The sequence below is a fragment of the Nocardioides caricicola genome (genome assembly GCF_039541135.1).
Lineage (GTDB): Bacteria > Actinomycetota > Actinomycetes > Propionibacteriales > Nocardioidaceae > Nocardioides > Nocardioides caricicola.
The window spans coordinates 98,086-139,161 of the sequence record NZ_BAABFQ010000006.1; the positions used below are offsets into that span (position 1 = coordinate 98,086).

The 41,076-nt window shown below is 68.0% G+C and carries 34 protein-coding genes; 20 read left to right on the forward strand and 14 right to left on the reverse strand.

Annotation, left to right across the window (positions count from 1 at the left end; all coding sequences use genetic code 11):
- A partial coding sequence (locus tag ABD875_RS11830) for a lipid II:glycine glycyltransferase FemX (protein WP_345177980.1) occupies positions 1 to 466 on the reverse strand: 466 nt, incomplete at its 3' end.
- Positions 467 to 629: 163 nt separating this feature from the next.
- On the opposite strand from ABD875_RS11830, the gene ABD875_RS11835 reads away from it, so the two are divergent.
- From ABD875_RS11835 to ABD875_RS11855, 5 genes are all read left to right on the forward strand, one after another.
- Positions 630 to 1,232 (forward strand): RNA polymerase sigma factor, encoded by a 603-nt coding sequence (locus tag ABD875_RS11835; protein ID WP_345176612.1) that lies wholly within the window; start codon positions 630 to 632, stop codon positions 1,230 to 1,232.
- On the forward strand, positions 1,232 to 1,693 hold the full coding sequence (locus ABD875_RS11840; RefSeq protein ID WP_345176615.1) for a hypothetical protein: 462 nt from the start codon (positions 1,232 to 1,234) through the stop codon (positions 1,691 to 1,693). The genes ABD875_RS11835 and ABD875_RS11840 overlap by 1 nt, the downstream gene beginning before the upstream one ends.
- Positions 1,694 to 1,700: 7 nt before the next feature.
- Positions 1,701 to 3,362: a S8 family peptidase gene (locus ABD875_RS11845; protein ID WP_345176618.1), complete on the forward strand. Its 1,662-nt coding sequence runs from the start codon at positions 1,701 to 1,703 to the stop codon at positions 3,360 to 3,362.
- Between the two features lie 4 nt (positions 3,363 to 3,366).
- Positions 3,367 to 5,826 carry a CHAT domain-containing protein gene (locus ABD875_RS11850; RefSeq protein WP_345176622.1) on the forward strand — a complete coding sequence of 820 codons (2,460 nt, stop codon included), beginning with the start codon at positions 3,367 to 3,369 and terminating at the stop codon, positions 5,824 to 5,826.
- A 62-nt stretch (positions 5,827 to 5,888) separates the two neighbouring features.
- Positions 5,889 to 6,191 carry a hypothetical protein gene (locus ABD875_RS11855; RefSeq protein ID WP_345176624.1) on the forward strand — a complete coding sequence of 101 codons (303 nt, stop codon included), beginning with the start codon at positions 5,889 to 5,891 and terminating at the stop codon, positions 6,189 to 6,191.
- Position 6,192: 1 nt separating this feature from the next.
- On the opposite strand, the gene ABD875_RS11860 is transcribed toward ABD875_RS11855, so the two are convergent.
- Positions 6,193 to 6,987 carry a deoxyribonuclease IV gene (locus tag ABD875_RS11860; RefSeq protein ID WP_345176629.1) on the reverse strand — a complete coding sequence of 265 codons (795 nt, stop codon included), beginning with the start codon at positions 6,985 to 6,987 and terminating at the stop codon, positions 6,193 to 6,195.
- A 10-nt stretch (positions 6,988 to 6,997) separates the two neighbouring features.
- Positions 6,998 to 7,378, reverse strand: coding sequence for a DUF4406 domain-containing protein (locus ABD875_RS11865; protein ID WP_345176634.1), 381 nt, complete (start codon positions 7,376 to 7,378; stop codon positions 6,998 to 7,000).
- Positions 7,379 to 7,443: 65 nt separating this feature from the next.
- Here ABD875_RS11865 and ABD875_RS11870 point away from each other — a divergent pair, with 65 nt between their 5' ends.
- Positions 7,444 to 8,196 (forward strand): DeoR/GlpR family DNA-binding transcription regulator, encoded by a 753-nt coding sequence (locus ABD875_RS11870; RefSeq protein WP_345176637.1) that lies wholly within the window; start codon positions 7,444 to 7,446, stop codon positions 8,194 to 8,196.
- Here the strand turns inward: ABD875_RS11870 and ABD875_RS11875 are convergent.
- Together ABD875_RS11875 and ABD875_RS11880 are read right to left on the reverse strand one after the other, a co-directional pair.
- Positions 8,189 to 9,124, reverse strand: a complete 936-nt coding sequence (locus ABD875_RS11875; RefSeq protein ID WP_345176640.1) for a threonine dehydratase — start codon at positions 9,122 to 9,124, stop codon at positions 8,189 to 8,191. The two genes, ABD875_RS11870 and ABD875_RS11875, sit on opposite strands and share 8 nt — an antisense overlap.
- 20 nt (positions 9,125 to 9,144) lie before the next feature.
- Positions 9,145 to 10,026, reverse strand: coding sequence for a serine/threonine-protein kinase (locus tag ABD875_RS11880; protein WP_345176643.1), 882 nt, complete (start codon positions 10,024 to 10,026; stop codon positions 9,145 to 9,147).
- A gap of 168 nt (positions 10,027 to 10,194) precedes the next feature.
- Here ABD875_RS11880 and rpsF point away from each other — a divergent pair, with 168 nt between their 5' ends.
- The 4 genes from rpsF to rplI all read left to right on the forward strand — a co-directional run bounded on the left by rpsF (position 10,195) and on the right by rplI (position 11,910).
- A complete protein-coding gene (gene rpsF / locus ABD875_RS11885) occupies positions 10,195 to 10,485 on the forward strand; it encodes a 30S ribosomal protein S6 (protein ID WP_345176647.1) in 291 nt (96 codons plus the stop codon).
- A gap of 99 nt (positions 10,486 to 10,584) precedes the next feature.
- Positions 10,585 to 11,139 (forward strand): single-stranded DNA-binding protein, encoded by a 555-nt coding sequence (locus ABD875_RS11890; RefSeq protein ID WP_345176651.1) that lies wholly within the window; start codon positions 10,585 to 10,587, stop codon positions 11,137 to 11,139.
- 73 nt (positions 11,140 to 11,212) lie between these two features.
- Positions 11,213 to 11,449, forward strand: a complete 237-nt coding sequence (gene rpsR, locus ABD875_RS11895) for a 30S ribosomal protein S18 (protein WP_017933521.1) — start codon at positions 11,213 to 11,215, stop codon at positions 11,447 to 11,449.
- 14 nt (positions 11,450 to 11,463) lie between these two features.
- Positions 11,464 to 11,910, forward strand: coding sequence for a 50S ribosomal protein L9 (rplI, locus tag ABD875_RS11900; protein ID WP_345176668.1), 447 nt, complete (start codon positions 11,464 to 11,466; stop codon positions 11,908 to 11,910).
- A 131-nt stretch (positions 11,911 to 12,041) separates the two neighbouring features.
- Here rplI and ABD875_RS11905 read toward each other — a convergent pair whose 3' ends face one another.
- Positions 12,042 to 13,397 carry an MATE family efflux transporter gene (locus ABD875_RS11905; protein WP_345176672.1) on the reverse strand — a complete coding sequence of 452 codons (1,356 nt, stop codon included), beginning with the start codon at positions 13,395 to 13,397 and terminating at the stop codon, positions 12,042 to 12,044.
- 537 nt (positions 13,398 to 13,934) lie between these two features.
- Between ABD875_RS11905 and dnaB the strand changes: the two genes are divergently transcribed.
- Together dnaB and ABD875_RS11915 are read left to right on the forward strand one after the other, a co-directional pair.
- Positions 13,935 to 15,308, forward strand: coding sequence for a replicative DNA helicase (gene dnaB / locus ABD875_RS11910; protein ID WP_345177983.1), 1,374 nt, complete (start codon positions 13,935 to 13,937; stop codon positions 15,306 to 15,308).
- Between the two features lie 433 nt (positions 15,309 to 15,741).
- On the forward strand, positions 15,742 to 16,536 hold the full coding sequence (locus ABD875_RS11915) for a DUF1883 domain-containing protein (protein ID WP_345176675.1): 795 nt from the start codon (positions 15,742 to 15,744) through the stop codon (positions 16,534 to 16,536).
- 130 nt (positions 16,537 to 16,666) lie between these two features.
- Here ABD875_RS11915 and ABD875_RS11920 read toward each other — a convergent pair whose 3' ends face one another.
- The 7 genes from ABD875_RS11920 to ABD875_RS11950 all read right to left on the reverse strand — a co-directional run bounded on the left by ABD875_RS11920 (position 16,667) and on the right by ABD875_RS11950 (position 23,571).
- The gene (locus tag ABD875_RS11920) at positions 16,667 to 17,128 is read right to left on the reverse strand and encodes a hypothetical protein (protein ID WP_345176677.1); all 462 of its coding nucleotides are present in this window, start codon (positions 17,126 to 17,128) and stop codon (positions 16,667 to 16,669) included.
- A 144-nt stretch (positions 17,129 to 17,272) separates the two neighbouring features.
- A complete protein-coding gene (locus ABD875_RS11925; protein ID WP_345176680.1) occupies positions 17,273 to 17,980 on the reverse strand; it encodes a hypothetical protein in 708 nt (235 codons plus the stop codon).
- Entirely contained in the window at positions 17,977 to 19,176 is a 1,200-nt protein-coding gene (locus ABD875_RS11930; protein WP_345176685.1) for a hypothetical protein, read from the reverse strand. The genes ABD875_RS11925 and ABD875_RS11930 overlap by 4 nt, the downstream gene beginning before the upstream one ends.
- Positions 19,176 to 19,991 carry an AAA family ATPase gene (locus ABD875_RS11935; RefSeq protein ID WP_345176689.1) on the reverse strand — a complete coding sequence of 272 codons (816 nt, stop codon included), beginning with the start codon at positions 19,989 to 19,991 and terminating at the stop codon, positions 19,176 to 19,178. The genes ABD875_RS11930 and ABD875_RS11935 overlap by 1 nt, the downstream gene beginning before the upstream one ends.
- A gap of 80 nt (positions 19,992 to 20,071) precedes the next feature.
- The gene (locus ABD875_RS11940) at positions 20,072 to 21,748 is read right to left on the reverse strand and encodes a hypothetical protein (RefSeq protein ID WP_345176693.1); all 1,677 of its coding nucleotides are present in this window, start codon (positions 21,746 to 21,748) and stop codon (positions 20,072 to 20,074) included.
- Positions 21,748 to 22,701, reverse strand: coding sequence for a hypothetical protein (locus ABD875_RS11945; protein WP_345176698.1), 954 nt, complete (start codon positions 22,699 to 22,701; stop codon positions 21,748 to 21,750). The genes ABD875_RS11940 and ABD875_RS11945 overlap by 1 nt, the downstream gene beginning before the upstream one ends.
- 135 nt (positions 22,702 to 22,836) lie before the next feature.
- The gene (locus ABD875_RS11950) at positions 22,837 to 23,571 is read right to left on the reverse strand and encodes a hypothetical protein (protein WP_345176700.1); all 735 of its coding nucleotides are present in this window, start codon (positions 23,569 to 23,571) and stop codon (positions 22,837 to 22,839) included.
- 552 nt (positions 23,572 to 24,123) lie between these two features.
- Between ABD875_RS11950 and ABD875_RS11955 the strand changes: the two genes are divergently transcribed.
- The 8 genes from ABD875_RS11955 (at position 24,124) to ABD875_RS11990 (ending at position 40,388) form a co-directional block, all read left to right on the forward strand.
- Entirely contained in the window at positions 24,124 to 24,381 is a 258-nt protein-coding gene (locus ABD875_RS11955; RefSeq protein ID WP_345176702.1) for a hypothetical protein, read from the forward strand.
- Between the two features lie 195 nt (positions 24,382 to 24,576).
- Positions 24,577 to 25,209: a hypothetical protein gene (locus tag ABD875_RS11960; protein ID WP_345176707.1), complete on the forward strand. Its 633-nt coding sequence runs from the start codon at positions 24,577 to 24,579 to the stop codon at positions 25,207 to 25,209.
- Positions 25,206 to 25,898: a hypothetical protein gene (locus tag ABD875_RS11965; protein WP_345176710.1), complete on the forward strand. Its 693-nt coding sequence runs from the start codon at positions 25,206 to 25,208 to the stop codon at positions 25,896 to 25,898. The genes ABD875_RS11960 and ABD875_RS11965 overlap by 4 nt, the downstream gene beginning before the upstream one ends.
- Before the next feature lie 41 nt (positions 25,899 to 25,939).
- Positions 25,940 to 26,272, forward strand: a complete 333-nt coding sequence (locus ABD875_RS11970) for a hypothetical protein (protein WP_345176713.1) — start codon at positions 25,940 to 25,942, stop codon at positions 26,270 to 26,272.
- A gap of 1,214 nt (positions 26,273 to 27,486) precedes the next feature.
- Complete coding sequence (locus ABD875_RS11975) at positions 27,487 to 32,715, forward strand: DEAD/DEAH box helicase (RefSeq protein WP_345176715.1); 5,229 nt, start codon at positions 27,487 to 27,489, stop codon at positions 32,713 to 32,715.
- A complete protein-coding gene (locus ABD875_RS11980; RefSeq protein WP_345176717.1) occupies positions 32,712 to 35,591 on the forward strand; it encodes a helicase-related protein in 2,880 nt (959 codons plus the stop codon). Before ABD875_RS11975 ends, ABD875_RS11980 begins: the two co-directional genes overlap by 4 nt.
- Positions 35,588 to 39,475 (forward strand): N-6 DNA methylase, encoded by a 3,888-nt coding sequence (locus ABD875_RS11985; RefSeq protein ID WP_345176720.1) that lies wholly within the window; start codon positions 35,588 to 35,590, stop codon positions 39,473 to 39,475. Before ABD875_RS11980 ends, ABD875_RS11985 begins: the two co-directional genes overlap by 4 nt.
- A gap of 49 nt (positions 39,476 to 39,524) precedes the next feature.
- Positions 39,525 to 40,388, forward strand: a complete 864-nt coding sequence (locus tag ABD875_RS11990; RefSeq protein WP_345176725.1) for a hypothetical protein — start codon at positions 39,525 to 39,527, stop codon at positions 40,386 to 40,388.
- 76 nt (positions 40,389 to 40,464) lie between these two features.
- On the opposite strand, the gene ABD875_RS11995 is transcribed toward ABD875_RS11990, so the two are convergent.
- A partial coding sequence (locus ABD875_RS11995) for a hypothetical protein (RefSeq protein WP_345176728.1) occupies positions 40,465 to 41,076 on the reverse strand: 612 nt, incomplete at its 5' end.

A 41,076-nucleotide genomic window follows, 5' to 3' on the forward strand; every position in this document is an offset into this window, starting at 1 on the left:
CGAGCTCGGTGAGCTGGGCGACGACGCGGGCGCCCTCGGGGCTGCGCTCGGTGGGCGGCAGGTCGCCGAGGCGGCGTACGGCGGGATCGGCGATGCCCTCCTTGACCGTGGCGGTGTCCCATCGCCGGGTCACCACGGGCGGTCCCATCCGGATACCGAACGCGCCCTGGGCCTTCAGGTGCGCGGCCATCGGGGTCAGCCAGGCGGCGAGGTCCTCGTCGGACCAGTCGAGGACCGGGCCCTCGGGCAGGTAGGCGAGGTAGCGGCGCACCTTCGGCAGCTGCCGGTAGAGCACCAGCCCCGCGCCGACGAGCTCGCCGTCGCGGAACCAGCCGACGGACTCGCGGCGCCACTCGGACTTCACGCGGCCCCAGGCGGGGGTCTGCAGGAAGCTCGCCGAACGGCGGCCACGGATGAACTCGACGTGGTCGCTCGCCGTGATCTCCCGGACGGTCAGCACCGTCAGAGGCTACCGAAGCGGGGGTGAGCGCCATTCCTCACCCGGTCCGGGCGAGGAACGAAGGACGGGTTGCGCCCGAATATGTAGGTGGAGGATGTATCAGGGTGCGGTCGCGAGCCTCCTCGAGACCGTGATCATGATCGAGCGACAGCGGGGAGCGGGTCGTCCCATGGCCAGGATCGGAGCGGGTGCGCCGTACGACTCGGCGCGCCCCGGTGCGGTCTGGGGCCAGGCGACCGACGGCTTCAACCGCTGGGTCGCCGGAGACCCCGCAGGCCTGGACGACCTGGTGTCGGTGATGACACCGGTCCTGTGGCACGTCGTGCGCGCCTACCGGCTCTCCGAGCAGGCGGCCGAGGACGTCATCCAGACGACGTGGCTGGCGCTGGTGCGCCGCCGCGCCGCCATCGTCGACCCGGTCGCCGTCGGCGGCTGGCTGACCACCACGGCCCGCCGCGAGGCGTGGCGGGTCAGCAACGGGTCGGCCGGCGCGACTCCGGTCGAGGACGAGGAGCTCGCGCCGATGCTTCCGCGGCAGCGCTCCGCGGAGGAGAGTGTCGTGCAGGAGGACGAGGGCAACCGGATCTGGGCGGCGGTCGACGGCCTCCCGGAGCGGTGCCGGAGACTTCTGCGGATCGTGGCGTTCGAGAACCGGCCGGACTACCGGGAGCTGGCCAGCGAGCTGGGCATGCCGGTCGGCAGCATCGGCCCCACCCGGGGCCGGTGCCTGGCGAAGCTGCGCGTGGCGCTGATGCAGGCAGGGGGTGTGTGATGAGCGAGCTGAGCAGGGACGCCCTGTTGGCCATCGTCCGGGACGTGTGGGAGAAGCACGACCCGCCCCCGGAGCACCTGGTGCACTCCATGCAGGCGGTCGCCGCGATGGCGGCCTCCGACCTCGACGTCGAGCTGATGGAGCTGGTCGAGCGGTCCACCGAGCTGGCCGGCGTACGCGGCTCCACGGCGTACACCCTCCGCTTCGTGCACGGCGACACCGACCTGCTGCTGCGGGTCGCGGTCGACGGCCCCCGCTCGCGCGTCGACGGCTGGATCGTCCCGCCCGAGCCGATGACCGTCCGCGCGATCGCCGGCACCGAGCCCGCCAGCCACGACGCCGTCGTCAGCGACTCGGGTCGCTTCGAGCTCACGGACCTACCTCTCGGGATGCTGCGGCTGCGCATCGAGCCCCACGACACCAGCCGCCCCGCCTTCGCCACCCCCACCTTCGAGATCTGAGGAATCCGTGGACCCCGAGAAGAAGTCGTCTGCTGCTGCGCGCAAGCCACGCCGCCCGCTGGACCGCGACCCGCGGCCGCCGCACCCGACGGTGATCGCCCCGGCGCAGGGGCGCTTGCTCGACCCGGCCACCGCCCTGGTGGTGAACGGCGTCGTCCCGCGTCCGACCGTGTACGTCGGCCCGCGGCTCCTGGTCTCCAAGTCGGTCGCCATCGATGGCGCGATCGAGGTGCTCCGCCTGGTCGCCGAGCCTCTCGGCTGGGACGTCGTCCGCGAGCCGGAGGACCCGCGCACCGCGAACCTGAAGTTCGGGTACATCCCGCTGCGACTCATCGTCGCCTCCAACCGCGCCACCATCGCCCCTGACGCCTGGACGCTGCTGCAGCAGACCCGGGCGCAGTTCGGCGTCGACATGGTCAAGGGCGTCAGCCTCGACCACCTGGTGGTGCCGGCGATCGAGGGGAACCCGCTGCACGAGGGGAATCCGCTGCACGAGGGGAATCCGCTGCACGAGGGGAATCCGCTGCACGAGGGGAATCCGCTGCACGAGGGGAATCCGCTGCACGAGGGGAACCCGCTGCACGAGGGGAACCCGCTCGCCGACGCCCGCAGCTCGCGCGCGATCGCGTCGTACTTCCAGATCGGCTTCGGTGGTCGTCAGCCGGTCTCGTACGTCGGGCCCGCGCCCAGCCGTCGCGCCGGCGATGCCATCGAGGGCCGCCGGCCGGTGGTGGCGATCCTCGACACCGGGTGCGGTTCGCACCCGTGGCTCGACAGCGTCGTCGACACGGGGGTGACCCTCGACGGCGTGCCGATCGGCTACGCCGACGCCACCTCGATCTCGCCCGAGCTCGACGGCGACCAGTCGGGACCGATGGACGGCTCGATCGACCCGGTCTCCGGGCACGGCACGTTCATCGCCGGCCTGATCCGCCAGCGCTGCCCCGACGCCGACATCATCGCCTGGCGCGTGATGCCGTCCGACGGCCCGATCGTGGAGTCCGACCTCGTGGCCACGCTCGCCCAGATCGCCGAGCTGGCTCGCCGCCACCGGGCCGGGGAGCAGGGTGGGCACCCGATCGACGTCCTGAGCCTGTCGCTGGGCTACTACCACGAGACGCCCGAGGACGAGCTCTTCGATCCGACGATGTACGCGATCCTCGAGGACATGATGCGCAACGGCGTCGTCGTGGTCGCGTCGGCCGGGAACGACGCCACGAGCCGGCCGTCGTTCCCCGCGGCTTTCGCGCGGTGGGCCGACGACGAGGGCCCGATCGCATTCGACTCGTCGATCGCCCCGATCGTGTCGGTCGGCGCGCTCAACCCCAACGGCACCGACGCGCTCTTCAGCAACGCCGGGCCTTGGGTGCGGACCTACGTGCCGGGCGCGGCTGTGGTCAGCACCATTCCTGCGTTCCGCGGCGGTTACGAGCCCGTGGCCCGGACCCGCGCCTTCGGCCGGATCCGCGAGGCGATCGACCCCGACGACTTCCGGGGTGGGTTCGCGGTCTGGAGCGGCACGTCGTTCAGCGCGCCGATCATGGCCGGAGACATCGCCGCCGCCCTCGTGGGCACGCTGGAGCCGGCCGGTCAACCGGCCGCCGGCCCGGATGCGGTCGACACGGCATGGAAGGCAGTGTCCGCAACCACCGGTCTCGCGCGATCATGAGGCAGTGACCACGCCGCAGGAGCTGCACGACCGCGGCGTTCGCGCGATGAACCGCGGACGCCACACGGAGGCACGTCGCCTGTTCGAGCGCGCCCGCAGCGAGGTCGCACGCGCGGGCGGCGAGCGCTCCGACCTCGACGGACGCATCGCCACGAGCCTCGCCTACGTGCTCTCGGAGACCGGCGAGCACCGGCTCGCCATGGAGCTGTGCCGCGCGGTCCTGACCTACGACGCGATCGTCGAGAGCACGCGGGGTGTCCTGCACTCGCAGGTGGCGCTGCTCCACATGCTCCAGGGCGAGACCGGCCTGGCGATGGCGGAGTTCGACCAGGCCCTCGAGATGCTCGACGACCCGCGGCGGATCGCGATCGCGCACCTCAACCGCGGCAACGTGCACCTCCAGCGCAAGGAGCTCACCGCGGCGAGGCTCGACTTCGAGCAGTCCTTCTCGGCGTTCCGCCAGGCCGGGGACGAGTACGGCGCGGCCAAGGCGCTGCACAACCTGGGCTACGCCCACTTCCTTGCCGGAGACCTCGTCGCCGCGCTGCGCGACATGGCCAACGCCTATCCGACGGTCGCCGCGGAGGGGCCGGTGATGACCGCGATGGTCGAGCAGGACCGCGCCGAGGTCCTGATGGCGGCCGGGCTCCACGAGGAAGGGGCCACCGCACTCGCGGCCGCGGCGATCGCGTACGGACGCCGCCGGCTGTACCAGCGGCGCGGCGAGGCCGAGCTCGCCCTGGCGCGGAGCCTCGTCCTGAGTGATCCGAACCGGGCGAGCGTGGCGGCGCGGGACGCCGTACGACGGTTCCGTCGTACCGGAGCGAACGCGTGGGAGGCGCGGGCCGAGGCGACCCTGTTGACGGCACGGATCGAGGCCGGGGGCAGGACGCTCGCCCTCGCCGGACGCGGCCTCACGCTCGCGCACGCGCTCGAGCGCCAAGGACTCCGTTGGGAGGCGGCCGCGGCCAGGATCGACGCGGCACGCGTGAGCCTCCGGCGCAACGAGCTCGGGCCGGCGCGCGACGCGCTGCACGCCGTCGGCTCCGTGGAGCGTGCCCCGATCGCCGTGCGACTGCTCGACCGGGAGGTCCGAGCCGACCTCGCGGAGCTGGACGGGCGGCGCGCGCATGCGCTCGGCCACGTGCGCGCCGGACTGTCGGACCTGCACGCCTGGCAGAGCTCGTTCGGCTCGCTGGACCTCCAGACCGGCGTCGCCGGACACGGGATCCGCCTCGCGTGGCGCGGGCTGACGTTGGCCGTCGACTCCGGGAAGCCGGACGTGCTGTTCGAGTGGTCCGAACGGGCGCGGATGCTGGCCAGCCGCGTTCAGCCCGTGCGGGCGCCCGAGGACGAGCAGATCGTCGCGGACCTCGCCGAGCTGCGCGAGATGGCCGCCGGGACCGGCAACCGTGACACCGAGCGCGAGGCCGAGCTGCGGCGGCGAGTCCGTGAGCGGGCGTGGCAGCACCGCGGGTCCGGCGAGGTCGCCGACCCGGTGACGCTCGACGAGCTCCGCGAGGGCCTCGACCCCACCACGGCGCTGGTCGCCTACGTCGCGACCGCCGACTGCCTGGTCGCCCTCGTCGTGACGGCGGAGTCGACCACGTGGGTCGACCTCGGCGACCGCGGCCCGATCACCGACCTGCTGGGTGGCTTGCTGCCCGACCTCGACGTCGCGGCCGCGGAGATGCCGGACGCGATGGGCCGCTTCGTCCGCCAAGAGCTGGCGGTGCGGCTCGAGGCGATCGCCGCGCGGTTGGTGGCGCCCGTCCTGGACGCGGTCGGTGGGCGGAGCGTGGTGCTGACCCCCTCCGGCGTGCTCGCCGGTGTGCCGTGGACCCTGCTGCCCGGGTTCACCGGCCGTCCGGTGACGGTCGCGCAGAGCGCGACCTCGTGGCTGGCGCGACGTACGACGCCGCTCCGGTCGGCATCGGCCGGGTTCGTGGCCGGGCCGCGCGTCGCGCGCGCCGAGGACGAGGTCACGGCGGCCGCGAAGGAGTGGCCGAACGCCCTGGTGCTGACCGGCGGCGCGGCCGGTGCGGCTGCCGCCTGTGAGCTCGCCGAGAGCGTGGACGTCCTGCACGTCGCCGCTCACGGGCGGCACTCGGCGGAGAACCCGCTCTTCTCGGGTCTCCAGCTCGCCGACGGCCCGTGGTTCGGCTACGACATCGACCGGCTCCGGCGCGCGCCCGACGTCGTGCTGCTCTCGGCCTGCGAGGTCGGGCGCTCGAACGTGCGCTGGGGCGAGGAGCTGCTCGGCATGACGACCGCCTGGTTGCATGCCGGCGCCCGCTGCGTGATCGCCTCGCCCGCCGCGGTCAACGACCGGGCGGCGTACGACGTCCTGGTCGCCGTCCACCAGCGGCTGGCCGCCGGGCTCGAGCCGGCCGCCGCGCTGGCGGAGGCGGTGCCGGCCGTCTCGGCCGACACCGCCCCGGTGCCGTTGGTGTGCTTCGGCTGATCCAGGTATCAGGCGCGCTCGGGCGCGCTCCTCACCCCCGAAGCCACCAGAGGAGCCTTCCCATGTCGATCCCGCACCGCTTCATCAGCCACACGCTCCAGGACCCGCAGCCCGGACACGTGCTCACCGTCCAGCCCGGCACCCGCCTCGAGGTCAAGTTCCGTCGCCGCGGACTCGGGCTGAGCCGCTGGCAGGTCGTCGACCGGCCCCCGCACCTGGTCCCCCTCGAGGAGGGCGACCACGGGTTCCTGTTCCTCGTCTTCGGCGGCGAGCACACCGGCGAGCAGCCGCTGCGGCTGGCGCGACGCCGCGTCGACCGTGCCGGGTCCGACGAGGTCCGCGACCTCGTCGTGCGCGTCGGTTAGGTCAGAGCCGCTCGCGGAGCCAGTCGCCGTCGGCGGTGTGCTCGGTCGCGCCGCCCGGGGTCTCCAGCACCACTGGCGCACCGGCGTCGCGGACCACCGCGGCCAGCAGGTCGGGGTCGACTTTCCCGGCGCCGAGGTTCGCGTGCCGGTCGGCGCCGGTGTCGAACTCGTCGCGGCTGTCGTTGCAGTGCACCAGGTCGATCCGGCCGGTGATCTTGAGGACGTCGTCCACGATCGTCTCCAGCGGGTTGCCGCCGGCGTGCGCGTGGCAGGTGTCGAGGCAGAAGCCGACCCGGTCGAACTGCTCGGTGCTCGCGATCGCGTCCCACACCCCGGCGATCCGGTCGAGGTAGCGGGTCATCGCGTTGGTGCCGCCGGCGGTGTTCTCGATCAGCAGCGGCACCTTGATCTCGGTCGCCTCGATCGCCTTGCGCCAGTTGTCGAACCCCTTCGCGGGGTCGTCGTCGTCCTGCACGTGGCCGCCGTGCACGATCAGGCCCAGTGCGCCGATCGACGCCGCGGCGTCCATGTGCTGCTGGAGCAGCTTGCGGCTCGGGATCCGCTGGCGGTTGTTCGTGGTGGCGACGTTGATGAGGTACGGCGCGTGCACGTACAGCCCGACGCCCGCGGCCTCGGCGTCGGCCTTGAGCGCGTCGGCGCCCCCGTCGTAGGAGAAGACCGGTCCCTTGTAGCTCTGCGGGTCGCCGAGGAAGAACTGCACGTGCGGGGCGTTGCGGGCCTTCGCCTCGGCGATCGGGTCGGTCTGGTCGACGTGGGCGCCGATCGCGATGCTCATGGGACCAACCCTAGGCGGCGCCTCCGACGTACCCCGGCACGTCCTCGACCCGGTGCCAGACCGGGATGCCGCGCTCGCGGGCGATCGCGACGTCCTGGTCGGCTCCCTTCGACTCGCCGGGCAGGCGGAGCACGCCGTCGCAGTGCTGGAGGAGCCGGTGCGCGGTCGGGTACATCACCTGCTCGGCCAGCGGGTCGAGCGGACCGGAGGCGCCCGCGCTGCTCAGCACCGGCAGCGCCACCCACTCGCCGATCATCGGGACGTGCCCGGCCCGGAACAGCGGCCACGCGGCGGACTCCAGCGCGGCCAGGTTGGCGGCCATCAGGTCGGGGTCGTCACCGGTCCCGGAGCGGTAGGGGCCGGCGATCAGGATCATCAGGGGTTTCGTCATGCCCCGACATTAACGTGCAGAAACGTGCAGAAACAAGTACGAACGTGCAGGATAGGGTGTGCCCCGTGCTCGCCGCCCAGCGCAAGACCCTGATCCTCACCACGCTCCGGACCGACGGCCGCGTGGTGGCCAAGGACCTGGCCGCCGAGCTCGGGCTGTCGGAGGACACCATCCGGCGCGACCTGCGCGAGCTCGCCGCCGACGGCCTCCTGCATCGGGTGCACGGCGGCGCGCTGCCGGCCTCCCCGGCGGTCGCCGACTTCACCGCCCGCACCGCCATCGGCACCGGCGCCAAGGCCGAGGTCGCACGGACGGCGGCCGCGCTGATCCGGCCCGGCCAGACGGTCGTCCTCGACGGAGGTACGACGGCGCGCGAGCTCGCCCGTCAGCTGCCCCCGGACCTCCGGGCCACCGTGATCACGCACAGCCCGACGATCGCGGTGGAGCTCGCCACCCACCCGACCGTCGAGGTGATCATCGTCGGGGGACGGCTGTTCAAGCACTCCGTCGTCGCGGCCGGCGCGGTCGCGCACGAGGCGATCGGCCGGGTCAGCGCCGACGTCTTCTACCTCGGCGTCACCGGCATCCACCCGACGGCCGGCCTCACCACGGGCGACGCCGACGAGGCCGCGATCAAGCGCGCCTGGTCGGAGCGCTCGGCGGAGACCTACGTGCTCGGCAGCGGCGAGAAGATCGGCGCCGCGTCGGCGTTCGAGGTGGTCCCGCTGGCGGCGGTGACCGCGGTGATCACCGACTCCGGCGCCGACCCGCGCGGCGTCGCGGAGCTGCGGGCGGCTGGGGTCGAGGTCGTCAGCTGAGCGCCCGCGCGAACACGTCGAAGTCGGCGTTCCCGCCGGTGTGGATCACCGCCACCTTCTTGCCGGCCACCCGGTCCTGCTCGGCGAGCAGCCCCGCCAGCGCCAGCGACCCGGCCGGCTCGGGCAGGTTGTGGGTGCTGCGGTACATCAGCGCCATCGCCGCAGCGGCCGCCTCCTCCGACACCCGCACGATGCGCGCCGCGCCGGCGACGATCCGGCGTACCGCCTCGGCGTCGGGCGTCCGGCACGCGACGCCGTCGACGAACGTGTCCGCCGACGGCGTCGGCACCACCTCGCCGGCCTCGAAGGACAGGGCGTACGCCGGCGCTCGCTCGGAGACCACGCCCACGATCTCGGTGTCGCGGCCGAGCAGGTCACGGACCGCGATGTTCGCGCAGATCCCCGAGCCCATGCCGACCGGGACGTATACGACGTCGAGGTCGGGCACGGCCTCGTGCAGCTCGGCGGCGTACGTCGCCACGCCCTCGACCAGCCACGGGTGGAACGGCGGCACGACGGTCAGGCCGCGCTGCTCCGCCAGCTTGCCTGCGTGCTCGAGCGCCTCCTGGAAGTCGCGCCCGTGGATGAGGAGCTCCGCGCCGAACGCCTCGGTCGCGGCGTTCTTGTCGGGGGAGTTGCCCTCCGGCACCACGATCGTGACCGGGACGCCGTACCGGCTCCCGGCGAAGGCCAGGCTCTGGCTGTGGTTGCCGCGGCTCGCGGAGATCAGGCCAGGGGTGTCGTCCAGCCGGGCGCAGAGGTTCACGCCGCCGCGGACCTTGAACGCGCCGGTGGGGTTGTGGTTCTCGTGCTTCACCCACGTCTCGGTGCCGGTCGTGCGCTCGAGCAGCGGCCAGCGGCGGGCGGGCGTCGGGGGCACGTGCTCGGCGACCCGTTCCCGGGCGGCGGCGAGGTCGGCGAGGTCCACGCCGTCACGCTAGCCGCGACTCACAACAGCATGAGGACGTTCGCGACCACGCAGGCCGCGATCACGAGCAGCGACGCCGCGATGACCGCGTTCGCCCACCGGTGACCGCGCGTGGCGGGCGGGTCGCCCAACCGGTCGGGTACCTCGGGCCACGGCCCGTCGAGAGGTACGTCGACCCGGCGCAGCCGGACCAGCGCCTCGGTGGCCGTGGGCGGCCGCAGCTCCGGGTCGGGGTCGGTGAGCGCGCCGAGGAGCGGCCGCAGCGGACCGGTCCGGCCGCCGAGGAGCTCGGTCGCGACGACGCCGGCGGCGTACAGGTCCTGGCGCGGGTCCGGCGGCGCCCCGGCGGCCTGCTCGGGCGGCATGTAGCGGTCGGTCCCGACCACCCCCGGTCCCCGGGTCAGGCGGACGTCGTCGAGCACGACCGCGACGCCGAAGTCGCCGAGGCGCAGGTGCGGTCCGCCCGGCTCGAGCAGCAGGTTCGCGGGCTTCACGTCGCGGTGCACGACCCCGGCGGCGTGCACCGCCTCCAGCGCCTGGAGCAGCTGGTCGAGCAGGACGGCGACGTACGACGCGGGCAGCGGCCCGTGCTCGGCGCGCAGCGTCTCCAGCGAGCCGCCGCGGACCAGGTCCATCGTGAACACCACGCGGTGGTCCTCGGCCGCCCAGCCGGTGGGCGCGACGACGTGCGGGTGGGCGATCCGCACCGACTGCTCGCGGACGAACCGCAGCAGCATGCTGCTGTCGTGGGCGCCCAGCACCTTGACCGCGACCAGGCTCGGCTGACCGGGGGCGGCGCGCAGGTCGCGGGCCCGCCAGACCGAGCCCATCGCGCCGGCGCCGACCTGGTCGAGGAGGTCGTAGCGGCCGGCGATCGGCGGGGGTGTCGTGCGGGCGGGCATCGGCGGCCTCCTACCCCGTTCGCGGCGAATTCATGGGTGCGTCGGCCCGCTGCTAGCCTTGGGCGTTCTCTGTGTCCGTCCACCGACGGTCGGGCCCAGGAGCAGACGCATTTCCCTCCTGCCACGGAGAGTCCGTGGCCGCCTAGCCCACAGGAGGTGGAGAACGACATGCGTGCCTACGAAGTGATGGTCATTCTTGACCCGAGCATCGAGGAGCGAACCGTCGAAAGTTCGCTCGACAAGTACCTCAACGTGATCCGCAAGGACGGCGGCTCTGTCGAGTCCGTCGACGTGTGGGGACGCCGCCGGCTGGCCTACGAGGTCAAGAAGAACGCCGAGGGCATCTACGCCGTCATCACGCTGAACGCCGAGCCGGCCACGGTCAAGGAGTTCGACCGCCAGCTCACCCTCAACGAGTCCATCCTCCGCACGAAGGTCATGCGTCCCGACGCTCACTGATTGACCTGTGGAAGACCACTTCCGCTTGTCGGTGCCAGCGGCAACGATGTGCGCACGTGGTCGGACGACTCTGATCAGAACCAACGCTAGGGAGCATTCATGGCAGGCGAGACCGTCATCACGGTGGTCGGCAACCTCGTCGACGACCCGGAGCTGCGCTTCACCCCGTCGGGTGCGGCCGTGGCGAACTTCCGGATCGCGTCGACGCCGCGCACCTTCGACCGCCAGACCAACGAGTGGAAGGACGGCGACGCGCTGTTCCTCTCCTGCTCGGTGTGGCGCCAGGCCGCGGAGAACGTCGCCGAGTCCCTGCAGCGCGGCATGCGCGTGATCGTGCAGGGTCGCCTGAAGCAGCGCTCCTACGAGACCCGCGAGGGCGAGAAGCGCACCGTCGTGGAGCTCGAGGTCGACGAGGTCGGCCCCGCGCTCGCGTTCGCCACCGCCAAGGTCACCCGGGCCTCGCGCTCGGGTGGTGGCGGCGGGTACGGCGGCGGCCAGGGCGGCGGCCAGGGCGGACAGTCCCGGCCGCAGCAGCAGGCCGGCGGCGACGACCCGTGGGCGACCCCGGCTCCGCAGCAGGGCGGCGGCCAGTCCGCCCCCGCGAACGACCCCTGGGGTGCCCCGGGTGTCGGCTCCGACGAGCCCCCGTTCTGATCCCAGCACCATCCATCCCGTTCACCCTCAACCATTCCGGCTTCGGCCGGGCTTCTAGAAAGGAAGCACCACAATGGCCAAGGCAGTGATTCGCAAGCCGAAGAAGAAGGTTTGCCAGTTCTGCAAGGAGAAGGCGACCGGTGTCGACTACAAGGACACCACCCTGCTCCGCAAGTTCATCTCCGACCGCGGCAAGATCCGCGCGCGTCGCGTGACCGGCAACTGCGTCCAGCACCAGCGGGACGTCGCCATCGCGGTCAAGAACGCTCGCGAGGTCGCCCTGCTGCCCTACACCTCCACCGGTCGCTGAGAGGAGCCGAGAACATGAAGCTCATCCTGACTCAGGAAGTCACCGGTCTCGGTGCCCCCGGCGACGTCGTCGAGGTGAAGGACGGCTACGGCCGCAACTACCTGGTTCCGCGTGGCCTCGCGCTGCGCTGGACCAAGGGTGGCGAGAAGACCGTCGAGTCCATCAAGTCGGCGCGCGCCTCGCGTGCCGTCCGCGACCACGACCACGCCGCCCAGATCAAGGCCAAGCTCGAGGCCTCGGCGGTCAGCGTCAAGGTCCGCTCGGGTGCCGGCGGCCGGCTGTTCGGCGCGGTCACGGTCGGCGAGATCGCCGGCGCGCTGACCGAGGCGTCGGGCGAGCAGGTCGACAAGCGCACGATCGTGGTCACGAACCCGATCAAGTCGCTCGGCTCCCACGAGGTGTCGGTCAAGCTGCACGACGAGGTGTCCGCCACGGTGGCCCTCAACGTCATCCCGGCCTGATCAAGCGCAGCGGCAACGTTCCACCAGCAGGGGCCGTCCTCCTTCGGGAGGGCGGCCCCTGCTGCGTTGCTGGTGTCCTCCGCTGCGCGGAGACCGTCGAGTGACGCGAAATGGCCGCTCCGGGCCTTGGATCAGGACCGTTTCACGTCTCTCGACGAGAGATCCGGGGTCCCGACCACCATCCACGCGTCGCCGCGAGCCCGGACCAGCAGCACCGCCAGCCGGGCACCCATGAAGACCACGGTGAACACCGCCCACAGCGCGACCAGCCCCGCGGACGCCGCGGCGAACGCCAGCACGACCGGCGCGTACACGACCAGGGTGAGCAGGCCGGCCCAGGCGAGGTAGCGGCCGTCGCCGGCGCCGATCAGCACCCCGTCGAGGACGAACACGACGCCGCACACGGGCTGGCCGAGCGCCGCGACCAGCAGCACCGGCGTGAGCAGGTCGAGCACGGCGGCGTCCCCGGTGAACAGCTGCCCCAGGACGGGGCTGACCAGCGCCAGCAGCACCCCGGTCACCACCCCGCTCCACACTCCCCAGCGCACCATCCGGGACGTGAGCTCGCGGGTGCCGACGACGTCGCCCGCGCCGAGCGCCCGGCCGGTGATCGCCTGGGCCGCGATCGCGATCGCGTCCAGGACGAACGCGAGGAAGACCCAGACGGTCATCGCCAGCTGGTGGGTCGCGAGGTCGACCTCCTGGTCCCGGGCGCCGGCCGCGGCCAGCGTGACGGCGTACGTCGTGACCAGCAGCGCCGCCCGCAGGGTCAGGGTGCGGATGACCAGCGGGACGCCGGCGCGGCCGGCGGCGCGGATGCCGGGCAGGTCGGGCCGCAGCGAGGCGCCGTGCCGGCGGGCGGCGCGCACCACGACCACGACGAACGCCGTGGCGCTGGCCGCCTGGGCGAGCACCGAGCCGAGCGCGGAGCCGGCCAGGCCGAGGCCGACGGGATAGACGAGGAGCAGGTTGAGCGCGACGTTGAGTGCGTTGCCCGCGACCGCCACGACGAGCGGGGTGCGGGTGTCCTGCAGGCCGCGGAGCACTCCGGTGGCGGCCAGCATGACGAGCAGCGGGGCGGTGCCGAGGAACGCGATCCGCAGGTAGGTCGCGGCCAGGTCGGTGACGTCGGCGGAGACACCGAACAGGCCGACCAGCGGCTCGGCCAGGAGCACGCCGAGCACGGTGGCGACGGCACCGATGGCGACCGCCAGCCACAGCCCGTCGACGCCCTGGGCCAGGGCCCCGCGCAGGTCACCGGCCCCGAGGTGGCGGGCCACGCTGCCGGTGGTGCCGTAGGCCAGGAAGACACAGAGCCCGACCAGCGTCTGGAGGACCACCGCGGCCAGGCCGACGGCCGCCAGCTCGGCGGTGCCGAGGTGCCCGACGATCGCCGCGTCGGTCAGCAGGAACAGCGGCTCGGCGACCAGGGCCAGGAAGGCCGGGACGGCGAGCCGCAGGATCTCCCGGTCCCGGCGGTCCCTCACGGGAGCAGCCTAGTCATGGTAAGAGACATCGATCGCATCTGACTCCTACGTGACTAGTCATCAACACCTGTGGATGAGAATGGGGAAACCGTGCATCGGACGCTATGTCGACAAAGCGTCCGGTGGCCGGGAGGTGGCCTGCAGATGAACCACGCTTCGTCACGAACTAATTTCCCCTCACAGCTGTGAAAAGTCGTTCCCGCAGGTCAGAGCATGCTTTCTCGGCGGTGGGACCGCTCCGTCCACATGTTGTCCCCAGGTCGGTGCACACGTCGCCGCGTGTCGTCCACGGCCTCGTCCCGGTTATCCACATGGCCTGTGGATAGGGGACTATCCGAGACCGGGCCGGGCGGCATAGCGTCGCACGCGGTGGTCCGGGGGAAACCCCGCACCAGGCCGAATCGTAGAGGCGGCGCAGACGACGGATGCTCGTTGTCGGCGCCGCCTCCTAGTGTTCGAACAGATGATCGAGACGGGCCGGTCGAGAGGGCGAGTGTGAGCGTCGAACAGGATGCACGGGGGATCCCCGAGCCGCCGATGGAGGACTGGGGCGACGGGCCCGCGCCGTACGAGCCCGGCGAGCGGCCCACGACGCCCGGCGACCGCACGCCCCCGCAGGACATGGCCGCCGAGCAGTCGGTGCTCGGCGCGATGCTGATCTCCAAGGACGCGATCGCCGACGTCACCGAGGCCCTGCGCGGGACCGACTTCTACCGGCCCTCGCACGAGACGATCTTCGACGCGATCATCGACCTCTACGGTCGCGGCGAGCCGGTCGACATGGTCACCGTCGCCGCCGAGCTCCAGCGCCGCGGCGAGCTGCCGCGCGTGGGCGGGGCGCCGTACCTCCACACGCTGTCGGCCAACGTGCCGATCGCGGCGAACGCCGGCTACTACGCCGAGATCGTGCGGGAGAAGGCGATCCTGCGCCGGCTGGTCAACGCCGGCACGAAGATCGTCCAGATCGGGTACGCCGGCGAGGGCCAGGTCGACGACATCGTCGACGAGGCGCAGGCCGAGGTCTACAAGGTGACCGACAAGCGCGCGGCCGAGGACTATGCCCCGCTGAGCGACATCATGGACGGTGTCCTCGACGAGATCGAGGCGATCTCCAACCGCGAGGCGGGCATCTACGGCGTCCCGACCGGCTTCGCCGACTTCGACGACCTGACCAACGGCTTCCACGGTGGCCAGATGATCATCGTCGCCGCGCGTCCCGCGATGGGGAAGTCGACGCTGGCCCTCGACTTCTGCCGCGCGGCGTCGATCCACAACAACCTCACCAGCGTCTTCTTCAGCCTCGAGATGACGCGCTCCGAGATCACCATGCGGCTGCTCTCGGCCGAGGCGAAGGTGCCGCTCAACCACATCCGCAACGGCAACATGAACGACGACGACTGGGCCAAGCTCGCCCGCAAGATGGGCGAGGTGTCCTCGGCGCCGATGTTCATCGACGACTCGCCGAACATGACGATGATGGAGATCCGGGCCAAGGCCCGCCGGCTGCGCCAGCGCCACGACCTGCGCCTGATCGTCATCGACTACCTCCAGCTGATGACGTCGGGCAAGAAGGTCGAGTCCCGTCAGCTCGAGGTCTCGGAGTTCTCCCGCCAGATCAAGCTGCTCGCCAAGGAGCTGGAGGTCCCGGTCATCGCGCTCTCGCAGCTGAACCGTGGCCCCGAGCAGCGCGCCGACAAGCGCCCCATGGTCAGCGACCTGCGTGAGTCCGGCTCGATCGAGCAGGACGCCGACATGGTCGTGCTCCTGCACCGCGACGACGTCTACGAGAAGGAGTCGACCCGCCCCGGCGAGGCCGACCTGATCGTGGCCAAGCACCGTAACGGCCCCACCCGCGACATCACCGTCGCCTTCCAGGGCCACTACTCCCGCTTCGTCGACATGGCGCACTGATCTGACCCGACACCTTGATGTCAGTAGGACGACACGAAATGTCAGTAGAAGTGCGACATCTCAGTGTCAGTGGCGCGACATTTCATGTCAGTACCCCCTGTGGACAAACGACATGGCGTGTCAGTAGTGACATCGGGGCGTCGTTTGTCCACAGGCGCGCGCGGCGGATCCGTCGCGCGGCGACATTTCGCTGCGAGTGGGTCCGCAGATGCGTCGATTCGCGTGTGTGGACAACTCGTGGCGTCGGCGGCTCATGGGATGATGGACACATCAAAGAAGGGGCGGCTCCGCTGCAACGGAACCGCCCCTATACCCGAGGTCTATGACCATCGGCAAGCCATGTGGAACAGGCTGTTGATGAGCATAACGGAGCACCCTGGGCCGCGCAGTAGGCGTGGTCCCTCCACCTCGGAGAGCATCCGAGGAGGATGACGTGCAGTTCCAGCAGTACGACCTGGGCAACGTCAAGAAGGGCTCACGGGTCATCGTGACGTTGAAGAACCAGGCCAACGTCCGGCTCATGACTCAGAGCGAGTTCAACAAGTACAAGCGGGGCGGAGCGCACCGCTACATCGGTGGTCGGGTGACTCGCTCGCCGTGGTCCGGAGTGGTGCCCAGCACGGGGCGCTGGTTCGTGGCCGTCGATCTGGGCGGCTACTCGGGCCGGGTGCAGTCTTCGGTGCGTGTCGAGGGTCCGCCGCCGGGTTTCCTGCCGACCGCGCGGTCTGCTTCGGAGCGCCCGCTGCGTGACATTCAGGTCCGCGAACCGGAGGAGCCGGTCGGTGACGTGCTCGGGGGCCAGACCTGGGATGTGTTCATCTCGCACGCGTCAGAGGACAAGGCCGAGGTGGCGCTGCCGCTCCGTGACGCTCTCGTGGCGCTCGGGGTGACCGTGTGGTTGGACAAGACCGAACTGCGCGTCGGGGACAGCCTTCGCCGGAAGATTGACCAGGGCATCCGGTCGAGCCGCTTCGGGGTTGTCGTGTTGTCGGAGCAGTTCTTCGCAAAGGGCTGGACCAACCACGAACTCGACGGTCTGGTCACCCGGACGGTCGCGGGCGAGCAGACCATGCTGCCCATCTGGCACAACCTGACAGATGTTCAGGTGCGGGGCCACAGTCCGTCGCTCGCCGACAAGGTGGCCCTGAACACCGCGTCGATGTCGGTCGAGGAGATGGCTGAGGAGATTGCGGCCGTCGTGAAGGGTGAGGACGCCGACGCGGCCTAGGTTGGTTTCACGAGGCGGGGCCGCATGACGAATGTCTTCGGCCCCGCCTCTTTCCGTCTGGACCGCTGCTCGTAGGAACGTTTCGAGTGCTTCGTCGGTGACGGCGGGCTGGTCGGCTGCTCACGCGCGCTCACGGGGCTTGGAGGAAACCCGCCAGCATGGTGAGCGCTTCGTCAGATGAGTCGTCGTTGTTTTCCCAGTCGTCGTATTCGTCGAGGGTGACCCCGGCACGCAAGTATGCGATGACCCGGTCGGCGGGGAGGCCGGTGGCAAGCCATTCGCGGTCCTCCTCGTGGTTCGTGAGTTCGATGACCGTCACCGCCTGTTCGGGGGTGTAGCGGCGGTCGTAGAAGCAGATGGCTTCGGCGGCCTCGAACCCTTCTGCGTGCCAGGCGATGGCTTGGTCAAGTGGAATGCCGTGGTCGTCGTAGGCGATGGCTTCGGCCGTGACGATGGACGAGCCAGCCGTCCAGGTCGAGGCGTCGGCCCACGCTTCGGCGTCCGCGCGTGGAAAGCACGCGTCGAGGAGCATGGCGACAATATCTGCCCTGTCGGTGGGTCGGAGCCAAGGACGGTGGGTGAGGGTGGTCATTGCTTGACCTTTCTGGTCTTCGCACGTAGCGGTGGGAGGAGGGCGCGAGTCCGTGTCGGCTTGTTCGACGTGGTGGCATCGGTCGTGCAAGAGCCTGGCGTCGGTCTCGGTGAGGGCGTGCGGGCTTGGCGCTGATAGCACCGCCTATAGGAACGCTTCGAGCGCAGCGCCGGTGAAGGCTGGCTGCTTGGCTTGAGTAAGAATTCCGAGGTTGACCATGCCGCCGAGTGTGCGAAGGCGTTGGCGGCCGGAGTTGGTGACGGTGACTGCCTGTCCGGTGAGGATCTGATGGGCTGCCTTGTAGTGGGTCAGTGAGAGGCCGCGTTCGTAGACCTTGCGGCTGGTCAACGCCTTGTGCGCGTCGAGGTGGTCGTTTACGGGCGCGACGAAAAGTTCACCGTGGCTGGTGTTGACTGCGAGTCCGGCGGGTTGGAGGCGGCGATTCGCTTCTGTCGCGGCGGCGTAGGTGCGGTCGAGGGTCCAGTCGAATGCCTTGGCGATGTCGCTGACAAGGGTCGGGGTAGCCCGGCCGATGTCGTAGACGCAGGCGAGGAGTTGTTCGGCATCGGCGGTCAGGTCGTCGGCTGCGGGCCCGTCGAGGTCGTCCGGGTCGGGTGGCGGGGCAGGGCGGGCGAACATGGCGTGCAGGGGAATGCCGAGCAGGTTCGCCATGTTCGCGAGGGTCGCGATGCGCAGTTCGCCGGGCTCCACGTTGCCGCGCAGGAATGCCTCGACGATGCCGTTCGACATGTCGAGTCGGGTAGCGAACTCGTTGACGTGGTAGCCGCGCTGGTTGAAGACGTGGGCGACGTACTGGTGGTCGAACACGGGCTGCTGGTCGGGCATGGTCATGTGAGGTCTCGCAGTTTTAGGCCGAAGCGCCACAGGGGGCGCTGGGTGTGGGATAGGGAGCCGCCACGGAGGAACCGAGCGTCGATTGGGATGCCGAGGTGTCGCCGAGCGTCGATGAGGTCGTCGAGGTGGCGGCGTTCTCCCTTCTGGTTCAGGAAGGCGTCGCTGTCGGCAGCGCCCTCGCTCCGTCGCAATGACAGGTGCGCCTTGAGCAGCGGGCGGGCCAAATCCGGGATGGGTCGTCCGCGGAGGCGCCCGTCGCGCAGGAACCCTTCAACTTGGCCGACGGTGACGGTGTTGAGGTCGTCGGGCGGCACGTCGAGCAGGTAGAGGGCGACTCCGGCGACGCGCTGGGTTCGGACGTAGCCGTGGAGCGCACGCCAGTGGGCGTCGGTCGGGTTGGGGGAGCGGACCGAGCACAGGGTCCCGATGGCCTTGTCCTGATGAGCGTCGAGATGCCAGCCCCGCGTCAGCAGCGCGACCTGTGCAGCGCGGAGCGCGACCATGATGGGTGCGGTGGTGGTCGCGTTCCACGTCGTCTCGGCGAGCATCGCGACGACGGTGTCGAGGTCTGGCTCGACTGTGAGCGCTGCTTGGTAGGCGCTGCGGTAGTCATCGTCGATAGCGGCGAACCGGTCGGCCGTGTTCAAAGTCCTGGCGTAGTGACGGAATAGCAGGAAGTCGACCGTGGGCAGGTGTTCCATCTCGTAGGCCGGGTCCGGTAGCGGATCCGGGTCGGGGACGAGCGGGAGCCGAGCCAGCAGGTCGTCCCACGGCAGCCGGGTCGTGTCGATTCCGGCGGCATGTACGGCGCCACGGGTCCGCTCGTAGCCGCCGGGCTCGCACACAAACGTCACCTCGGGGACGGTTGCGGCGTACTGGAAGACCGCTTCCATGGTCGCGGGAAACAGGACCTCGCCGTTGAACACGACCAAGTGTCTTGCGTCGTAGGCAGCGAACCAGTGCCGGATCTGGGCACGGAACTCGCTGGTCTGCCCGGTGTAGGACCCGACGGTTCCGAGGTTCTTGCCCAGGCAGTGGAAGAACGGGATGGAGACGGTCTTGCGGGTGCGTTTGCCGCGTACCTTCTCGGCGGCTCCGATCAGCAACGCGAACGTTCCCTGGTCAGGTGAGAACCTTCCCCGCAGCAGCGCAGGTGGATTCGGGGCGGGCGGTTCGCTGATGTAGACGTCCATCATCGGGCTCCGAGCAGGTTCTGCAGACGACGGATGTCTTCGCCCTTGATGGGCTTGGGCTTGCCCTTGCCGGTCGTGGTGGGCAGGTAGTCGATGTGCTTGGCGAACTGGTACCAGGCACGGATGTTGCCGTCGGTGATGTTCTCGTTGATGCGCTCCAGCACCGACTCGGAGGTCACGGCCAGTCGTGGGTGAAGTTCATGGGCGAGGGTGACGAGGTCGTCGGGGTGCTGGATGTGGTCGAAGAGGACCCACCGTGCGATGCGGGTGCGGACCTCGTCCGCGCGGGCGAGGGTCTCGCGGACGTTGCAGCCGACGAAGATCATGGGGAACCGCTCGTCGTAGATACAGGTGCGATCCCACAGGTGCCGGTATTGCTGCATGCCGAGCAGTCCGACGTGGTGGACCTCGTCGATGACGACACCGAGGTCGCCTTCGGAGAGCCGACGGGCCAACGCATCAGTGGCTTCGCGCTCGCTGAGTGGACCGCACCAACCGAACACCGATTCGTACAGGGCGAGCATCGCGCCCTTGGTGCTCGCTCGCTGGGGCGGGATGCAGTATTTCCAGGTCACGCCGCCGACCTTCTGGGTGGCGAGGGTGACGGCAGTGGTTTTCCCGGTGCCGGGCGCGCCGTTGAAGCAGGCGATGTCGCGGAAGTCGACGGTCATCCGGGCCACGGTTTCTGACTGAGTCACGGCGAGCAGGTTGGCGACCGTGGTGGGCAGCGTCGGAAACATCCCGGCCGTAGGCGGGACCGGAATCTGCTGCTTGAGCGGGTTCTTGGACGGGGGCTGCGGGGCGGTTGTGCTCATGGCGGTATGCCTTTCAGGGTGGGTTGGTTGCCGGTTCCGGCGGGTGCCGGAACCGGACGTTCGGGTGATGTAGACGGCGGCTACGCGCTCGCGTTGCGGGTCCAGGTGGAGGCGTCGACGGCGTCTTGCCTGCGCTGGGCTTCGGCTCGCTGTCGAGCAGTGGGAGCGGCGGCAGGCTTCCCTGCCTTCTCCTTGGTCTTCTTGGCGGACTTGGTCTTCGCAGTCCGCGACGACCTGCCCGCCTGGGGGTCGCCAGGTCCGCCGGGGACAGCAGCAGCCGAATCCTCGTCGTATTGGCTGTAGTCCAAGCCTTCGGCGACGAGTTCATCGAGGACTCGTTGCCGTCGGGCAGCCACGGCTTCCGCGTCAGCCTTGGCGATGGCTTCGAGGTCCAGGACCATGGTCTTGATGTGCCTGCGGCGGGCCTGGGCGGTCTCACCGGCCTGCGCGACGGTCTGAATCTTGTCCCACACGGCGTCGCCGAGGTACTCGTTTCGGGAGTTGTAAACCGACACGTACTCGATGCGGCCCGGCAGGTACCGGAACGTCACGTCGCGGCCCTCAGCAGCGTCGATGAGCCTGCGACGACGTTCGATGACCTCATCGTGCTCGTCGGTGTCCATCACTGACTGCGGGTGCAGGTTGTAGTGGCGCTTGTCCCACTTCACGCGACGCCGAAGCAACTTGCGCTCATCCTGCTGACGCATCGCCGCTCGAATCACGATCCCGTCGACGGGCTGGACGAGGTCCGGACTGGCAGCAACCTCGCGCTCCCAGCACGCCACCGGCGTCATGCCGTGCGCACTGTGCTCACGTTCTGTGTTGTAGCGCCGAACTGCGTGTGCGACCTCGACCACGAGTTCCTCGAACGTGAGCAGTGCGTCCGCTGGAGGCGGCACGGCCGCCTTGCGCGGGTCTCCCTGTTTGAACGAGGTCCAGTCGAAGCCAGGCAACTTCCGGAACTCCTGCTTGTAGCGGTGCCAGCGCTCAATCTTGCCGTTCTGTTGAGGCGTGTACGGCTCGCTGTAGCGGCGCTCGATTTTCTCGGTGACCAGACCCATCGAGGTCGCGCGGGCGACGAAGATGCTGCCCCGGTCGGTGCGCAGCGCCCTCGGCTTCCCGCCGATGAACACACCGTTCTCGGTGTGGTGTCCCGCCATCGCGGTGGCGAGGTTCTCGACGGCGTCCTCGGTGTTGAACGTAAAGGGCGAGAGGTTCAACGAGAGGATGTAGCGGCTGCAGCCGTCGATGATGCCCTGCATCTGGGCCTTGCCGACCTCACCGGAGGGCAAGAGGCACCACACCGGCAGTTGGGTGTCGTCCATGGACCATTCCTCGTTGAGCGCCAGGTCTGGCATGGCGCTGGTCGGCAACTGCGCCTGAGCGGACTGGTAGCCCTCACGGGCGAAGGTGAGAAGCGCGGTCGGGTACTCGCGAGCGAACGCACGCTGCATCGTCCGCGCGGTCACTGTTTCCTTGCCGTCGGCGACCAGTGCCTCGCGCAGTTCAGCGATGGAACCGCCGTGCCGAATCAGCAACTTGCTGTACTCCGGGTTCGGCTCCCATCGCTTGCGGTGCCGGGTGGGCGCGCAGCCGCGTTGCAGCCACCGCCACATGGTCCGCTCCGAGCAGCCGAGCACCTTGACTGCGTCGCGGACGTCGGCGGCACGAACCTCGCCGTGCTCCTCCTTGGTGCGAAGCAGCGTCGCGAGGACGGCGTCCTTCAACTCCGGTGTCGCCACAAACTCGCTCGCCATCAGCAGCCACTCCCGACCGGGGCCGTGCACTGTAGCGGGGCCGAGTGGATGGGGGAGAGGGCGACGATCGGCTCGCCTTCTCGGACCAGATGCACGGTGCCGGACGTCGTCAGCGGCACCAGTCGCGTCCCGAGGAACGATTCACCGAACCGCGCTGCCCCGGCGGCCGAGTACCTGCGTGACTGGTCGAGCCACGCGGGCGAGACCTGCCGTCCACTGACGCGGCTGGTCTTCACCTCGTCGAAGAACACCTCGCAGGTATCGCCGTTCCACCAGGCGAGGTCGACCCGACCGTTGCCGGTGTCGTACTCGACTCCCAGCAGTCGCCACGGTGCTGCGGGCGGAAACTCGGTGAGGTAGCGCAGCGCGAGGCTTGCTGCCTCGGTGGCAAGTACCCGTCGTGCGTTCGGGTTGGCGTCGATGACTGCGTACGCGACTGCGTACATGCGGTCGAGGAGGTCGACGGGCACACCGGTCCCGTCGAGGGACAAGGAGATGAACTGGACGTGAGACCCGACCAGCAAGTGGGTCAGGGACCCAAGGTCGCTAGCGCGGCGACCGGTGAAGACAGCGTTGGTTGACAGCAGCGTTGGCATGAGAACTCCCAGGGAGCCACGCCCGGCGCTGCGCTCGGTGTTAGGGCTGGCGACAGCAGCCGGGCTGGTGATGCCCGTCGAAGGGCGGGCAGGGGACCGGAAGCGGTTGGAATCTGTCTCGCCGTGCCATGCCGCCCCCTTCGGTGCCGTGCGGTTGTCCTTCTGGAAGGGCAGCACTGTCGCGCCACCAGCATCGAACAGATGTTCGATGTCAGGGACAGTAGCGTCGACGCCCGGGTCGGCGTCAAGGTCCCGAGCGGAAGCGTGCGTCGATGTCTGCAGATTGCGGCTGGGATGGTCCGAGCCGGAGTCCGTACCGGATGTGGGCATGGCGAGCCCACCCGTTGTCGCGGGCATGGTGATTCCTTCGAATGGGGTCTAGAGGTTGAGGGCTGCGGCGCACACGCCCGTGAGGCAAGCCGCCGCGCAGGCGCGGAGAGGGGTTGGGCTACCCCGTAGGTCTGTGTCTGGTCGACTTGCCGGGTCGGCCGCTCATCGCGCGACGCCGTCGGGCAGTGACAGCCAACTGTCGTCGAGGTACTCCCAGGTGCCGTCCCACGTGTAGTAGCGCGACTGGTATCCAGCCAGCGGAGCGATGACGCGAACCCCCGCCAGTTGCTCGCCGAGCGCTGGCGCTGCGGCGTGGAGTGCCTCAGCGGCGTGCTCCCAGATGCCGTTGTCGCAGTCCCACGGCGTCATGAAGACCAGCAGGTCGCATACGTAGTCGCCGTTGGGCAGCATCCATACCGCCATATCCGGCCCTTGCTCGGTAAGGACGCCGCGCTGGGGAACCCAGTCTGGCTCTTCGAAGGACGGTCCGAAATAACTGAAAACCATTGCCCGCAGAATCGCCCAGAACGGGTCGGATTCCGTCTCGTTGTCGTCTTCTCCGAGTCGGTGAAGCGCCGCGCTCCGGGCAGCGTGGTTCAGGGCGAGAAGCCTGGGGCTGACGGTCGCGATGAAGTCGCGGGCGCAGGCTAGTGCGATGCGTGCGACGCCAAGGGTTTCGTCGGCGGAGATGTCGGCGCGAACCTCGGCATAGAACTGGGAACGTTCTCGGACGGCAACCGCCGCGACGTCGGCGAGTGTGCGGGCCGGAGAGCCAGCGGCATTGCCGCTGTTACCCGCAGTGAGGTCGACGTTCCGCACGCCGGAGGTGATGCGGTTGCGGGCGTCACTGTCCGAGGTCAGGGACTGGGCGGGCTGGGTGTTGGCGACGTTCTGCATCGAGATCTCCTTCGTGATTGTGTTGCTGACGGGGAGAAGAAGATCGCGAATCCGAAGTCGCAATGAGCAAGCCGTGACAAGCCATGACACCGGCGCATACGGCATGACAAGATTCGGACGCCAAAGTCCGCATATTCGCAGGTCAGAGGCATCTCGACCCTTCCGTCCGGGCCAGCGCAGCCATGACACCTGCCGCGTCACATCCGGACGGTTCCAACGTCCAGACAGGAACATGCAGTGGATCTCGCTGATGAGTACGACCTCAACGAGAGTGGGATTCCGCTCGGATTCCGCTACGAGTCCCTGCTCGACATCCCCATCGACGTTCGCCCCGTTGCCACCGCCAGGAACCTGTCCTTGTACCCGAAGGGACCGAACGGTCGGCCAGGCCCAGGGGCGCGTATGGGCCGAGACCAGAAGACCTACTGGTGTCGGTCGTGCGAAACCGCCGTCCAAACCAAGACACGCTCCTGGTGCCGGTCGTGCGACAACGAACGCAACGCTGCCGCTCGCCGTGCGAGCCGCGCACAAGAGGCAGGACGCTCCGCAAAGGTGGAGTTCCCGCTCGACGTTCTCGTCGAACTGGTCCGGCGCTCCGAAGCGGTCATCGACCGCATCGGGCTAGCCACCATCGAGTTCGACCGGGAAACCATGTCCGGTGGAGCAATCGACGAACTCATGATTGAAACCAAGCAACTGGCCGGATACCTCTCCCGCGAGATTCGCCCCGAAGTCATGCGAGCCCGTTTCGGTACCACCACTGTCGAAGAGGCGGCCCAACGACGGGTACCCCGCCAGCCCGCTTCGTAGGAGGTTGCGTCCACCGGGTCGGCGACCACCGGTTCCGTAGCCTCTCGGCCGCTCGGGCGGTGACAGCGGGCACCTGGACGTCTGGACCTGAAGCGACGACTGTCGGACCCGACGTTTAACGTCCCGTCCCGAGCCGAAAGCAAGGGGTCGAGCGGCTCACCCAGGTATCCACCTGAACGAGAGGCCCGACCCCTGATGGCAGCAACACCTTCCCAGCCCATTCCGGACGCCGAGACGGTCGTCAAGGCGCTGCACGCCGTCAGCGACCACGGCTACGAGGGCATCTGGCTCGACGGCCCGGGTTGCGCGTGCCGCAACCAGGAACCGCAAGTGCGCGAGGTTCTCGAACTCTTCTACGGAACCATCGAGGAGCCGGACGGGGTTGGCGCCGTGGTGATGAACCCGTTCATCGACAACGGCAGCGGCTTCGGTCTGTGGGTGCGCTCGGCACATCCTCGGCTGCCGTGGCACGTCCCGGCGGAGGCGTCCCCGCAGCAATGGGAAGACCCGACCACCGGCGACTGGTACACGTTCGAGGATCTACCCCGGCCGTTGCTGGTGCAGAGCCCCGGATGGGTTCCACCCGAGCCGTCGACGATGCCCAGCCCGCCGAGGGACCCGGGTGAGCCGTTCGGGATCGGGGCCGTTGTAGTCGATGCCGCCAACGAGACCTGGGTGCGCATCCACGACTGCCCGCGACCGTGGCAGCGAGTAGACACTGAGGCCGGAAAGTCACCGTCGTCCGAGGCCGAGAAGGGTGAGAGCACCGCCAACTGGATCGACCTCACCCGGCCCGTCATCCGCAGCCACGGCTGGAACAGGCCATGACCGATCACCGGAACCCATCGAAGCGCACCACGGCTATATCGCTGAACGTGATCGAAACGTACGACGATCTCGCCGCCGATGAGCGGGTGCAGTCAGCACTGGCGAGTGTCCGGGTCCGGCGCGTCTACGGCGCGATGCTGCTGCACCGCGAACAGGACCTCTACGTCGCCGAAACTGACCGGCACCGCGGACTCCAAGACCACATCCGCGAGCGGCTCCTCGGCGAGCGGTTCAGTCTTGACGATGCTGAGGAATGGGCCTACCGCAACTGGTACAAAGCGCTCACCCGCATAGACGACTCGCTCGACGACGAGGCCGAAAACTTCCTGTGCGACGAAGCGGTCGCCATCGCGCTGGCCTACCGGGACACCGGCATCCCCAACGACGAAGCCTTCGCTTGGTCGAGCCGCTCCGTCAGCGCCACCGACGCCGTCCGCATCCGCCAGCACGGCTGGAACCCCCACGCCTACAGCACCCTCCTCGCCTACTGCTTCCAGCAAGCACCGCACATGGAGGAAGCAGACAACTGGATCGCCTCGCCCGTCGCCTGGTGGCGAGTCCTCCGCTACCTACGCGCAGGATTTGGGCCGCGAGAGGCCCTCGACCTCGAAGCCCGCCGGACCGCAGGCGAAGACGTCGACCCCGCCATCGACCTCCTCATCAGCCTCACCGCACCCGAGACGCCGTGAGGAAGGAACGACACCGGCCCGGCAGCCCCAGCCCAGAAACCGTGCACGACCGCATGCTCGAAGCAGCCAGCCGCGTCATGGCACTGCTCGCCGAACGAGTCGCCGACGGCGGCCCGAACGACCCCATGACGCGCGCAATGAGCCAACTGGAGGACGCCATCAATGCAGTCCCGGCGCTCAGCCCATCGAAGCAACGGATCATGACCGACAGGCTCCGCCATCTCCATGAGCGCCTCATCGACGACCCCGACCACGCCGCACGCCTGACGGTGACCGCGTGGCGGAAGGTCACCGGGACAGTGTTGCCGGTGCCGAAACCCAGACTCTCCGCGCCCGGCTGCGAAGACGACGACACTCGCCCACGAGGCTCCTGATTGATACCCGCAATCGAGGCCATTTGGCTGTCACGACCGAGCGCAGCCTGGCGGCACGACGGTCGAGACCGCCTGTGCTCACTGGCAAAGTCAGTCAATGTCACCGACGCTTGCCCAAACCAGGGAGACCGCCGCCAACGGTACGCACGCTCGAAGAGAGTGGCCACCCGTCAGGTCCCAATGGCACCTGTTTCCCTGCGCCGGAGGTCTTGCGGGACAGGCCGGTCGGAGCGGTAGCGAGGTAGCGGCGAAGCGAGTCTCGGTGAACGGAGTTGATGGTGATCAACCGCCTTGCGGCAGCGACCCCCTCCTTCGTGTGCGGTCTCGTCAGACCACCTGACTTGAGCCACTTCTCATCGGCGTCCCTCTGCGCCATCGAGAATCCGCCTGAGGAGACCCCTCCGACCTTCGGGCCCTTCCCCTTCTTCCCTTGCTTTCCCACCGTCCTCGGCCCTTCTCCGTGCGATGACCCGACGATTCACCATCCCAGACAGTTACGCTGCTCGCGGCTCAGATAGCAGATTTCCTGTCCGCCTCACGTCGTCCGTCGACGTCCCACATCATCAACTTCGGACGTCTGTTCGGCGCGGTTGGATCTCGCGGACAGGTCAGGACGGAAGGAGTGACGTGGCCTATCAACCCTCGGAAGGGTGGGTCCACGTCGCTTGGAACCCCGCCACGGGCGAGGTACACAGCCAACGACTCCACGCCGACCGTTCCTGTGCCGAACGGGCTGTCGAGGCACGTCGAGCGAAGGCTCAACTGAAGGGCTCGCCAGTCGAGTCGTACCTCTCAGACAAGATGCCGTACGCACAGGCCCGACGACTGCGCCAGTTCAGCGTCTGCAAGTGCACCGGCAGCCGCCACACCGGACACGCCGTCAACGAGAACCGCAACCCCAGAGAGATTCTCCAAGGGCCTCCCGGCTCCGGTCGCCGACGCTGAGCAGCCTTCGCGGTCGCCGGTTGCGGTCCGAATCGGCGACTGGGCAGAACGCAGCGCGCGCGAGCGGCCCCGGTCTAGGAACTGTGGGACCCGTCCGCGCTCGAATCCGCCTCGACGTGTCCCGAATGCGCCCTAGGGTGGGCCGGGAGTAGCAACACGACACGGAGACCCTTCATGGCACGCACGGACAACGACTTCGGCAACCTGAACATGGTGCCGATAACCGTCGACGGTCCAGGAGGTCAGGAGAGTCGAGGGGTGCGCTAGCGGTGGATGTTTTCAAGGTTCGCAACGAGGTCATCGACGACTACCGGGCATTCACGCAGGGCTTCTTGACGATCAAGGACCCCGAAATTCGCGAGAAGGTTGAGTCGGACATCGACTCCGGCCTCCTGTGGCCCGAGCCGTGGCTTGCCCTGAACCCCGCCTTCGAGTCCGGCGGCTCGGTCGACGAACTCGCGGACCAGGGTGTGCTGCATCCGACCACGGCCAAGGTCTTTCGCATCAAGGAGCACGAGCAGGACCCAGGCGCGCGACCCATCACGCTGCACCGGCATCAGCGCGACGCCATCGAGATGGCGGCGGCGGGCGAATCCCTCGTGGTCACTACCGGAACCGGCTCCGGGAAGTCGCTGACCTATGACATCCCCATCGTCGATCGCATTCTTCGAGACGGTTCCGGCAAGGGCGTACGCGCCATCATCGTCTACCCGATGAACGCACTCGCGAACAGCCAGTTGCAGGAACTCCACCGGTTCCTGCGCTGGGGCTTCGGAGGCAAACCACCCGTCACCGTCGAGCGGTACACCGGGCAAGAGAGTCGCGAGAAGCGCGACGAGATTCTCAAGAACCCGCCCGACATCATCCTGACCAACTACATGATGCTGGAACTGATGCTGGTCCGCCCACAGGAGCGGAAACTCATCACCGCATCCAAAGACCTCTCCTACCTCGTCCTCGACGAACTGCACACCTACCGAGGCCGACAGGGCTCCGACGTCGCCATGCTCGTCCGGCGGCTCCGGCAGGCCACCGGCGCCTCCAACATCCAATGCATCGGCACGTCAGCCACCCTCGCGGGTCCAGGAACGCTGTCCGAGCAGCAGGCCGAAGTCGCCGCCGTCGCCTCCCGCGACTTCGGTGTCACCGTCAAGCCGACCTCGGTCATCGGTGAGACCCTGCGGCGAGCCACCGCCGGTGACGTCGACGTCGACGCTTTGAGGGACCGCATCCACACGCCCCCGCCCACCACCTTCGCCGACCTCCACGCGGACCCGCTCGCAGTTTGGGTCGAAGACACCTTCGGCATCACCGTCAAGGAAGAGCGGCTCGTGCGCGCACAGCCGCGAACGCTCGAACACGCCAGCCGAGAACTCGCCGAACTCACCGGCACCGACCCGGCCGACTGCGCCGCCGCTATCCGCGAGACCCTCCTGGCAGGTGCCGGAGACGCAGCCGTTGACCCATCGACCGGCAAGCGGCTCTTCGCGTTCAAACTCCACCAATTCATCAGCCGTGGCGACACGGTGTACCAAACCCTTGCGGTCGGCGATGACCGGTGGCTGACCACTAAGAAGCAGATGTTCAAGCCCGGCGACCCTGGCAGCCTGCTCTACCCGCTCGCGTTCTGTCGTGAGTGCGGGCAGGAGTACCTGCTCGCAGCCCTTGATGACTCCGCCGGGTATCCCCAGTTCGTCCCCCGCGAGGAACGCGACCAGTCCGGCGAGAAGAAGACCGGCTACCTGTACCTGTCCAGCGCCGAACCGTGGCCCGACAAGACCGACACCGACGCGCTCGTCGACCGGGTACCCGAGGACTGGGTCGTCGGCACCGGCGACGAACGGCAGGTGTCGCAGGACCGCCGCGACTTCCTCCCCGAGGTCATGTCCGTCAACTCCAGCGGCACGATCGTCGAAACCGGAGGCGTCCAGGTCGCCTACCTCGACAAGTTCCGGTTCTGTCTCAACTGCTCCACGGTCTACGAGTCTGCGCGCGGCAACGACTTCGCCAAATTGGCCTCCCTTGGCTCTGAAGGCCGTTCCTCGGCCACGACGGTGCTCTCCGCGTCCATCGTCCGCGCCCAGCAACGCGAAGAGTCCATCGCCGACGCCGCCCGCAAGGTGCTTACGTTCACTGACAACCGCCAGGATGCCAGCCTGCAGGCCGGTCACTTCAACGACTTTGTCCTCGTCGGACAAATTCGAGCCGCGCTCTATCGGGCAGTCACCGACCACCTCGAAGCCACCGGAGAGCCGCTGGCGCACGAGGACCTGGCCTCCAGAGTCGTGCAGGCACTTGGGCTTGAACCGGTCGAATACGCCAAGGCTCCCGACTCCAAGTTCAACATCGAACGCGCCACCAAGGCACTCCGTGGCGCGGTCGCCGCGCGCGTCTATGCCGACCTCGCACGAGGCTGGCGCATCACCATGCCCAACCTCGAAGAAACTGGGCTGCTCAAGGTCACCTACGCCTACCTCCCCGACATCGCCGCAAGTGACGACCTCTGGGGAACCAGCACGTGGGCGCACATGCCAGCCACCCTGACCGCTGCCAGTGCCGAAATTCGAGAGCGCCTCCTGGTCACCCTGCTCGACGAGATGCGGCGCAACCTGTGCGTGCGCACCGAGTACCTCACCGAAGAGGGACATGAGCGCATCAAGAGCCAATCCGACTCCCAACTGATCGCACCGTGGGCCATCTCCGACGACCGACCCACCCGGGCCCTCATCACCTACCCCCGCTCCAAAACCAAGGGCGAGCGAACGGGCAGCGGGCACTACCTGTCGGGTCTCTCCGCGTTCGGACGGTGGGTGCGGAAGCGGTCGGGGCTCAAGGGCATCAACGGTGCTGCGCTTGCTGTCGCCGACAGCGAAGACATCATCCGCGCCCTGCTGGAGGTCCTCGCGAAGGAAGGACTTCTGGAGAAGGTCGTCGAACCGAAGGACGGCGTCCCCGGCTTCCAGGTCGACGAGGCCGCCCTGTTGTGGTTGCCGGGCGACGGTGAGCAACGCGCCATCGACCGACTACGGGTCACCACCGAGACCGGAGGCCGGGTCAACCCCTACTTCCGCGACTTCTACCGCACCCTCGCCACCAGCCTCGGCGGACTCTCCGCCGCCGAACACACCGCACAGGTGCCCGCCGACGTCCGCGAGGGACGCGAGAACGCGTTCCGCAGCGGAGACCTACGGGTCCTGTACTGCTCGCCCACGATGGAACTCGGCGTCGACATCTCCACCCTCAACGCCGTCGGCATGCGCAACGTGCCCCCGACCCCGGCGAACTACGCCCAACGGTCCGGCCGCGCCGGCCGCGCCGGATCTCCGGCGCTCGTGGTCACCTACTGCGCGACCGGATCCGGACATGACCAGTTCTACTTCCGCCGCTCCGACCTCATGGTCTCCGGACAAGTCGCTCCGCCTCGGCTCGACCTGTCCAACGAGGACCTCATCCGTGCCCACGTGCATGCCATCTGGCTCGCCGAAACCGGTCAAGACCTACACGGCGCGATGCAAGACATCGTCGACCTCGACGACGACACCCTGCCGCTGTTGCCCTCCATTGCCGCCGCACTTGCCGACGCTGGCGCGAAGAAGCGTGCCGTGGCCGCCGCACAGGCGGTCCTTTCCGGCACCAGCGAGGTCACCTCTGCTGCGTGGTGGAAGCCCGGTTGGCTCGACGACGTTGTGCGCCAATCGCCCACCCAGTTCGACCGGTCCATCAACCGGTGGCGCGGCCTGTACAAGAACGCCCAGAGCGAAGCGCTAAAGCAGACCGAAATTGCGAACAACCTGTCCGTGACGCCCGGCGACCGGAACGCGGCCAAGGCCCGCCGACGCGAGGCCGAGGCGCAGATCGAGTTGCTCCGTGGTGGCGGCGAAGACCGAAACCAGTCCGACTTCTATCCCTACCGGTACCTCGCCTCTGAGGGATTCCTGCCCGGCTACTCGTTCCCGCGCCTGCCGTTGGCGGCGTTCATCCCGGCCGGTCGCAAGACCAAGGCAGGGGAGGGCGACTATGTGCAACGCCCACGATTCCTCGCCATCAGTGAGTTCGGCCCCGGCTCCTTCATCTACCACGAGGGCGCTCGGTACGCCGTCCACCGAGTTCAGATTCCCGTGGGCTCCGACCCTGCCTCGGGCGGACCGCTGCTGGAGTCTGCCAAGCGGTGCACGGCCTGCGGCTACCTGCACAAGCCCTCGGGCGAGGGTGACGGCCTCGAAATCTGCCAGCGCCCCGGTTGCGGCGCAGACCTGGGAGCCGGTCACGTCGGGAACCTGCTGCGCATGCAGACCGTCATCACCCGTCGGCGCGACCGCATCTCGGCCGACGAGGAGGAACGTCACCGGTCCGGGTTCGACATCGAAACGGCTGTCCGGTTCGAACCGCACGGCGAGCGTTCCAGCCACACAGTCGTGCAGGTCAAGGACAACGCCGGTGCGGTCCTGGCCACCATCACCTACGGCGACACCGCCCTCATCCGACGGATGAACACCGGCTACCGCCGACAGAAGGTCAAGAACGGGTTCCCACTGAACTTGCAGAGCGGACAGTGGGGCAAGAACGCCGACACTCCCGAGCAGCAGGCCAAGGACATCGACGCCGGAGGCGAATCCGTCTCCTCCGGCAAGGCCACTGCCCTCGTTATTCCGTACGTGGAGGACCGCTGCAACGCCCTCCTCGTCGAGTTCACCGACCACCTGTCAGACGAGCAGAAGATCGCCCTGCAGTACGCACTCAAGCGCGGAATCGCGATCGCGTTCCAGTTGGAGGACAACGAACTCGCCGTCGAACCGCTCCCCAGCAAGGACGACCGCCGACTGCTGCTGTTCTACGAAAACAGCGAAGGAGGCGCGGGCGCGCTACGCCGTTTCGCGATGGACACCAAGGCGTTCCGCGAGGCCGTCGCCGAAGCGCTCGACGTGTGCCACTTCAACCCCGAAACCGGCGAGGACCTGAACCACGCCAAGCACGCCATCCGCATCGGCTCAGCCGAGCCGGAACGCTGCGAACGGGCGTGCTACGACTGCCTGCTGTCCTACAGCAACCAGCCCGACCACCTCGCCCTCGACCGACACAAGGCCAAGGACGTCCTCATGGAACTGCGCGAAGCCACCCTAGACGTGGGTGCGGGCGGGCAGTCGCGGCAAGAGCAATACCAAACCCTGCTCGGCGAGTCCACCACCAGCGCGGAGACAAAGTTCCTTAACTGGCTATACGGACGCGGCTACCGGCTCCCCACGCACGCCCAATACAGGGTCTCCGACGCGGAGGCCCTGCCGGACTTCGTGTACGCCGATAGAGATGTCCGAACCGCCATCTATGTTGACGGCCCTGTCCACGAGTACACCGACGTGGCAGCACGCGACGCACAGGTGGAGTCACGGCTGCTGTCCAAGGGATGGTTCGTGGTCCGGTTCGACATCAAGAACGACAGCACGTGGGACCAACAGTGCAAGGAACTGGTCGACGTGTTCGGAGAAGGAGACACTCTGTGACATCCACCCCGGTGGCATCCCGGTTCACCGAAGGCACCCTCGTGGCTGCCCGCGACCGGGAATGGGTGGTCGTCGACGCCTCCGATCCGACCTTCCTCCTGGTCCGTCCTCTCGCCGGGGCAGACGAGGACATCTCCGCCCTCATGCCAGCCCTCGAAGAGGTCACGGAGGCCACTTTCCCTCCGCCGACCGTCGACGACCTGGGAGATGGCACCGCCGCCAGGCTCCTCCGCGACGGCCTCCGGATCGGGTTCCGTGCCTCCGGCGGTCCGTTCCGAAGCCTTGCCGGGCTCGCTGTCACTCCGCGTGCCTACCAGTACGTACCATTGCTGATGGCACTTCGGCAGGGCGGCGAAGCCGTCCGGCTCCTCATCGCCGACGGTGTCGGCATCGGCAAGACCGTCGAGGCCGGACTCGTTGCCGCCGAACTCCTCGCACAGGGAGAAGCGAAGGGCCTCGCCGTCCTGTGCAGCCCGGCCCTCGCCCCACAGTGGCGAGAAGAACTCCGCGTCAAGTTCAACATCGACGCCACCCTCGTCCTGCCCTCCACGGTGAACCGGCTCAACAAGGGCCTGCGGATGGGGGAGTCCCTGTTCGACCGGCACCCCTACGTCGTGGTGTCCACTGACCTCATCAAGCAGCGCAACTACCGCGACGACTTCGCCCGCACTTGTCCCGACCTCGTCATCGTCGACGAGGCCCACACATCCGTGACCGCCGGAGGTGCGAACTCCCGCAGTGGCGCAACCCTGCGTCACCATCTCCTACAGCGCCTCGCCGCCGACCCCCAGCGACACATGCTGTTCCTCACCGCCACCCCACACCAGGGTGACGACGACGGTTGGAGGGGCCTGCTGGCGCTCCTCGACCCGGAGTTGGAGCACCTGCCGCCGGACCTGTCCGGAGCCCAGCACGACGAAGCCCGACGCCTCTTGGCCCGCTACTTCGTGCAACGGCAGCGCGGCGACATCGCCGACTTCATCGAAGACACCGTCTTCCCTGACCGCGCCACCACCGAAGAGACCTACAAACTCCACCCCGAGTACCGGGCACTCCTCGACCGCGTCCTCGACTACGCCCGCGAGACCGTCACCGACGACGCCATCGCAGGCACCGTCCGGCAACGGGTCCGCTGGTGGTCCATGGTCGCCCTGCTCCGGTCCCTTGCGTCCAGTCCGGCGGCAGCCGCGACCACGTTGCGCAACCGCGCCGCGACCGCAGAAGCCGCCACCGACGAGGAAGCCGACGAAATCGGCCGCAACCTCATCCTCGATGAGGACGACGACGCCTCGACCGATGCCGATGACATCGCCCCCGGAGCCGACGACACCCCACGCGGCGACCAGTCCTCCTCCACCCGTCGCAAACTATTGGAGTTCGCCCGACAGGCCGACGCGCTCGTCGGCCCGGAGAAGGACCTCAAACTTGCCCGGCTCACCGACATGGTGAAGCGGCTCATCAAGGACGGCTACCAGCCGATCGTGTTCTGCCGTTACATCCCCACCGCCGAGTACGTTGGCGAACACCTCCGCAAGGCACTCGGCAAGAGCGTCCGTGTCGAGGCCGTCACCGGCACCATGCCGCCGGAGGCACGCGAAGCCGCCGTCGCTGACCTCGGCACGCACGACGGCAATCGCGTCCTCGTCGCCACCGACTGCCTCTCTGAGGGCGTCAACCTGCAGGACTACTTCACCGCCGTCGTCCACTACGACCTTGCGTGGAATCCCACCCGACACGAACAGCGGGAAGGGCGTATCGACCGCTTCGGGCAGCGCGCCGAGACCGTCCGCGCTATCACCTACTACGGCATCGACAACCCCGTCGACGGTGTCGTCCTCAACGTCCTCATCCGCAAGCACGAAGCCATCCGGAAGTCCACCGGTGTTTCCGTTTCCCTGCCTGCCGACTCCGCACTGGTCATGCAGGCCGTTTTCGAGGGCCTCATCCTGCGACGCGGCGAAGACACGCAGGAAGCCCTCTTCGACCTGCCCGGCTTCGACAGCGAAGAGGCACTCTTCGACACCTGGCAAACCACCGCCGAACGCGAGAAGCGCTCCCGCTCACGGTTCGCCCAGCACGCCCTGTCCCCGGCTGCCGTCGACGAAGAACTCAAGGAAGTCCGCGCCGCCCTCGGCGGACCAGCCGACGTGGAGCACTTCGCCCGCAACGTCCTCATCCGGCTCGGCGCAACCCTCGTACAAACCAGCGAAGGGTTCACCGGCACCCTCGGTTCCCTGCCCCGGGCACTACGCGACATGCTTCCCGTCGCCCCCGGCGACGCAACCATCACGTTCGTCCGCGACCTGCCCGCCCCGGCCGGTGCCCACGTGCTCACCCGCACCAACAACGCCGTCGAAGCACTGGCCTCCTACGCCCTCGACGCAGCACTGGACCCGCTACTCGCACCCGAGTTCCGACCCGCTCGACGCTCCGGCGTCATGCGCACCAGCGCCGTCACCGACACCACCACCCTCCTGGTCACCCGGATGCGGTTCCACGCCACCCTCCCCGGCCGCGACCGCGACGTCCCCATGGTCGTCGAAGAAGCCCACCTCGCCGCCTTCACCGGAACCCCCGACAACCCGACCTGGCTCAGCGACGAAGCAGTAGCCGACCTTCTCAAGGCAACACCCGCTGGGAACATGCCCGAGTCCATGGGCAAGGCATTCATCAAACCCACCATCGACGCCCTCGAACAAGGTCACCTGCTCGCACATCTGGCCGAAGCAGCCGATACCAAGGCCCAGAACCTCGACGACTCACACCGCCGAGTCCGTCAAGCAGCAGGCACCGCCATCCGTGGCCTCCGCGTCACCGCCCAGAAGCCCGTCGACATCCTCGGCGTCTACCAGTTCATCCCAGGAGGAAACGCATGAGTCGCACCGCCACCGGCGCGACCTACCCGACGATCAACACCGTCGGAGCGCTCCTCCCACCCGACCTGCTCACACGACTCGCCAACGGCGAACTCGACCACCTCGCACCCGGCACCTACGGCCTCCCCGAAACCTTCACCCTCCGACAGGCAGCAGCCCGCGCCTGGGAACTACTCCTGCCGACCTACCGGTCGCTCGAAACCCGACTCGACGCACTCCCCGAAGGCGACCCCGCCACCACCATCACCCGCGACCGCTGGACCACCGTCCTGCTCCGCGAACTCGGCTACGACCTCGAACCCATCCCGAACATCACAATCGAAGACGACACCTTTGACGTGGTCCACATCGACGGACACGTCCCGGTCCACATGCTCGGATGGAACGTCGACCTCGACAAGCGAGCCGCCACCAACATCCGAGGCGCATCCCGCACCGCACCCCACTCGCTCATCCAGGAACTCCTCAACCGCTCCGAAGCCCACCTGTGGGCCATCCTCACCAACGGCAAGCGACTGCGGCTGCTCCGCGACAACATCGTCATGGGCAGGCCCGCCTACATCGAGTTCGACCTCGAAGGCATGTTCACCGGCGAACAGTTCGCCGACTTCGCCATCCTCTACGCGCTCGCTCACGCCACCCGACTCCGCTCTGACGAGCCAGCCGACTGCATCCTCGAACAATGGCGCACCACCGCCATCAACGACGGCACCCGAGCACTCGAACACCTCCGCGACGGCGTCGTCGAAGCACTCCGAACTCTTGGTACCGGATTCCTCGAACACCCCGACAACCGTGAACTACGCGACCTCATCGCCGCGAACCACGGAGCCACAGACGACTACTACCGCTGGCTCCTGCGTCTCGTCTACCGCCTCATCTTCCTGTTCGTTGCCGAAGATCGAGACCTCCTCCACGCCGACGGTGTACCGACCAACGTTCGCCTCAGGTATGCCGACCACTTCTCCACCGCCCGACTACGTGCAGACGCCGACAAGCGACGGGCCGGACGGCACGGTGACAAGTGGCAATCGCTCCTGATGGTCTTCAACGCTCTCGGTGTCAATGGCGAGGAGAGCCTGGGCCTGCCCGCGTACGGCTCAATCCTGTTCAACCCCGACAGTCTCGAAGCGCTCAACCGAGCCAAGATCAGCAATCAGAACCTCCTGCGAGCGATCTCCTACCTCTCCCAGTTGCCCGATACCGCCACCGGCACCCTGCGGCCCGTCGACTACAAGAACCTCGGATCCGAGGAACTCGGAAGCGTCTACGAGGCCCTGCTCGAATACGTCCCCAACGTTCAAGACGACCACACCACGTTCACTCTGACGGTCAAGGCAGGAAACGCCCGCAAGACAACGGGTTCGTACTACACGCCGACCGAACTCGTCGAAGTCGTCCTTGACCAATCACTCAACCCGCTCCTGGACGAAGCCGTGGGGGAACCTGACCCGGAAGCCGCAATCCTCGCCATCACCGTCTGTGACCCCGCCTGTGGGTCCGGACACTTCCTCGTAGCCGCTGCTCGCCGCATCGCCCGACGACTCGCAATGGTTCGCAGCGGAGACCCCGAACCCACCGTTGAAAACCTCCGCGACGCCATGCGCGAGGTAGTCGCCCACTGCATCTACGGCGTCGACCTCAATGACCTCGCCGCCGAACTCGCCAAGATCAGCCTCTGGCTCGAAGCACTCACACCCGGGCGACCGCTCGCGTTCCTCGACGCGCACATCAAGGTCGGCAACGGGCTCATCGGCGCGACCCCCGCGCTCCTCGCCGACAACATCCCAGACGTGGCCTTCACCGCCATCAAGGGTGACGACAAGGCTTTCGCATCAACCGTCAAGAAGCACAACAAACGCGAGCGTGAACGCATCGCCCCCGACCAAGGAGAACTCTGGGAGGGGCAAGACCTCCACGAAGTCTTCATCACCAACCGCGACTTCGGACGAGCGCTCGCCGAAGTCGAAGCAACCGGCGCTGCAACCGACATCGAGACCCTCCGCAAGCAAGCAGACGCATGGCGACGCGCTGAGGCCGACCCCGGTCTGCAGCGAGCACGCCTCGTCGCTGACGCCTGGTGCGCCGCATTCGTATGGCCCCTCAACAACAGCGAACCCGGCTACACCGAGCCCATCACCCACCGCACCCTGCTCACGCTTCAGAACAGCCCAGACCTGGTACCGCTACGGCAGCGTCGCGACGCACTCGGGGCCCTCGCGAGGCGCTACCGCTTCTTCCACTGGCACCTAGAGTTCCCGCAGATCTTCGAAGTACCCACCCGCGCAGGCGCAGCCGAGACCCCGCAAGGATGGAACGGCGGCTTCTCCCTCATGCTGGGGAACCCTCCGTGGGACACCCTGAGCCCCGATCGTCGCGAGTTCTTCGGACAGTTCGTCGAAGGTATCCGAGGTCTCCCCAAGGCAGAGCAGGACCAGCAGATCGACGAACTCATGCAGGAGCCCGCGATGGCAACTGCCTGGGAGACCTACGAACGAGACCTGCTCGCGACAGTCCACTTCCTCAAGAACAGCGGCCGATACACGCTCTACGCCCCCGGCAACCTCGGCAAGGGAGACTTCAACGTCTACCGCAACTTCGTCGAACACGCCCTCCGCACGGTCCGGCCTGGCGGCTACGCAGCCCAGGTGGTACCCGGCGGTCTGTACGGAGGAGCGAACGCCTCTGCAATCCGACGCCACATGGTCACCAACATGCACTGGCAAGTGCTTCTCGGCTGCATCAACACCGGCGGCAAGTGGTTCAAGGAAGTCGACATCGACCGCTTCTGCGCCTACGCCACCCGGAACGCGGCCCCCGGCGACGACCTCAAGGTCGCCTTCGGTCTCGACTCTCCGCAATCAGTCCGCCAGGACATTGAAAGCCGTCGCATCGCGGTGCCTACCGCGTCGATCGGGAACAACAACCCGGAAACGTTCGCCGTACCCGACGTCCGCGACCCGGTGCATGCGCAGATCCTCTTCCAGATGGTCTCGCAGACTCCGGCCTTTGGTGCCGAGATCGACGGCGTCGTACTTCGGGAGTACCAGCGCGAGATCGACATGGGGACCGACACCCACCTGTTCGTCGACCACCACTCGACGGGCCTTCCGGTATACGAGGGGCGCATGGTGGACCACTTCGACTATCGCGCCAAGAAGTACCTGAGCGGACACGGCAACAACTCCAAGTGGCTCGAAACACCCTTTGGGGATCCCCAGAAGGGAATTCATCCGCAGTGGCGCGTCCCTCGCCAAGAAGTCCCATCAAAGGTGGGGTCACGGGTAGACCGCTACCGCATCGGGTTCGCCGATGTCGCCAACCCGAGAAACGCGCGCAGCCTCACCGCCACCCTCATCGCCCCAGGCAACATCTGCGGCCACACCGTGCCGACATTCACATTCGAGGAGGGCCAGGAGTGGGCCTACATGCCCTTCCTTGCCGCGGCGAACGCTCTGTGCGTTGACTTCCTTGCGCGCCAACGTCTGACAAGCATCCACATGTCCTACACGGTGCTGGACAGCCTTCCCATCCCGCGCCTCAGTGCCGAGCACCCGCTCGTCCGCCCACTGCTACGCCGGGCGGCCGCGCTCGCGTGTGCTGGCCCAGAAATGCGCGACTACTGGGAAATGCTGTCCGCAGAAGGGTGGGTAACGGACCTTGGTCCGACCGCGATTCCGGGGGAGACCAGCACCGAAAGGCGCACCCAGTTGCGTACGGAACTAGATGTGCTCGTCGCAAGGGACATGTACGCGATCACGAAGGACCAGATGGCTTCAATCCTTGACACCTTCCCGACACTGGAGCGGCGCGACATCCGGGAGTTCGGAACCTTCGTAACTCGCGACCGGATCCTCGACAACTACAACTCCGTGCAACCGTGACGGCGGCGACCTCCTCAACGTCTACGCCTACGTTCGAGAGACACCACAGATGACTGACACGCCGGAGTACCGCTTCCTCGGAGAACGCGTCAGAGACGCCCTCCACGCAGCCGAAGGAACTCTCCTCGAAGAGGACTCCATCGAAGAGTGGTCCGACCTCGTAGAGGACGGCTCTGAATCTGCCGTCCTACTCACCAGCCAGCAGATCGAATCGCTAACCATGCTGCTGCCATACGCCGCACAACCGCACGACAGCCAACACGGCAACTGGCACGCCGATGCGCTCGCCGCCCTGCGGGCACACCAGGACTGCCACACCGTCATCACCGACCTCATCGCCGAACGCGACGACGTACTCGCAGGCATCGTTCAAGCACGCGACTACGTATTCACCGACCTCTACGCCGGTGAGTACGGCGACCTGTATGTCAGCGCCGAGCAGGTCCTTGACCGCCTTCGGCCGAGGCTGCGTGAACGCCAGTCCGTCCGAGACCTCGATGTCGCCCGCAGCGAGTGGTGCAGTGAGTGCCTCGAACGGTGGGTGCATGAAGACTCCTGCGCAGTTCCCCAGGAGAAGCAGGACGTCACTGCCCGGCGAGACGGCCTCATCCGCTCCCACCTCCACTGCGAGGCGATCGGCAAAGCCGTGATCGCCCACACCGCGAGATGCCTGACTGCGGCCGAGACCATCGCTCAATACATCGCGCTAACCACCGAACTCGTTTACGGAGACCGTGTCGTCGACCCCCACGACCTGCTGAGCGTCATGGAGATCGCCGACCTGGACGTGAGACTGGATGGCAGCCCGGAGGCGTTGGCAGTGAGCATCTGCCCGCCGCTCGATGACCCCGACTACTGCCAAGAGGAGCCCTTTCACAGCAGCCCTCACCGTGCCTGCAGGTCCCTGACCTGACCACGGAGACCTCGCGGCATCGCGGCATTGTGGGGTTCGTGTCGCCATCAACTGATGCCGGACGGACGCTGCCCTGTTAGTGGCTCCCGAAGCCGGGGAGGTGGTTTTCCTGTGCCGTTGCCCTCAACGTCTCGACTAGTTCGTTGAAGGACGGGGTGGACCCGCTGGTGGTCTTGGTGCTCGCCATCAGCCCGAGCAGGGTGTCTCGTGTCGTCTGGGATTCTTCGTTGATCTCGGCGAGCAGTTTGTCGACGACGAGTTCCCAGCGGCTGGGCACGACTGATCCGTCGCGTCGGTGGAAGGTCAGTGCGGTCTTTTCGCCGATGTAGGCGAGGACGGCGTCGGCCTGTTCGCGGTCGTCTCGTACATCGGCGGGGGCATAGACGGTGACGGCCCAGAGGCGTTCGTGTTGTTCAACGATGGCGCGGCTGGTGGGCTCGACTCGGCTGAGTGGTGCGATGGCGCGGTCGCGATATACGAGTACGTCGGCGACCTTGAGACGCATCTTGTGGTTGGGAAGCCAGATGACGACCTGCCATCCGTGCGGTACTCCTGCGAAGTCGGCGGCGGCGCGTTCCAACTTCAGTCGCTCTTGAGGGTCCTGTGCGAACTTCTCCCAGGTTTCCTTGGCGATGGCCTGGTCGGCAGGGTCGCCTGCGTGCCCGAGGATCTTGTACAGGTTTCGGTT

Coding starts and splice junctions, on each gene's coding strand:
- ABD875_RS11880 (WP_345176643.1), bottom strand. CDS start 10,026: ATGCCCGCCCGCACGACACCCCCGCCGATCGCCGGCCGCTACGACCTC.
- ABD875_RS11840 (WP_345176615.1), top strand. CDS start 1,232: ATGAGCGAGCTGAGCAGGGACGCCCTGTTGGCCATCGTCCGGGACGTG.
- rpsF (WP_345176647.1), top strand. CDS start 10,195: ATGCGTGCCTACGAAGTGATGGTCATTCTTGACCCGAGCATCGAGGAG.
- ABD875_RS11935 (WP_345176689.1), bottom strand. CDS start 19,991: ATGAGCACAACCGCCCCGCAGCCCCCGTCCAAGAACCCGCTCAAGCAG.
- ABD875_RS11985 (WP_345176720.1), top strand. CDS start 35,588: ATGAGTCGCACCGCCACCGGCGCGACCTACCCGACGATCAACACCGTC.
- ABD875_RS11835 (WP_345176612.1), top strand. CDS start 630: ATGGCCAGGATCGGAGCGGGTGCGCCGTACGACTCGGCGCGCCCCGGT.
- ABD875_RS11920 (WP_345176677.1), bottom strand. CDS start 17,128: ATGACCACCCTCACCCACCGTCCTTGGCTCCGACCCACCGACAGGGCA.
- ABD875_RS11965 (WP_345176710.1), top strand. CDS start 25,206: ATGACCGATCACCGGAACCCATCGAAGCGCACCACGGCTATATCGCTG.
- ABD875_RS11865 (WP_345176634.1), bottom strand. CDS start 7,378: ATGACGAAACCCCTGATGATCCTGATCGCCGGCCCCTACCGCTCCGGG.
- ABD875_RS11930 (WP_345176685.1), bottom strand. CDS start 19,176: ATGGACGTCTACATCAGCGAACCGCCCGCCCCGAATCCACCTGCGCTG.
- ABD875_RS11890 (WP_345176651.1), top strand. CDS start 10,585: ATGGCAGGCGAGACCGTCATCACGGTGGTCGGCAACCTCGTCGACGAC.
- ABD875_RS11950 (WP_345176700.1), bottom strand. CDS start 23,571: ATGCAGAACGTCGCCAACACCCAGCCCGCCCAGTCCCTGACCTCGGAC.
- rplI (WP_345176668.1), top strand. CDS start 11,464: ATGAAGCTCATCCTGACTCAGGAAGTCACCGGTCTCGGTGCCCCCGGC.
- ABD875_RS11925 (WP_345176680.1), bottom strand. CDS start 17,980: ATGACCATGCCCGACCAGCAGCCCGTGTTCGACCACCAGTACGTCGCC.
- ABD875_RS11990 (WP_345176725.1), top strand. CDS start 39,525: ATGACTGACACGCCGGAGTACCGCTTCCTCGGAGAACGCGTCAGAGAC.
- rpsR (WP_017933521.1), top strand. CDS start 11,213: ATGGCCAAGGCAGTGATTCGCAAGCCGAAGAAGAAGGTTTGCCAGTTC.
- ABD875_RS11860 (WP_345176629.1), bottom strand. CDS start 6,987: ATGAGCATCGCGATCGGCGCCCACGTCGACCAGACCGACCCGATCGCC.
- ABD875_RS11960 (WP_345176707.1), top strand. CDS start 24,577: ATGGCAGCAACACCTTCCCAGCCCATTCCGGACGCCGAGACGGTCGTC.
- ABD875_RS11855 (WP_345176624.1), top strand. CDS start 5,889: ATGTCGATCCCGCACCGCTTCATCAGCCACACGCTCCAGGACCCGCAG.
- ABD875_RS11940 (WP_345176693.1), bottom strand. CDS start 21,748: ATGGCGAGCGAGTTTGTGGCGACACCGGAGTTGAAGGACGCCGTCCTC.
- dnaB (WP_345177983.1), top strand. CDS start 13,935: ATGGAGGACTGGGGCGACGGGCCCGCGCCGTACGAGCCCGGCGAGCGG.
- ABD875_RS11945 (WP_345176698.1), bottom strand. CDS start 22,701: ATGCCCGCGACAACGGGTGGGCTCGCCATGCCCACATCCGGTACGGAC.